The sequence below is a fragment of the Pseudomonas sp. QTF5 genome, assembly GCF_000512695.2.
In the GTDB taxonomy this organism is placed as follows: Bacteria; Pseudomonadota; Gammaproteobacteria; order Pseudomonadales; family Pseudomonadaceae; genus Aquipseudomonas.
Map to the genome: position 1 here is coordinate 1 of NZ_AZRW02000014.1, position 57,671 is coordinate 57,671.

Below are 57,671 nucleotides of genomic sequence, written 5' to 3' on the forward strand. Positions count from 1 at the left end.
AAAACAGTATTGCAGAAAAGGGGGTAACCATAGATGTGGGAGCGGGCTTGCTCGCGAAGGCGGCCTGACAGGCGATAAAAAAATCTCCCGCAACCAACAATTGCGGGGGATTTTTTTATGCCCGAAAGATCTTAGCGCTGATGCACCAGACTCCCTGCCGCATACGTCTGCAAAACAGTCCGGTCATCCCCCAGCGTCATCAATACAAACAACGTCTCGGCAATGTTATTGGCCTGCTTCAGGCGATAGCTGAGCAGTGGCGTGGCGTTGTAGTCCAGCACCAGGAAGTCTGCGTCGCTGCCCGGTTGCAGGGTACCGATCTTGTCCTCCAGTCGTAGTGCGCGGGCACCGCCGAGGGTGGCCAGGTACAGCGACTTGAACGGGCTCAGCCGTGCGCCTTGCAGTTGCATGACTTTGTAGGCTTCGTTCAGGGTTTGCAGCAGCGAGAAACTGGTCCCGCCACCAACGTCCGTGCCCAGGCCGACATTCAGTTTGTGCTTCTCAGCCATCGGCAGATTGAACAGGCCGCTGCCGAGGAAGAAATTCGAGGTCGGGCAGAAGGCGATCGCCGAGCCGGTCTCGGCCAGTCGGGCACATTCGTCGTCGCACAGGTGCACGCCGTGGGCGAACACCGAGCGTTCACCGAGCAGTTGGTAGTGATCGTAGACATCCAGGTAGCCCTTGCGCTCCGGGAACAGCGCCTTGACCCATTCGACTTCCTTGAGGTTTTCGCTGATGTGGGTCTGCATGTACAAGTCGGGGTATTCGCTGAGCAACTGGCCGGCGAGGGTCAGTTGTTCCGGGGTGCTGGTCGGGGCGAAGCGCGGGGTGACCGCGTAGTGCAGGCGACCCTTGCCGTGCCAGCGCTCGATCAGCGCCTTGCTTTCGACGTAACTCGATTCGGCAGTGTCGGTCAGGTAGTCCGGCGCGTTGCGGTCCATCATTACCTTGCCGGCGATCATTCGCAGGTCCAGCTGTTCGGCAGCCTCGAAGAACGAGTTCACCGATTGCGGATGCACGCTGCCGAACACCAGCGCAGTGGTGGTGCCGTTGCGCAGCAGTTCCTTGATGAAAATATCCGCGACTTCATCTGCATGGGCCTTGTCGGCGAACTGGCTTTCGCACGGGAAGGTGTAGGTGTTCAGCCAGTCCAGCAGTTGCTCGCCGTAGGCGCCGACCATGCCGGTTTGCGGCAAATGGATGTGGGTGTCGATGAAGCCGGGGGTGATCAGTGCGTCCTGATAATGAGTGATCTCGATGTCGGCCGGCAGTTTCGGCAGCAATTCGCTGGCGTGGCCGATGGCGCTGATCTGGCCGTTATCGACCACCAGCAGGCCGTCTTCGAAATACTCGTACGAGGCTTCGATACCCACTTGGGCGGGGTCGGCGATGCTGTGCAGAATGGCGGCGCGGTAGGCTTTGCGAGTCTGGGGCATGGGGTTCTCAATTCGTGGCTTGGTTCGAAGCTTTTCAGTTCGAAACTTTTCAATTCGAAGCTTGGCTGCGGCGTGAAGCAGGCAGCAGTTTGGCGATCGATGATCCGGCGCTGGCGGTGTGCTGGCCGAAATTCGCGTTATAGGTGGCGATGATTTCGCCGGCGATGGAGATGGCGATTTCCACAGGCAACTTGCCTTTGACTTCGCCGATACCCATCGGGCAGCGCATGCGTTGCAGCACGCTGCTATCGAAACCGCGGTCACGCAGGCGATGTTCGAACTTCACCCGTTTGGTCTTCGAACCGATCAGGCCGAAGTAGGCGAAGTCGTTGCGCTTGAGGATCGCGGCGGTGAGTTCAAGGTCGAGTTGGTGGTTGTGGGTCATGACGATGCAGTAGCTGCCGGTGGGCAGATCATCCACTTCATCCAGCGGTTCTTCGGTGACGATCTTGCGCACGCCGTGGGGAATCTGTTCGGGGAATTCGGCTTCCCGTGAGTCGATCCAGCGCACCCGGCAGGGCAGGCTGGCGAGCAGCGGCACCAGCGCCCGACCGACGTGGCCGGCGCCGAACACGGCAATCTGCGCCTGGACCTGGCCCATCGGTTCGAACAGCAATACGGTCACGCCACCGCAGCACTGGCCCAGGCTGGCGCCGAGGCTGAAGCGCTCCAGATGGGTGTCCTGTCGGCCGCTGGCCAGCATCTCGCGGCCGATCTGCATGGCCTTGTATTCCAGATGCCCGCCACCGATGGTGTCGAATGTTTGCGTGGCGCTGATGACCATTTTCGAGCCAGCATTACGCGGCGTCGAGCCGAGCTCTTCGATGATGGTCACCAACACACAGGGTTCGCCCCGGGTTTGCAGGTCGGCGAGGGCGTCGATCCAGTTGTACATGTTTCACCTCAACATCTCTGTTGTCTGTTCGGGCCTCTTCGCGAGCAAGCCCGCTCCCACATTTGGAATGCATTTCAATGTGGGAGCGGGCTTGCTCGCGAAGGCCGCGCCTCGGTCTAGAGCGAAGCCACCTCGGTTTCAGCTTCCACGGCTTTCACCGCTTTCAACTGACGCATTTGCTCACAGCCCCAGAACACCCGCTCCGGGGTCGCCGGTGCGTCTATTTTCGGTTGATGCTGGTAGTCGCCCAAACTGGCCACGGCGTCCTTGATCGCGCACCACGCGGCGATGCCGAGCATGAACGGCGGCTCACCCACGGCCTTGGAATGGAACACGGTGTCTTCCGGGTTCTTGCGGTTTTCCACCAGCTTCACCCGCAGGTCCAACGGCATGTCCGCCACCGCCGGGATCTTGTAGCTGGCTGGGCCGTTGGTCATCAGTTTGCCTTTGTTGTTCCACACCAGTTCTTCCATGGTCAGCCAACCCATGCCCTGGATGAAACCACCTTCGACCTGACCGATGTCGATGGCGGGGTTCAGCGAGTCGCCGACATCGTGAAGGATGTCGGTGCGCAGCATCTTGTACTCGCCGGTCAGGGTATCGACGATCACCTCGGCGCAGGCCGCACCGAAGGCGTAGTAGTAGAACGGCCGCCCCCGCGCCTGACTGCGGTCGTAGTAGATTTTCGGGGTCTTGTAGAAACCGGTACTCGACAGCGAGACCTGGGCGAAATACGCCTGCTGGATCAGCGATTCGAAGGTGAGGATGTGATCGCGAACCCGCACGTGACCGTTGTGGAATTCCACGTCTTCTTCACTGACCTTGTATTGCCGCGCAGCGAATTCCACCAGGCGTTTCTTGATGATTTCAGCCGCGTTCTGCGCCGCTTTACCGTTCAAGTCGGCACCACTGGAAGCCGCGGTCGGCGAAGTGTTCGGGACCTTGTCGGTGTTGGTCGCGGTGATCTGGACGCGGTCCATTTCCACCTGGAACACTTCAGCCACGACTTGCGCAACCTTGGTGTTCAGACCCTGGCCCATTTCGGTGCCGCCGTGGTTCAGGTGGATGCTGCCGTCGGTATAAATGTGGATCAGTGCACCGGCCTGATTGAGGAAGCTGGCGGTGAAGGAGATACCGAATTTCACCGGGGTCAGCGCCAGGCCTTTTTTCAGGATCGGGCTGTGGGCGTTGTAACGACGAATCGCTTCGCGGCGCTCGGCGTACTGGCTGCTTTCTTCCAGTTCGGCGGTCATTTCCTCGAGCATGTTGTGCTCGACGGTCTGATAGTAATGGGTGACGTTGCGCTCGTTCTTGCCATAGTAGTTGGCCTTGCGCACCGCCAGTGGATCGAGGCCCAGATGGCGGGCGATGGCATCCATCACTTCTTCGATGGCGACCATGCCTTGCGGGCCGCCGAAACCACGGTAAGCGGTGTTCGATGCGGTGTTGGTCTTGCAGCGGTGGCCGTTGATGGTCGCGTCGCCCAGGTAGTACGAGTTGTCGGCATGGAACATCGCGCGGTCGACAATCGATGCCGACAAATCCGGTGAGCAACCGCAGTTGCCGGCCAGTTCCAGCGCAATGCCGTGCAGGCGGCCGGTGCTGTCGAAGCCCACGTCGTACTCGACGTAGAACGGGTGACGCTTGCCGGTCATCAGCATGTCTTCGACACGCGGCAGGCGCATTTTGGTCGGCTGACCGGTCAGGTGCGCAATCACCGCGCACAGGCATGCCGGGCTTGCCGCTTGCGTTTCCTTGCCGCCGAAACCACCGCCCATGCGGCGCATGTCGACGACGATTTTGTTCATCGACACATCCAGCACTTCCGCCACCAGTTTCTGCACTTCGGTGGGGTTCTGGGTCGAGCAGTAAACGATCATGCCGCCGTCTTCAGTCGGCATCACCGAAGAGATCTGGGTTTCCAGATAAAAGTGTTCCTGACCGCCGATGTGCAGCGTGCCTTGGATGCGATGCTCGGCAGTAGAAAGTGCGGTGGCCGAATCGCCGCGCTGATGCGTATGACTGTCGAGCACAAAGTGGCGTTTGCGCAGAGCTTCGACCACGTCCAATACAGGTTCGAGATCTTCGTATTCGATGATCGCGGCCATGGCCGCTTTGCGCGCAGTTTCCAGGTCTTTTGCCGCCACGGCCAGGACCGGTTGACCGACGAATTGCACGTCATCAATGGCCAGCAACGGGTCGCCCGGCAACAGTGGGCCAATGTCTTTCAGGCCTGGCACATCTTCATGGGTGATGGCGATGCGCACGCCTTCGAAGGCGTAGCAGGGCTTGGTGTCGATGCTGATGATTTTCGCGTGGGCGCGGTCTGACAGCCGTGCGTAAACGTGCAGCTGATTGGGGAATTCCAGCCGATCGTCGATGTACTGCGCTTCACCGGACACATGCTTGTCGGCGCTGTCGTGCTTGACGCTGCGGCCGACTCCGGTGGTCAGGTCCTTGGCGAACAGTTCAGCCAGTTCGGCTTGGGTCTTCTCTACGGCGTGATGATTAGACATAAGCGGTCACCCGAGTCTCGATGTGCGGTGTTTGCAGTTCGATGAAGTATTTACGCAGCAGGTTTTGCGCACTGAGCAGGCGGTATTCCTTGCTGGCGCGGAAGTCCGAGAGCGGCGTGAAGTCTTCGGCCAATGCAGCGCAGGCGCGTTCGATGGTGGCGTTGTTGAACGGCGCACCCAGCAGGGCGGCTTCGCAGTTCTTGGCGCGTTTTGGAATGGCCGCCATGCCGCCGAAAGCAACGCGGGCGTCGGCGATCACGCCGGTGTCGATGCGCAGGTTGAACGCCGCACAAACGGCGGAAATGTCATCGTCCAGACGCTTCGAAACCTTGTAGGCGCGGAACAGTTGTTCAACGCTGGCGCGCGGCACGATGATCTTTTCGATGAACTCGCTTTCCTGACGCGCAGTGACCCGGTAATCGATGAAGTAATCTTCCAGCGCCATGGTGCGACGAGTTTCACCCTTGCACAGGACGATCTGCGCACCGAGGGCGATCAGCAGCGGTGGCGAGTCACCAATCGGCGAGGCGTTACCGATGTTGCCGCCCAAAGTGCCCTGGTTGCGAATCTGCAAGGAGGCGAAGCGCTGCAGCAATTCGCCGAAGTCCGGGTATTCGGCTTTCAAGGCGTCGTAGCAGTCGGAAAGGGCGGTAGCAGCGCCGATTTCCAGACGATCGTCGAAGCGTTCGATGCGTTTCATTTCGGCGACGTTGCCGACGTAGATCATCACCGGCAAGGTGCGGTGGAACTGGGTGACTTCCAGCGCCAGATCGGTGCCGCCGGCCAACAAGCGGGCCTGTGGATAAGCGTCGTAGAGGTCGGCCAGATCGGCCACGGTCAGCGGCACCAGGCAGCGTTTGTCGCCACTGTTGAGTTCGCCGATGTCGGTGGGAGCGATGGCTTTCAGACGAGCGATGGTGTTCGCTTCTCGCGCATCGAACTGGTCGGGTTGTTTACCGCAGCAGGATTGCTCGGCGGCGGCCAGGATCGGCCGATAACCGGTGCAGCGGCAGAGGTTGCCGGCTAGCGCTTCGTGGGCTTTATGGGCGTCGGGCTCGTCGCTGTTCTTTTGCAGCGCGAACAGCGACATCACGAAGCCCGGCGTGCAGAAACCGCACTGCGAGCCGTGGCACTCGACCATGGCTTTTTGCACGCTGTGCAGTTCGCCTTGGTGCTTGAGGTCTTCGACGCTGATCAGTTGCTTGCCGTGCAAGGAGGAGACGAACGTCAGGCACGAGTTGAGGCTGCGATAGCGAATGTGTTCGCGGCCATCGTCGTCCGTCTGCAACTCGCCGACCACCACGGTGCAGGCGCCACAGTCGCCGCTGGCGCAGCCTTCTTTGGTGCCGGGTTTGCCCACATGTTCGCGCAGGTAATTGAGCACGGTCAGGTTCGGGTCCAGGGCGTGCTCGCTACGGAGTTCCTGGTTTAGTAAAAACTGGATCACGGAAGGCCTCGCAAACTCATTATTGTTGTTAACCGACATGAGCCGAATTTATCAGGTCTGACTTTTCGGTCAATGATTTTCTGACTTAAGGGTCAGGAAATAGCATTTTGTCGATCAACGACTCGTTCCTTCATTATTGACCCTCGCGGGATAGCTTGCCTTTTGCTTGAATCGTGCCAAAAACCGCTGGGTGGGCACTCCGCCATGACCCATCAATTGCGCTACACTGCGCCGCTTGTGCAGATCGAAGAGTTTGAAGGACAACCATGACGTTCAAGGCGCCGGACAGCCTCGCCGAGCAAATCGCTCACCACCTCGCCGAACGTATCATTCGCGGTGAAATGAAGCCGGGGGAGCGCATTCAGGAACAGAAGGTCACGCTGGCCCTCAATGTCAGCCGCGGTTCAGTCCGTGAGGCCTTGCTGATTCTCGAGCGCCGCCACTTGATCGCGATTTTGCCGCGACGTGGCGCCCACGTGACCGAACTCACGGCGCACAAGGTGCAGAGCCTGTGCACGTTGATGAGCGAGTTGTACATTCTGCTCGGCAACGCCGTGGCCAGCAGTTGGCAAGTCCAGGCCGACATAGCGCCGTTCGTGCAGATCCAGCAGCGCCTGACCGCCAGCTATGAGCGCCAGGACATCCGCACGTTCGTCGACGAAAGCTTCAGCGTGATGCGCGCCGCGTATCCGTTCGCCAACAACCCGTATTTGCAGGAAACCGTCGAGAATCTGCAGCCGGCCATGAGCCGTGCGTATTTCCTCGCCCTGGATCAGCGCAAGGCCTCGATGAGTGAGTTCCTCGAGCTGTTCGAACGCTTGCTCGCTGCCGTGCTGGCTCGTGACTTTCCTCAGATCCGCGTGGTGCTGACGGCGTATGCCCAGCGCAGCTGCGATCTGGTGGTTTCTGCCCTGACGGTCGCTTAAGCGTGCGGCTAAAGTGCATCAAACTGGCGGGGTTCAAATCCTTCGTCGACCCGACCACGGTGAACTTCCCCAGTAACATGGCTGCGGTGGTCGGGCCCAATGGTTGCGGCAAATCGAACATCATCGACGCCGTGCGTTGGGTGATGGGCGAGAGCTCGGCCAAGAACTTGCGCGGCGAGTCGATGACTGACGTCATCTTCAACGGCTCGACCAGCCGTAAACCGGTGAGCCAGGCGAGCATTGAGCTAGTGTTCGATAACTCCGACGGCACTCTGCTCGGCGAGTGGGCTGCCTATGCGGAAATTTCCATTCGCCGCAAAGTGACCCGCGACAGCCAGACCACCTACTACCTCAACGGCACCAAATGCCGGCGCCGCGATATCACCGACATCTTTCTGGGTACGGGCCTGGGCCCGCGCAGCTATTCGATTATCGAGCAGGGGATGATCTCCAAGCTGATCGAGTCCAAGCCCGAAGACCTGCGCAATTTCATCGAAGAAGCCGCCGGTATTTCCAAGTACAAGGAACGTCGGCGCGAGACTGAAAACCGTATCCGCCGCACCCACGAAAACCTTGCCCGCCTGACAGACCTGCGCGAAGAACTCGAGCGTCAGCTTGAACGCTTGCACCGCCAGGCCGAGGCCGCCAAGAAGTATCAGGAATACAAAGGCGAAGAGCGCCAGCTCAAGGCCCAGCTGTCGGCCCTGCGCTGGCAGGCGTTGAACGAACAGGTCGGCCAGCGCGAGTCGATCATCGGCACTCAGGAAATCACCTTCGAAGCCCTGGTGGCCGAGCAACGCAATGCCGACGCGGCCATCGAACGCCTGCGTGACGGTCATCACGATCTGTCCGAACGCTTCAATCTGGTGCAGGGGCGTTTTTATTCGGTCGGTGGTGACATCGCGCGGGTCGAGCAAAGCATCCAGCACGGTCAGCAGCGCTTGCGTCAGCTACAGGACGACCTGAAGGAAGCCGAGCGCGCGCGGCTGGAAACCGAGTCTCACTTGGGCCACGACCGCACCTTGCTGCTGACCTTGGGCGAAGAGCTGGACATGCTCACGCCGGAACAGGAAGTCACCAGCGCCGCCGCCGAAGAAGCCGCCGCGGCATTGGAAGAATCCGAAACCACCATGCACGGTTGGCAGGAGCAGTGGGACACCTTCAACCTCACCGCCGCCGAGCCCCGTCGTCAGGCGGAAGTCCAACAGTCGCGGATCCAGCAGCTGGAAACCAGCATGGAACGTTTGGCCGATCGCCAAAAGCGTCTTGGCGACGAGCGCGCGTTGCTGTCGGCGGACCCGGAAGACGCGGCGATCATGGAGCTCTGCGAGCAGTTGGCTGCGTCCGAGGCCACTCTGGAAGACTTGCAGGCCAGCGAAGAGGCTCAGGTCGAACGGCTTGAGCAACTGCGTCAGGAATTGCAATTAGCGCTGCAAAATCAGCAGCAAGCCCAAGGTGATTTACAGCGGCTCAACGGTCGACTGGCGTCGTTGGAAGCCTTGCAGCAAGCCGCGCTCGATCCCGGCACCGGCACTGCCGAATGGCTGCGCGAACAGCATCTGGCGGATCGTCCGCGTCTGGCCGAAGGCCTGAAGGTCGAGGCCGGTTGGGAACTGGCGGTGGAAACCGTACTCGGCGCCGACCTGCAAGCGGTGCTGGTGGATGACTTCGGTGATTTCGATCTGGCCGGGTTTGCCCAAGGCGATTTGCGCCTGCTCAGCCCGGCCAGCGATGGCGCGCGCATGCCTGGCAGTTTGCTCGACAAGGTCGAGGCGCAGATTGATTTGTCGCCATGGCTGGGGCAGGTCAAACCGGTCGACAGCCTTGAGCAGGCCTTGGCCTTGCGCGGGCAATTGGCCGCCGGGCAAAGCCTGATCAGCCGCGACGGTTACTGGGTCGGCCGACACTTTTTGCGTGTGCGCCGGGCCAGCGAAGCGGAAAGCGGCGTACTCGCCCGTGGCCAGGAAATCCAGCGGTTGGGCGTTGAGCGCGAAGAGCGCGAAGCCACGGTCGAAACCCTGGAAACCCAACTTCAAAATCTCAGGGCGCAACAGCGTCAGCAGGAAAACGGCCGCGAACATTTGCGCCGTCTGCTGCAAGACGAAGCCCGTCAGCAAGGCGAATTGAAAGCCCAGTTGTCCGCCGGTAAAGCCAAGGTCGAGCAGTTGACCCTGCGCCGCACCCGTCTCGATGAAGAACTCACCGAGCTGAGCGAGCAGCGCGCGCTGGAACACGAAAACATCGGCGAAGCACGCCTGCAATTGCAGGAAGCCCTCGACAGCATGGCGCTGGACACCGAGCAGCGTGAGTTGCTGCTGGCCCAGCGCGACAGCTTGCGCGAACGCCTCGACCGGGTGCGTCAAGAAGCCCGGCAGCACAAGGATCACGCGCATCAATTGGCGGTGCGCCTCGGTTCGCTGAAGGCGCAACACGATTCCACTCGTCAGGCCCTCGAACGGCTGGAAATGCAGTCCGAGCGTCTGACCGAGAAGCGCGAACAACTGAGCCTCAACCTGGAGGAGGGCGAGGCGCCGCTGGAAGAGCTGCGGCTGAAACTCGAAGAGCTGCTCGACAAACGCATGACCGTCGATGAAGAACTCAAGACCGCGCAAATCGCCCTGGAAGACGCCGACCGCGAACTGCGTGATGCTGAAAAGCGCCGCACTCAGGCCGAGCAGCAATCCCAGTTGATTCGCAGCCAGCTCGAGCAGCAGCGCATGGAATGGCAAGCGCTGACGGTGCGGCGCAAGGCCCTTGAAGATCAACTGCTGGAAGACGGTTATGACCTTCATGGCGTGCTCGCCACGCTGGTAGCCGAGGCTAACGAGAAGGACGCCGAAGAAGAACTCGAACGCATTGCCGCGCGGATTCAGCGCCTCGGCGCGATCAACCTCGCGGCCATCGACGAATACCAGCAACAATCCGAGCGTAAACGTTATCTGGATGCTCAGAACGACGATCTGGTGGAAGCGCTGGACACGCTCGAGAACGTGATTCGCAAGATCGACAAGGAAACCCGAAACCGCTTCAAAGATACCTTTGATCAGATCAATGGCGGTTTACAGGCCCTTTTCCCAAAAGTTTTCGGTGGAGGACGCGCGTATTTGGAACTGACGGGCGAAGATCTACTCGATACAGGGGTAACGATCATGGCGCAGCCGCCAGGAAAGAAGAACAGCACCATCCATTTGCTCTCCGGTGGCGAAAAAGCCCTGACCGCATTGGCCCTGGTATTTGCCATCTTCAAGTTGAACCCGGCGCCGTTCTGCATGCTCGATGAGGTTGACGCGCCATTGGATGACGCTAACGTTGGACGCTACGCACGGCTGGTCAAAGAGATGTCGCAGACGGTGCAGTTCATCTACATCACCCACAACAAGATCGCCATGGAAATGGCCGATCAATTGATGGGGGTGACGATGCACGAACCGGGTTGTTCGCGTCTGGTGGCGGTGGATGTGGAGGAGGCGATGGCCATGGTGGACGCTTGAGTCATTGCTTGTAGGGCAAGTATTTTTGAGCTGTAGGGCTTTTTACCTGCCTTGACTTGCTGGCCAATCGACATATTCGCGCAAGCCATTGTGACAGACGGTGTAAAGTTGCCTTTGGTCGTGCTAGTTTAATGTCAATTTTTCGTATACGTGGGCAAAACGCCTGTCAGAACATAGAGTTGGCGCCACGTTTTAAAGCGGTTTACACAATGTAAACCCCTTATTTTTCAGCATTTTTCATAGAGGCACGGGATTAAATGGAAATCGGTCTGCGCGAGTGGCTGATCGTCATCGGCATTATTGTCATTGCCGGTATTCTTTTCGATGGCTGGCGTCGCATGCGCGGCGGCAAGGGAAAACTGAAATTCCGTCTTGACCGAAGTTTGTCCAATCTGCCGGACGAGGACACCAGCGCCGAGCTGTTGGGCCCGCCCCGCGTGCTGGATAACCATAAAGAGCCGCAACTGGACGAGCATGATCTGCCGTCGGTGAGCATGCCTGCCCGTGAACCTCGCGAGTCGGGTTCCAAGCGTGGCAAGCGTGGCCATGGCGAGCCATCGCAAGGCGACTTGAACCTCAACCTGGACCTGGACGGCGGCCCGAGCTTCAACAGCCGTGACGACGATTTCCCGGATGACACCAAGCCCGCCAGCTCGGCCGATAAAGATCAGCCGCAAGCCGAAGAAGTGCTGGTGATCAGCGTGATCTGCCGCGACCCGGCCGGCTTCAAGGGCCCGGCACTGTTGCAGAACATTCTGGAAAGCGGTCTGCGTTTCGGCGAGATGGACATTTTTCACCGTCACGAAAGCATGGCCGGTAACGGCGAAGTCCTGTTCTCCATGGCCAATGCGGTCAAGCCAGGTGTCTTCGATCTGGATGACATCGATCATTTCAGCACCCCGGCAGTGAGCTTCTTCCTCGGTCTGCCAGGCCCGCGTCATCCCAAGCAAGCCTTCGACGTGATGGTGGCTGCGGCACGCAAACTGTCCCAGGAGCTGAACGGCGAACTGAAAGACGACCAGCGCAGCGTGCTGACCGCCCAGACTATCGAGCACTACCGTCAGCGCATCGTCGAGTTCGAACGCCGCGCCCTGACCCAGAAGCGCTGATATTGCATGACCGGGGCGGGCTTCTGTGGTGAGTGGGGGCTTGTTGTGGCGAGGGAGCTTGCTCCCGCTGGGTCGCGAAGCGGCCCCATTCATTTCGGCAACTCCGCTTATTCAAGTGCACCGCATTAGCTGATTTTTGCGACGGCTTCGCCGCCGAGCGGGAGCAAGCTCCCTCGCCACAGTGTCCAAGGCTTTGCGCTACTGTATTTAAAAAATTGAGCAGCCTCGGCTGCTCTTTTGCTTTATGAGAGAACACCCATGACCGCCGCCAAAACCCGCATTCTAGAGCTACGCGCCGAGCTCGATCAGCACAACTATCGTTACCACGTGCTGGACGAACCCAGTATTCCGGACGCCGAATACGATCGCTTGTTCCACGAGCTCAAGGCCCTCGAAGCGGCCCATCCCGAGCTGATCACCAGCGATTCGCCGACCCAGCGTGTCGGCAGCGCGGCATTGTCGGCGTTCACTCAGGTGCGTCACGAAGTGCCAATGCTCAGCCTGGGCAACGCCTTCGAAGAAACCGATATGCGTGAGTTCGATCGCCGGGTAACGGAAGGGCTGGACCTGCCGGTCGGCGACCTGTTCGGCAGTGGCGCGTCGGTGGAGTACAGCTGCGAACCCAAGCTCGATGGCCTGGCGGTCAGTCTGCTCTATCAGGACGGTGTGCTGGTGCGCGGCGCCACCCGCGGCGATGGCACCACCGGCGAAGACATCAGCGTCAACGTGCGCACCGTGCGCAATATCCCGCTCAAGCTGCATGGCACCGGCTGGCCGGCGACCCTGGAAGTGCGTGGCGAAGTGTTCATGTCCAAGGCCGGTTTCGAGCGGCTCAACGCCACGCAACTGGAAGCGGGTGGCAAGACCTTCGCCAACCCGCGTAACGCAGCGGCAGGCAGTTTGCGGCAGCTGGATTCGAAGATCACCGCCAACCGTCCGCTGGAATTCTGCTGCTACGGTATCGGTCAGATTTCTGCGGATATCGCCGACACGCACATTGGCAATCTGCAGCAACTCAAAGCCTGGGGTCTGCCGGTCAGTCATGAGCTGAAGCTGGCGCATGGCGTCGAAGAATGCCTGGATTACTACCGCGACATCGGTGAGCGTCGCAATGCGCTCCAGTATGAAATCGACGGCGTGGTGTTCAAGGTCAACAGCATCGCGTCCCAGCGCGAACTGGGTTTTCGCGCTCGCGAGCCGCGTTGGGCGATTGCCCACAAATTCCCGGCCATGGAAGAACTCACCGAATTGCTCGACGTGGAATTCCAGGTTGGTCGCACCGGTGCCGTGACGCCAGTGGCGCGCTTGAAACCGGTCAGGGTCGCGGGTGTCACCGTGGCCAATGCGACCTTGCACAACATGGATGAAGTTGCGCGGCTGGGCCTGATGATTGGCGATACGGTGATCATCCGCCGCGCCGGTGACGTGATTCCGCAAGTGGTGCAAGTGGTCACCGAGCGCCGTCCGGAGGATGCCCGGCCAGTACAGATTCCCGAGCAGTGCCCGGTTTGCGGCTCTCATGTCGAGCGCACGCAACTGGTCAAGCGCAGCAAGGGCCGCGAGACCATCAGCGAAGGCGCGGTGTATCGCTGCGTCGGCCGTCTGGCCTGCGGTGCGCAACTCAAGCAAGCGATCATTCACTTCGTTTCGCGCCGCGCCATGGACATCGAAGGCCTGGGCGAGAAGAGCGTCGAGCAATTGGTCGACGAAGGCCTGGTGAGTTCGCCGGCCGATCTCTATGCCCTGACGTTCGAGCAGATCGTCGACCTGGAAGGCTTTGCCGAGCTGTCGAGCAAGAACCTGCTCGGCGCTATCGAAGACAGCAAGCAGCCGAGTCTGGCGCGGTTCATCTACGCCTTGGGCATTCCTGATGTCGGCGAAGAGACGGCCAAGGTCCTTGCGCGCTCTCTCGGCTCGGTGGAGCGGGTTCAGCAGGCGTTGCCGCACGTGCTCACGTACTTGCCGGATGTCGGGCTGGAAGTGGCTCACGAGATTCACAGCTTCTTCGAAGATGCGCACAACCAGCAGGTGATCAAGGATCTGCTCAAGCATGGCCTGCAGATTCAGGATCAGGGCGAGCTGGGTGCCGAATTTTCCGCCAGTACCACACTGGGCGGCTTTCTCGACAAGTTGCACATTCCGTCGGTCGGGCCGGGCGGGGCGCAGAAGCTTGCGGATAAGTTCGGTTCGCTCGAAGCGGTGATGAGTGCTGATTGGCTGGACATGCGTCAGGCACTGCCGGAGAAACAGGCAACCTCGGTTCGGGAGTTCTTTGCGGGGGCGGAAAATCGTCAGCTCGCCGAGGCCGCCGAAAAGCAGCTGCGTGATTTCGGCATGCATTGGCAGAGCGAAAAGAAAGTCGTCGAAGGGTTGCCGCTGGCCGGGCAGACCTGGGTGCTGACCGGTTCGCTGGAGCTGATGAGTCGCGATGTCGCCAAGGACAAACTGGAAAGCCTCGGCGCCAAGGTGGCCGGTTCCGTGTCGGCCAAGACCCATTGTGTGGTCGCTGGTCCAGGCGCGGGTTCGAAGCTGGCCAAGGCCAATGAGTTGGGGTTGAAGGTGCTGGATGAAGAGGCGTTTGTCGGGTTTCTGAAGAAACACGGTATCGGCGTTTAACTGATCGTTCCCACGCTCTGCGTGGTAACGCATCCCGTGACGCTCTGCGTCACAGCGGACGCGGAGCGTCCGGGGCGGCATTCCCACGCAGAGCGTGGGAACGATCATGCCTGAGGAATGATCTAGTCTTCGCAGGCCCCAGGGAGAGATCGCCATGTACCGCTTCTTCGAACAGCTCAGTTCACGCATCGCCGCGCCTTTCGTGGGTGAGCGTTCGCGCAACAGCAAGGTCTGGCATTGCCGCTGCGGGCAGTCGCTGTTCTTTCGCAACAGCCAGTGCCTGGCCTGTTCGGCGGCGCTGGGTTATCAGCCGCAGCAGAGTCGCTTGGCGTCGTTGCAGCCCGGCCCGCAAGCGGATACCTGGTTGCTCGACGCCGATCCCGACGCCGGTGTATTTCGCCGCTGCGCCAATCTCGATTCTCCGGCCGCGTGCAACTGGCTACTGCAGGCCAATGATCACGATACGTTGTGCATCGCCTGTAGCCTGAATCGCACCATTCCCGACCTGTCGATCCCCGAGAATCACGAGCACTGGCGCAAAGTGGAAATCGCCAAGCGTCGTCTGGTGGCGCAGCTGATCAATCTGGGCTTGCAGGTCATTGCGAAATCCATGGACGAAGACGTCGGTCTGGCCTTCGACTTCATGGGTATCGACCTTGAAGGCAAGCCACCGACCACCGGGCACGCCAACGGTCTGATCACCCTCGATATCAAAGAAGCCGATGACGCCCACCGCGAACAGGTTCGCGTACAGATGCACGAACCTTATCGCACGCTGCTCGGTCACTTTCGTCATGAGGTAGGGCATTACTACTGGGACCGCTTGGTCGCCAACAGTCATTGGCTGGAGCCGTTCCGCGGCCTGTTCGGCGATGAGCGTGAAAGTTATGCCGAGGCCCTTGAGCGACATTATCAGCAAGGCGCGCCGCTTGACTGGCAGCAACATTACGTCAGCGCCTACGCCACCATGCACCCTTGGGAAGACTGGGCGGAAACCTGGGCTCACTACCTGCACATGATGGATGCGGTGGACACCGCCCTGAGTTTTGGCATGAGTGCGCAGGAAATGGATTTCGATTACCAGCCGTTTCCGCCCAGTACGCTATTCGATCCGCAGCACCCCGGCGGCCCGGCGTTCCTGTCGTTCGTCAATGCATGGATCGAACTGGCCGGCATGCTCAATGAATTGTCACGCAGCATGGGTCAGCCGGATTTCTATCCGTTCGTCCTGCCGTCGGCGGTGATTACCAAACTGCACTTCATTCACCTGGTGATTCAGCAGGAGGGCGGCAGGGCGGATGAGGTGTTGGCGCAATAGGATCAAAAGATCGCAGCCTGCGGCAGCTCCTACGCGCCTGTGGGCGCCGCCGCAGGCTGCGATCTTTTAAAGGCCGGCGCATGTCCTTGAAGCAGCTCATATTTTTTAATATCCCCGAACGGTTGTAACTTCGTCTCAGATAGGTACAATGGCGCGGCTCGCCGTCAGGTGAGCGTCGTTATGGTGACCCCATCGGTCCCCCCGCAACGATCAACCGTGAACCCGGTCAGGCCTGGAAGGGAGCAGCCGCAGCGGTGACATTGTGTGCCGGGGTGTGGCTGGTGGGGTCGCCACCATAACGCAGCACGAATCCTCTTTCGTGTTTTCTATCTAAAAATACTGTTTTGTTTTTGCTGCCATGGAGCTCATCCAGGGCGGTTTTTCGTCGTTTCCGAATTAAAGAGCGGGATACAAAAAAAGGAGGCCGATCTGTCTTGTTCGACAGGTCGGCCTCCTTTTTTCATTACTGGCACTAAGGCTTGGACAAGGCCTGGTCAACCGCTGCGATCAGCTTTCCCAGATCCTTCGGGGTGGCTTTGTGTATGACGTTGAACAGGTACGCCCGCTGTTCATCTTCGTCGCCCATATCTGCGAAAAAGGCTTTCAGCTTTACGCCCAGCACGTCGGCTAGCAAAAACAATGCTTCCACGCTGGGGGTATAGGTGCCCGTTTCGAAGCGGCTGATGGTTTTGGGGTCAAAACCGGTTTTTTCGCCGAGTTCAGCCTGAGTAAGCCCTGCGACCTTGCGGTAGCGTCGGATGGCTGGACCCAAACTTGAAATTTGCATCGCTCAATTCCCATTTAGAATCAAGAACTTAACGATAGATTTTTGCATTAGACAACTGCATGATCCATCACCTTGCTTTGCAAAATGTGATGCATTTCGTAGAATCGCCGCTTCGGAAAGGTTTTTAGTGGTCTGCCTTCTGAAGTTTAGGCGATATGAAAAAGCCAGCATTGTCTTCTCTTGCCCGGTGTGCGGAGAAGCCCTTGGCGGTCTGAAACCCCTCGCAAAATGTTACCGGGGTCGGTGTTGCTACCTTGCCCAAGGCCTTTGAGCCTGGTTGTTCTGCAGCGATCCGGAGGCCATCAAATGTTGTTCATGGAGTGATAACGTGTCTCTGCGCCGTACTTCTCAAAATATCTCTTCCGGGCATTCTGCGCTGGTCGAGCGGTACCTCCGCTAGCGACAGTGAGCCTCACTCATGGATGAGAAATACCGCAGGGCCGTGGATGCCGCCGCTATTTTTTCCGAGACCGATCTGAATGGCCGGATTACCTATGTCAACGACCAATTCTGCGCTGTATCCGGCTATAGCCGTGAGGAGCTGCTGGGGCAGAACCATCGTCTGCTGAACTCCGGCTTGCATTGCGCCGATTTCTTCGCCGCCATGTGGCGCACCATCGCCCTGGGTAATATCTGGAAGGGCGAGATCTGTAATCGCGCCAAGGATGGCAGCCTGTATTGGGTCGATAGCACCATGGTGCCGGTGTTCGATGAAGCCAAAGGGCGCATTGATCGATACCTGTCGATTCGTTTCGATATCAGCGAAAAACGTCAATTGCTGCAATCTTTGCAATGGCGGGTCGGGCATGACGTGCTGACCGGGCTGCCCAATCGCGCGTTTCTGTCGGATCTGCTGGATCAGGCGCTGGAATTCTCCCTGCATGAAAATATTCCGCTGGCGGTGTGCATGCTTGACCTCGACGGGTTCAAAGCAGTCAACGACGGCTACGGGCACGCCAGTGGCGATATGTTGCTGGTGGAAGTGGCCAAGCGTTTGCGCGACATTGTGCGCGGCGAAGACGTGGTGGCGCGACTGGCCGGTGACGAGTTCGTGCTGGTGTTGCGATATGTGCGTGATCTGCCGGAATTGCACGCAGCACTGAATCGCGTGTTGAGGGCGATTTCCGCGCCGTACGCGCTGTATGGCAAGGACATCAATGTGTTTGCCAGTATCGGCGTCACCCTGTTTCCCCATGACCATGAAGATGCCGAAACCCTGCTGCGTCACGCCGATCAGGCGATGTATGTGGCCAAGCAAAGCGGGCGAAACCGCTTTCATCTGTTCGATGTGTCCCGTGATCAGGAGGTCAAGGCCACTCACCAGACCGTCGAACGGGTGCGTCAGGCGCTGGTCGCCGGTGAATTACGCCTGCATTTTCAGCCCAAGGTGAACATGCGCCATGGCGTGGTCGTCGGTTTCGAGGCGTTGTTGCGTTGGGAGCACCCGCAAAACGGCTTGGTGTCACCTCGGGAGTTTTTGCCGCTGGTGGAGGATACTGACCTGATCATCGATATCGGTGAATGGGTGATGGATCAGGTTCTGTCGCAATTGCACCGTTGGCAGCAGGCCGGGCAGGACTGGCCGGTGAGTATCAATATCGCGGCGCGACATTTTCAGCGCGCCGATTTCGTCGACCGACTCAAGCACGTACTCGCTCGACATGCTCAGGTCGCCCCGCAGATGCTCGATCTGGAAATCGTCGAGTCGGTGGCGATCGAGAATATCCAGCATGTCAGCGCCTGTTTGCAGGCCTGTCAGGCGTTGGGGGTGCAGTTTTCCCTGGGTGACTTTGGCACGGGTTATTCGTCCCTGAGCCACCTCAAGCGATTACGCACCCAAACCATCAAGATCGATAAGTCATTCGTGCGTGACATTCTGATCGATCGTGATGATCTGGCTCTGACCACGGCGGTGATTGGCCTGGCCCGGGCCTTCGGCCGGCAAGTGATAGCCGAGGGGCTGGAAAGCGTTGAGCACGGTGAATTGCTGTTGCGGCTGGGATGCGAAGTCGCTCAAGGTTATTTCATCGCCCGCCCGATGCCGCCCGGTGAGGTGCCGGACTGGGTGGCGGGGTTTGTCGCTCCGTCGCAATGGCAAGCGCTCGACCAGACAGCCTGAGCCATCATGCGCTACAGGCTGGCATCAGGGTGGCCGGTATAGAGCCGGATGATGTCATCGATCTCCCCGGAGGTTTTCATGTGCTGCAACGTACGCAGAATGCGTTGCACAGGCAGCTTGGGGTCGTTGCGCACGTAGCAACCGACACTTTGTTCGTGCACCAGCGCTACGCTTTGCAGTTGCTGGTCGGGCGCCTCGGCGGCCGCGACGCTCAGGCTGATCAACAGCAATGCCCCCAAGGCAAAACGCATAAACGCTCCGGTTACGGCTCAAACCTGAGCCAATAAAAGTCCCTTAAAGTGCAGCTCAGCCAGATTAGACGAGCGCACCGGATGCAATTTTGGCCTTGCTCCGCTAGCATTAGCCGCTTGTGTTCCTTCGTTGCGACGGTTTTCGATGAGTTATCAGGTTCTTGCACGTAAATGGCGTCCGCGCTCGTTCGGCGAAATGGTCGGCCAGACCCATGTGCTCAAGGCTCTGATCAATGCCTTGGACAGCCAGCGGCTGCACCACGCCTACCTGTTTACCGGTACCCGGGGTGTTGGCAAGACCACCATCGCGCGGATCATCGCCAAATGCCTGAACTGTGAAACGGGTATCACGTCGACCCCTTGTGGCGAGTGCTCGGTGTGCCGAGAAATCGATGAGGGCCGCTTCGTCGACCTGATCGAGATCGACGCCGCGAGCCGGACCAAAGTCGAAGACACCCGCGAGCTGCTCGACAACGTGCAATACGCGCCGAGCCGCGGGCGCTTCAAGGTCTACCTGATCGACGAAGTGCACATGCTCTCCAGCCATTCCTTTAATGCGCTGTTGAAAACCCTCGAAGAGCCGCCACCCTACGTCAAGTTCATCCTGGCCACGACCGATCCGCAGAAACTTCCGGCAACGATTCTTTCGCGTTGCCTGCAGTTCTCCCTGAAGAACATGACCCCGGAGCGGGTGGTCGAGCATCTGACTCACGTGCTCAGCGTCGAGAACGTGCCGTTCGAAGACGATGCGCTGTGGCTGCTGGGCCGAGCCGCCGACGGTTCGATGCGCGACGCCATGAGCCTGACCGACCAGGCCATCGCCTTCGGTGAAGGCAAGGTCATGGCCGCCGACGTGCGGGCGATGCTCGGCACCCTCGATCACGGCCAGGTCTACGACGTCCTGCATGCGCTGATCGAAGGCGACGCCAAGGCGTTGCTCGAAGCGGTGCGCCATCTGGCCGAACAAGGTCCGGACTGGAACGGCGTGCTCTCGGAAATTCTCAATGTGCTGCACCGTGTCGCTATCGCACAGGCCCTGCCTGAAGGCGTCGACAACGGCCATGGCGATCGTGACCGCGTATTGGCTCTGGCCCAGGCATTGCCGGCTGAAGACGTGCAGTTCTATTACCAGATGGGCCTGATCGGTCGCCGGGACTTGCCGCTGGCGCCGGACCCGCGCGGCGGCTTCGAAATGGTCCTGCTGCGAATGCTTGCGTTCCGGCCGGCAGACACTGCAGATGCACCGAGGCAACCGCTAAAGCCAGTGGGGATCAGCCAGGCCACAGTTGATTCCGCAAACTCAGTGGCTGCCGCGCCGGTTGTAGCGCCGGTAGTCGCTGCGGCCGTTGTCCCGGCTCCGGTTGCGCCCGTGGTGGCACTGGCCCCTGTCCCGGTAGCTGCGCCTGAGCCGGTCGCGCCCGTGCCGTTGCCCGTGGTCGCGCCTGAGCCCGAGCCTGTTGTCGTGCCCGTAGCGGTCGAAGAAGTCGTCGATCTGCCCTGGAACGACCCGATAGCGCCCGAAGTTGTCCAGCAGCCCGCCATTGAGCCAGTTCTGGAAATGGCCGGCGAACAACCCGAATTGCCACCGATGCCCATGCCGACGCCGGACAGCGTGGTGCCGGATGCGCCGCAATGGGCTGCTGCGCCGATCCCGGAACCGTCCATGGCCGAAGTCGATGCCGCTACGCCAGGCATGGATCTGGACGACGAACCGCCGCTGGACGAGGACTACATCGAGCCGGACATGGATTCGGCTTATAGCTATCTCGATGAACTGGCCAGTGAGCACACCGCCGAACCTGCGCCGGAACCCGAACCTGAACCGGCCGCGATGCCGGCCACCGGTCTGGCCCTGCAATGGCTGGAATTGTTCCCGAAACTGCCGGTGTCCGGCATGACCGCCAGCATCGCCGCCAACTGCACGCTGATCGCCGTCGATGGCGACAATTGGCTGTTGCACCTGGACCCGGCCCACAGCGCCTTGTTCAACGCGACGCAACAACGTCGCCTCAACGATGCGCTGAATCAGTTTCACGGGCGTACGCTGACCCTGAGCATGGAGCTGATCAAGCCCGAGCAGGAAACCCCGGCCCAGGCCGCATCCCGCCGCCGTGTCAACCGTCAGCGCGAGGCCGAGGAGTCGATCCACGGCGATCCGTTCATCCAGCAAATGATGCAGCAGTTCGGGGCGGTGGTCCGTCACGATACTATTGAACCTGTCGAGGCCCTGGTCAGTCAGGACTAATAACTGAAGGCGCTTGGCCGCATTCGCCGGGCGCTGTTTTTATCCAAGTACTTTTGAGGTGATTCCCATGATGAAAGGTGGCATGGCCGGCCTGATGAAGCAGGCGCAGCAGATGCAGGAAAAAATGGCCAAGATGCAGGAAGAACTGGCCAACGCCGAAGTCACCGGTAAAGCCGGCGGCGACATGGTCACCGTGGTGATGACCGGTCGTCACGACGTCAAGCGCGTGACCATCGATCCAAGCCTGGTCGAAGGCCTGAGCGAAGACGACAAGGAAATGCTGGAGGCGGTATTCGCCGCAGCCGTCAATGATGCTGTGCGCAAGATTGAAGCCAACAGCCAGGACAAAATGTCTGGCGTGACCGCTGGCATGCAATTGCCACCGGGTATGAAACTGCCATTCTGATTCGCCAACGCGCGTCGGATGGGTTACAAAAAAATGCCAGGCATCGCGCCTGGCATTTTTGTTTCTGTTTGTTGGAAGTGTGCTGCCTGTGAGGCAGCCTTCGCGGACAAGCCCGCTCCCACAGGGATCACCTGAATCTTGTGGGAGCGTGGCTTGCCCGCGATGAAGTCACCTCGGTACAACTGACGAAACATCGATCGCGACACCACCACAATAAATGGGTGGTGCGGGTTGCGCGGACTGAGTAATTGACGCTAAACAGAGGCGCGGGTATAAACCGCGTCTCGTTGTTATGTCGGACTTTTCCCCATGAGCTTCAGCCCTTTGATTCGCCAACTGATCGATGCCCTGCGAATTTTGCCGGGTGTGGGTCAGAAAACTGCCCAGCGCATGGCGTTGCAACTGCTTGAGCGTGATCGCAGCGGCGGTTCGCGACTGGCCCAGGCGCTGAGCCAGGCCATGGAAGGGGTGGGCCACTGCCGCTTGTGCCGCACACTGACCGAAGACGATCTGTGCCCGCAATGCGCCGACCCACGCCGCGACGACACCTTGCTGTGTGTGGTGGAAGGTCCGATGGATGTTTACGCGGTGGAGCAGACCGGTTTCCGTGGTCGCTACTTCGTGCTCAAAGGCCACCTGTCGCCGCTCGACGGGCTAGGGCCGGACGCCATCGGCATTCCACAACTGCTGGCGCGGATCGAAGAGGCGGGCACGTTTGCCGAAGTCATCCTCGCCACCAATCCGACGGTAGAAGGTGAGGCCACTGCTCATTACATTGCTCAGCTACTCAACAACAAAGGCCTGATCGCCTCGCGCATCGCCCATGGCGTGCCGTTGGGTGGCGAGCTGGAACTGGTGGATGGCGGGACATTGGCGCATTCGTTTGCCGGGCGTAAGCCGATCTCGCTGTAACGGTGCTGTCTGGACCGGCGCCTTCGCGAGCAAGTCGAATGGCTCGCCTCGGTTTCCTTGATTCACGCAGTCCACTTGAAAACCAAGCAAGCGCTCGGTTAACTTCGCTGAACCTTCAGTGGAGTTCGCCGATGCCTGCCTTTCAGGAATACTTCGATCCCAGCCACCAATTGGTCCGCGACAGCGTCAGACGTTTCGTCGAGCGCGAGATTCTTCCGGATATCGATCAGTGGGAAGAAGCCGAAAGCTTTCCCCGTGAGCTCTACCAGAAGGCCGGCGCGGCGGGGATTCTGGGTATCGGTTATCCCGAAGCCTTGGGCGGCAGCCACGAAGGCGATGTGTTCGCCAAGATCGCTGCCAGTGAAGAGCTGATGCGCTGCGGTTCCGGTGGTCTGGTGGCGGGGCTGGGCTCGCTGGACATCGGTCTGCCGCCGATCCTCAAGGGGGCCAGGCCTGAAGTTCGCGATCGCGTTGTGCCTCAGGTGCTGGCGGGTGAGAAGATCAGCGCCCTGGCCGTTACCGAGCCCAGCGGTGGCTCCGACGTCGCCAACCTGCAAACCCGCGCCGTACGCGACGGCGACTTTTACCGGGTCAGCGGCAGCAAAACCTTCATTACCAGCGGCGTTCGGGCAGATTTCTACACCGTCGCGGTGCGCACCGGTGAGCCTGGGTTTGGCGGCATCAGTTTGTTGCTGATCGAAAAGGATGCGCCCGGTTTCACCGTCGGTCGTCAGTTGAAGAAAATGGGCTGGTGGGCGTCGGACACCGCCGAGCTGTTTTTCGATGATTGTCGGGTGCCGGTGGGTCATCTGATTGGAGCCGAAAACAGGGGCTTTGCCTGCATCATGGGCAACTTCCAGAGCGAGCGTCTGGCCTTGGCGCTGATGGCTAACATGACCGCGCAGTTGGCGCTGGAAGAAAGCCTGAAATGGGCTCGTCAGCGCGAAGCCTTCGGCAAACCCATCGGCAAGTTCCAGGTGCTCAAGCATCGCCTTGCCGAAATGGCGACGGCGCTGGAGGTGTCACGGGAGTTCACTTACCGCCAGGCAGCGAAAATGGCTGCTGGGCAGAGTGTGATCAAGGAGATTTCCATGGCCAAGAATTTTGCCACCGACACGGCTGATCGCATTACGAGCGATGCGGTGCAGATTCTGGGTGGTCTGGGTTATATGCGTGAAAGTCTGGTGGAGCGGCTGTACCGGGATAACCGGATTCTGTCGATCGGCGGCGGGACGCGGGAAGTGATGAACGAGATCATCAGCAAGCAGATGGGGCTCTGAGTTTTGCGGTGTTGCGGCTGACGCTTTCGCGAGCAAGCCCGCTCCCACATTGGGTCACTGTCGGACACAAGATACGTGTACGCAGGAGATCCTATGTGGGAGCGGGCTTGCTCGCGAAAGCGTCAGCCGCAACACCGCCTTACTTATCGCTTAACGCAAACTGCGTCAGACAGAACGTAGGAATCCCCATGTCTTCCAGCCGCTGCGAACCACCCAGCTCCGGCAAGTCAATGATCGCTGCCGCTTCATGCACCCGCGCGCCCATGCGCCGAATCAGGTTGGCCGCCGCGATCAGCGTGCCGCCAGTGGCGATCAGATCATCGAACATCACCACCGCATCACCCTCGCACAGGCTGTCGGCATGGACTTCGAGAAAGGCTTCGCCGTACTCGGTGGAATAACCCTCAGCCAGCACGTCGGCCGGCAATTTGCCCTGCTTGCGGAACAGCACCAGCGGTTTGTTCAACTGATAGGCCAGGATCGAACCGATCAGGAAGCCCCGGGCATCCATGGCGCCGATGTGGGTGAAGTCGGCCTCGACGTAACGATGGGCAAAGCTGTCCATCACCAGGCGCAGGGCCGTGGGCGACTGGAACAATGGAGTGATGTCGCGAAAAATGACGCCCGGCTTGGGGAAGTCGATCACGGGGCGGATCAGGGATTTGATGTCGAAGGAATCGAAGACCATCGTCGAAGTATCCTGGCGGGCTGCAAACGTCGCAGTATAACGGCGGCTGAACCGTTTCGCTCAGCCGCCATCGCCAGAATCAGCCGTCGAGTGAGCCGCCGGCCAGGGCGCAGAGCTGGATCGGGTCGAGGATGTGTATTTCCTTGCCCTCGGCCGCGATCAGTTCGTTTTGCTGGAAACGGGTGAACACCCGGGACACGGTTTCGACCGCCAGGCCCAGGTAATTGCCGATTTCATTGCGCGACATGCTCAACCGGAACTGGTTGGCCGAGAAACCCCGTGCGCGGAAACGTGCCGACAGGTTGACCAGGAAAGTGGCGATGCGCTCGTCGGCGGTTTTCTTCGACAGCAGCAACATCATTTGCTGATCGTCGCGAATCTCGCGGCTCATCACCCGCATCAACTGACGGCGCAGTTGTGGCAGTTGCAGGGCCAGTTCGTCGAGGCGATCGAAAGGAATTTCGCACACCGAGGTGGTTTCCAGGGCTTGCGCCGAGACCGGGTGCTTTTCAGTGTCCATGCCCGACAGGCCGACCAGTTCACTCGGCAAATGGAAGCCGGTGAGTTGTTCTTCGCCGACATCGCTCAGGCTGAAGGTCTTCAGGGCGCCGGAGCGTACTGCATAAACGGAATCGAAGGTGTCGCTCTGGCGAAAGAGAAACTCGCCTTTTTTCAGCGGGCGACCACGTTTGACGATTTCGTCCAGCGCATCCATGTCTTCCAGATTCAGAGAAAGTGGCAGGCAGAGAGGGGCCAGGCTGCAATCCTTGCAATGGGCCTGGCTATGAGCGCGCAGTTTTACTGGCTCGGACATTTCTTTAATCCTTGTGGGAAAACACACATAAGACGTAAGGGTAACCCACGGGAGGACATTCGGGCCAGCCTGCGACAATTTAACCTCAGCTTCTAAATCACTCGCGAAAATCGCTGGCGATTGCTGTGTTCCAGGTACGCATCGAAGACCATGCACACCGAGCGCACCAGCGGTCGTCCTGCCGGGAGTACGGAGATCCGTTGGTTGTCCAGTTCAATCAGCCCATCATCGGCCATGTCCAGCAGTTGTGGCCAAAGCTCGCCGAAATAACCACGAAAATCGATATTGAAGGTTTGTTCGATCGTTGCGAATTCCAGGCTGAAATGGCAGATCAGTTGCTGGATCACCGCGCGTCGCAGCCGGTCATCGGCGTTGCAGATCAGGCCACGACTGGTGGCCAGTTGAGCGGACGCCAGCGCGTTCTGGTACTGGTTCAGGTCGCTGCTGTTCTGGCAGTACAAATCGCCGATCTGGCTGATGGCCGACACCCCCAGACCGATCAAATCGCAATGACCGTGGGTGGTGTAGCCCTGAAAGTTACGTTGCAGGGTCGATTCTTCCTGAGCAATCGCCAGTTCATCGTCGGGTAGGGCGAAGTGGTCCATGCCGATGTAGCGGTAACCGGCGGCCGTCAGCTGTTCGATGGTGCGCTGAAGCATTTCCAGCTTTTGCGCCGGAGCCGGTAGATCGCTGCCGTTGATCCGCCGTTGCGGCATGAAGCGTTCCGGCAGATGGGCGTAGTTGAACACCGAGAGCCGGTCCGGTTGCAGGTTGATGACTTCGTCGACCGTGCGGGCGAAGTTCTCGGGCGTCTGCTTCGGTAAGCCGTAGATCAGATCGATGTTGATCGAGCGAAATTGCAGGGTTCGAGCGGCATCGATCACCGCACGGGTTTCTTCCAGGCTTTGCAGGCGATTGACTGCCCGTTGTACCACCGGGTCGAGGTCTTGCAGGCCGATACTGACGCGATTGAAGCCCAGTTCCCGGAGCAGGCCCATGGTCGACCAATCGGCCTCGCGAGGGTCGATCTCGATGCCGTAGTCGCCGGAATCGTCGTCCAGCAAATTGAAATGCTTGCGCAGTTGCGCCATCAACTGGCGCAGTTCGTCGTGGCTGAGAAAGGTCGGTGTGCCGCCACCGAAATGCAGTTGCTCGACTTTCTGCGTCGGGTCGAGGTGGCAGGCAATCAGTTGGATTTCCTGTTCCAGACGCTGCAAATAGGGCAGGGCACGGCCGCGGTCCTTGGTGATGACTTTGTTGCAGGCGCAGTAGTAGCAGATGTTCGCGCAGAACGGCACATGCACGTACAGCGACAGCGGGCGCAGGGCTTTACGGCTGTCGCGCAGGGCATGAAACAGGTCGAAGGTGCCGACCTGGCTGTCGAATTGCACGGCGGTCGGATACGAGGTGTAGCGCGGTCCCGCCAGGTCGTAACGGCGGATCAGATCTGTGTCCCAACGAATGGCGTCGAGCATGCGGGCATTCCCCGGATAGGCTGGCAGTGTTTGCGAGTCTAGGGAGAAGTGCGCAAAGGCATCTTGATTTGCATCAAGGGTCGGGATTTGTGTTGCAGGTGCGGGCCTCATCGCGGTCTTGCCCATGCCAGTCAGTTAAGCGCAATCCATGTGGGAGCGGGCTTGCTCGCGAAGACGGCGGCATAGTCAACATTGATGTCNCTTGCCCGCGATTGGGCCACTGCCGATCTAATGCCCCATGAGCCAGTGCTGATGCGGCCCCGGCAAGGTCCATATCCCGAATACCATCACCAGCAAGCCACCGGTCATGCGTACGCTGCGTTTGCGCAACAACGCTGTGACTCGCTCGGCGGCAAGCCCTGTGGCGAGCAGCACCGGCCAGGTGCCCAGACCGAATGCCAGCATCAGTAATGCACTGTCCAGCGCATTGCCCTGGCTCGCTGACCACAGCAATGTGCTGTAAACCAGCCCGCACGGCAGCCAGCCCCACAGTGCGCCCAGCAGCAGGGCGCGGGGCAGGTTCGATACGGGCAATAGTTTGTTGGCCACCGGCTGGATATGCCGCCACAGGCCGCGGCCGAGGCTTTCGATACGGGTCAGGCCGCTCCACCAACCGGCCAGGTATAGGCCCATGGCGATCAGCAGCAATCCGGCGAGGATGCGCATGAACATCGCCGCCGGGCTATTGGCCACGGCCCATCCGGCCAGGCCGATCAGCAGGCCGGCCGCGGCGTAGCTGAGAATTCGTCCCAGGTTGTAGGCCAGTAACAGTCGAAAGCGTCGGCTGCGTTGTTCCTTGGGAATCGCCAGGGTCAACGCGCCCATCAAGCCGCCACACATGCCCAGGCAATGCCCGCCGCCGAGCAGGCCGAGGATCAGCGCAGACACCAGCAGTGGCGCCAACTCAAGCATGGGGCGGCGCCTTGTCGTCCGGTTTGGCCGGATGGCCGCTGGCTTCGTCGACCGCTGCCTTGTGGTTCGGGTCCTGATCGTCGAACAGGATGCTGTGGGCCGGGCCGTCGAGGTCGTCGTACTGACCGCTGTCGACCGCCCAGAAGAAGATATAGATAGCGATGGCCACGATCAGCAGCGCGGCCGGGATCATCACGTAGAGAGCTGGCATCTGGACTCCATGCTCGCGCGGCTCAGGCCGGCAGCGGGCGGGTTTCTGGCGTGGTGCCGACAGCCGGCGCGCTCGGCAGGCGAGTCAGGCGCAGGGCATTCAGCACCACGATCAACGAACTGATGGACATGCCGACCGCGGCCCATACCGGGGTGATCCAGCCGAGGGCGGCGAACGGCAACATGAGGCCATTGTACAGCGCCGCCCACAGCAAGTTCTCGATGATGACCCGACGGGTGTGCCGGGCCAGGCTGAAGGCTTGCACCAGCGCGTTGAGACGGTTCGACAGCAGCACCGCGTCGGCACTGGTTTTCGCCAGATCGGTGGCCGAACCCATTGCCACGCTGATGTCGGCGGCGGCCAGCACCGGCACATCGTTGACCCCATCACCGAGCATCAACACCTTGCGACCTTCCTGGTGCAGTTGTTGCAGCACCTGCAATTTATCGTCCGGACGCAAACCGCCACGGGCCTCGTCGATGCCCAATTCGGCAGCGACGCTGGCGACCATCGGCGAGCTGTCACCGGACAGCAGCAGCGTACGCCAGCCGCGAGCCTTGCAGGCCGCCAGCAGGGCGGGCGCGTCGGCGCGCAAACGGTCATCGAGTACGAACCACGCCAGCGGCCCTTGGCTGTCGCCGAGCAGCAGCCATTGGCCGGGCTCATCAGGCATTACTGGCGTTTGAGCGCCGCTGAGTTCGCAGACAAACCCCGGTTGGCCAATGCGCAGGCGTTGTGTGCCGACCAATCCTTCCAGACCCAGCCCCGGCATGCTGTGAACTTCCTCGGCGGCTAGCGGCGCGCGGCCAAAAGCCCGGGCAATCGGGTGTTCGGAGCGGTTTTCCAGAGCAGCGGCGAGGCTCAGGCATTGATCGCTGGTCAGCGCCCCAAGCGGCCGGATCGAACGCAAGGCCAGGCGACCTTCGGTGAGGGTGCCGGTCTTGTCGAAAATCACCGTGTCGATTTGATTCAGGCCTTCCAGCACATGGCCGCGTGTCAACAAAAGCCCCAGTTTGTGCAGCGTTCCGGTGGCAGCCGTCAGGGCGGTTGGCGTGGCCAGCGACAAGGCGCACGGGCATGTCGCAACTAGCATCGCCAGGACAATCCAGAACGCTCGCGATGAATCCAGCTCCCACCAGACCAGGCCGATGACGGCGGCGGCGATCAGCGATAACAGCAAAAACCATTGCGCGGCGCGGTCGGCGATTTCCGCCAGTCGCGGCTTCTCGGCCTGGGCGCGATCCAGCAGGCGGACGATGGCTGACAGGCGTGTGTCCTGACCCAGCGCCAGGACTTCCACGGTCAACGCACCTTCAACGTTCAAGGTGCCGGCGGTAACGGCATCGCCCGGGGTTCGAGGTTGTGGCAGGTATTCGCCGGTGAGCAGGGATTCGTCGATGCTCGACTGACCGTCGAGGATCTTGCCGTCGGCCGGCAAAATCGCACCGGGGTGCACCAGCACCTGATCGCCCACGCGCAACTCGCTGAGCAGAATCCGCTCGCTCTGGCCGTCAGCGCTCAGTCGCAGGCAGGAGGCGGGCAACAGATTGACCAGTTGAGCGGTCGCGGCGGCGGTGCGTTCCCGGGCGCGACGTTCCAGATAACGTCCGGCCAGCAGAAACAGCGCAAACATCCCCACCGCATCGAAATACAGCTCGCCGACCCCGGTGATCGAGGTCCAGATCCCGGCGATATAGGCACTGCCGATCGCCAGCGACACCGAGACGTCCATGGTCAGGTGACGGGTGCGCAGATCGCGCATCGCGCCCTTGAAGAACGGCGCGCAGCTGTAAAACACGATTGGGGTAGTCAGAAACAGCGCGACCCAGCGCAGGATAGTGTGCAGCTCGGGGCTGAGGTCAATGTTGAATTCCGGCCACGTGGCCATGGTCGCCATCATCGCCTGGAACCACAGCAGCCCGGCGACACCGAGTTGGCGCAGGGCCAAGCGGTTTTCGCTGGCCAGTTGTTCGCTGGCGCGGTCGGCCTGGTACGGATGGGCGGCGTAACCGATGTGGCGCAATTCACTGAGCACTTGGCTCAATGGCAATTGCGCGTCGGCCCAGCGCACATGCAGGCGATGGTTGGACAGGTTCAGGCGTGCTTCGGCCACCGCCGGTAAAGCCCGCAGGTGTTTCTCGATTAACCAGCCGCAGGCGGCGCAACTGATGCCTTCCATCAACAGAGTGGTTTCGGCGAGTTCGCCTTCGTGGCGGACAAAGGGTTGCTGCACGTCGGCGCGGTCGTAGAGCTCCAACTCGTCCACCAACTGTACCGGCAAGGCTTCGGGGTTGGCCGAGGCTTCGCTGCGATGCTGGTAATAACTTTCCAGCCCGCCGGCCACGATTGCCTCGGCCACTGCCTGGCAACCGGGGCAGCAGAACTCGCGGGTATCCCCGAGGACGGCGGCCGTGAAGCGGCTGCCGGCCGGGACGGGCAGGGCGCAGTGGTAGCAGGGGGTTGGACTGGTCATGTTTGTTGCCATGAAAACCATTGTGGCGAGGGAGCTTGCTCCCGCTCGGCTGCGAAGCAGTCGCAATACTGAGCACTTGCTATGCCTGAAAGGGCCGGTTTGCAGGTTTCAGGGCCGCTTCGCACCCCAGCGGGAGCAAGCTCCCTCGCCACATTTGATCGCCTTCGCAAGTGCTATTTTTTCAGGTCTTCCGCGCCTTGCAGCGGCTCATCGCCCAACAGCAGATCCTTGGCATGGCTGACCTGTTCTTCTTCGAACATGCGCCAGATCTTGTCATCCTGCACACCCAGCAATTCGACGAAGCGGCGACCTTCAATCTTGTCGCTTAACTGGCCGATGTAGCGGCCCTGTTCGGTTTCGCTGCGGGCCAGGGTGATCTTGCGATCTTTCTCCGGCTGGGTTGGCGAAATCAGGTTCAGCTCAAGGGTTTTCGGCTGGCTGTTACCGCTCAGGCGCAGGTCGACTTCGCCGGTCACGTCATCCAGATGCACACTGGCACGCAGTTGCAGGGTCTGGGCCAGCAGTTCGCGGTCCAGCGAACGGTTGATGCCCTTGCCGGCTTCGTAATAGTTGTCGTTGACCAGGTTGTCCGGGTTGTTCACCGCGATGGTCACCATCGACAGGGTCAAGGCCACCGAGCAGGCCAGGATGGCGATGATGATCCACGGCCAAAGGTGCTTGTACCAGGGACTTGCGGCAGTTGCTGCGGGCATGATGACTTCTCTCAACGAATTTGTGGGCCGATGAATCGGCTCTTGGCTTCAATGTGGACGTTGGCGTCGTCGGCATCCTTGAGGATGAAGGTCACCTCGTTGGTGCTCGACGGCAGTTGTTCCGGTGCGCTGGACAGTTCGACCGGCTGGCTGAAAATCTCCCCGGCGGCGACTTTGATCTCGCGCTTGCCTTGCAGCTTGAGGTCCGGCAGGCCGGTGGCTTCCAGCACATAGGTATGGTCGCGCTGGTCCTTGTTCATGATCTTCAGGCTGTAGACGTTTTCGATCCGGCCTTCAGCGTTCTCGCGGTACAACACGCGGTCTTTACTGACATCGAAACCGACCAGCGAGCGCATGAAGAATGCAGTCACCAGCAACGCGATCATCGCCAATAGCACCGTGGCATAGCCGATCAGGCGCGGACGCAGTTTATTGGTTTTTTGCCCCGACAGGTTGTGCTCGGTGGTGTAGCTGATCAGGCCGCGGGGGTAATCCATCTTGTCCATGATGCTGTCGCAGGCATCGATGCACGCCGCGCAGCCGATGCATTCGACTTGCAGGCCGTCGCGGATGTCGATACCGGTGGGGCAGACCTGGACACACATGGTGCAGTCGATGCAATCGCCCAGGCCCTGAGCCTTGTAGTCGATACCTTTCTTGCGCGGGCCACGGCTTTCGCCACGGCGCGGGTCGTAGGAGACGATCAGCGTGTCCTTGTCGAACATCACGCTCTGGAAGCGGGCGTACGGGCACATGTAAATGCACACTTGCTCACGCAACCAGCCGGCGTTGCCATAAGTGGCGAGGGTGAAGAAGCCGACCCAGAAATACGACCAACCATCGGCTTCGCCGGTGAAGAAATCGAGTACCAGTTCGCGAATCGGTGAGAAGTAACCGACGAAGGTCATGCCGGTCACGAAACCGATCAGCAGCCACATCGTGTGCTTGCTGAATTTACGCAGGAACTTGGTGGCGCTCATCGGCGCCTTGTCGAGCTTGATGCGTTGGTTGCGGTCGCCTTCAGTGACCTTTTCGCACCACATGAAGATCCAGGTCCAGACGCTTTGCGGGCAGGTGTAGCCGCACCAGACCCGGCCGGCATACACGGTAATGAAGAACAGGCCGAACGCACTGATGATCAGAATGCCCGAGAGCAGGATGAAATCCTGGGGCCAGAAGGTGGCGCCAAAGATAAAGAATTTACGTTCCGGCAAGTTCCACCAGACGGCTTGATGCCCCCCCCAGTTCAGCCACACCGTGCCGAAATACAGTAGAAACAGCCCGGCACCGCCGATCATTCGCAGGTTACGGAACAGGCCGGTGAAAGCGCGGGTGTAGATTTTTTCTCGAGAGGCGTAGAGATCGACGCTGTTGTTGGCGTTCTTGGCAGGTGGAGTGACGTCGTGTACCGGAATCTGATTGCTCATCGTTGCATCCCACGGCAGTGGAAAAATGCCCCGGTCAGTACGTGCCGACCGCGGTCAAAAAGAGGTGTTGCAGTGGCGCAATGATACGCCTGTAGCTCTGGGTCAAGGGTGCGACCTTTGGTCGCGTTGGGTGAAGAGGGCGGATGGTGTAGCGGATGTAACAAGTCGTGACCCAGGTCAATTGACTATAGCTGCTTCATGGCGTTCGCCTTGGCTGGTTGCGGTGGAAAGTTGGAGGTCGACATATCTGTTAGTAATCTGAAAGATCACGCTAATTGTCTTGTTGTCCGTATTGCAATAAGTTTGGAAGCGCAGCACGCAACGCATATTTAATTAAATGACTACTGTGTCATGAAAAGGATTTCTATGAACTTAACCTTTAAGGCCCCGCTATGGCTGGGTCTCTTTTTAATAGTGATCGGGTTTCAGGCATGGGCCGTTGAAGAATTACCCGAGCACTTGATCTTCGCTTCTGATTCGCAATATCCATGGAGTGATCTGACCGATAAAAATATCAGTGATCCGAACGTCGAAAAGCGTTCGGCTGAGCTGATTGACGCGCAATATTCCAGTATGGCCAGTTTTCGCAAGCTCAATGGCGGTGCGGCTCGTGTGCCGGTCATGATCAATGGGGACATTACGTCGTTCGGCCATGGTGGCGAACGTTCTTTCATGCGCGCCGTGTTCGAGGATAAATTGGAAGGCGTCTATGACTACGGGCTGGGTAATCACGATTACGCCAATAACGTAGATGATTGTTTTCTCAATAACTGTGCCGCTGGGAGTGTTAATGATTTAAAAGACCGTTATTGGGGGGAAGTTGATTCGATGGACTTGGCTGCCCGAGCATCGGGACTAGGCAAGACCTATTACGGCAGCCTCGCCTATTCAAAAACCTTTGGTGATGTGCACATGGTTCAGTTGCACAAGGAGCCGACTTATACCGTTACCTTCACTTCAGGGATCGTTAAGACGACCACTTATGAAATCACCGATGCGCTTGACTGGCTGGATAAAGATCTGGCTCGGGCACGGGCTGACGGTAAGATCATTATCTTGAACATGCACAAGGTCTATGACTGGAGAAAGGCTAGCGCGGCCCAGATCAAGCGCTTCAGGGAGATGATCAACACCTACAAGGTTACCGCGGTGTTCGGTGGTCATGACCATTGGGGCGTTGGATGGTATGGCCATGGGGAAGAGCTTTTTGGCGAGGTGCCGGTTTTCCTGAGCGGATCGTCTTCGCAACAAACGTATCTGATCGCCAGTTTTATCGAGGACAGGCAGAGCCTTGAGATCAGCGTCGTCAAAGGCAACAACTGGTCCACTCGTCGGATAGCAGCCGAAGCGCGAGTGCGCAAGTAACAGGAACCGACCCGCGCCCCGCGTCATCTGCATAATCACCGCTTAAGCCGAGGGCGAATAAAAAGGCCCCGCCAACTTTCATTGGCGGGGCCTTTGTGCATCGGTCAGGCGTGGATCTTACTGGGCATCTTCCGCCGGGGCTTTCTCACCATGAGAAAGGCTGTAGACGTAAGCGGCCAGCAGGTGAACCTTGTCGTTGCCTTGCAGCTGTTCTTGCGCAGGCATCTGGCCCTGACGGCCGTAACGGATGGTCTGCTGCAGTTGAGCGAAGCTCGAACCGTAGATGAACCCGGTCGGGTGGGTCAGGTCAGGGGCGCCCATCGCGGGTGTGCCTTTGCCGGCAGGACCGTGGCATGCCACGCAGTTGGCGGCGAACAGTTTCTGGCCGGCAACCGGGTCAGCCTTGGCGCCTTCCGGCAGCTTGCGGCCATCGAGGTTGGTCACCACGAACGCGGCAACGTCTGCAACGCCTTGCTCGCCGATCACTTCAGCCCAGGCCGGCATCACAGCGTGACGACCGCCCATGATGGTGGTCTTGATGGTTTGCGCTTCGCCACCCCAGCGCCAGTCGGCGTCGGTCAGGTTAGGGAAACCATAGGCGCCTTTGGCGTCGGAGCCGTGGCAAGTCGCGCAGTTGGAGGCGAACAGGCGGCCACCCATCTTCAGGGCTTGCGGGTCTTTGGCGACTTCTTCGATCGGCATGGAAGCGAACTTGGCGAAGATCGGGCCGAATTTGGTATCCGACCTGAGCATTTCCTTTTCCCATTCGTGAACGCCGGTCCAGCCGGTCTGGCCGTTGGCGAACGCAGTCTGCTTCTCGTTATCGAGGTAGTTGTAACCCGGCAGCAGGCCTTTCCAGTTACCCAGGCCCGGGTACAGCACCAGATAGCCGAGGGCGAAGATGATAGTGCCCACGAACAGCATGAACCACCATTTCGGCAGCGGGTTGTCGTATTCCTCGATCCCGTCGAAGGAGTGGCCGACCGTTTCATCGGTGGATTCGCTGCGCTGGCCCTTGCGGGTCGACAGCAGCAGCCAGGTCAGGGCGAAGATGGTGCCGAGACTGAGGACTGTGACGTACAGACTCCAGAACGTAGTCATTCTTTGTTACTCCTAGAAGCTTGCTCGACGTGCTTGATGGCTTCGGGATCATCCGCGAAAGGCAGCAAGGTCGCGTCTTCAAACTCCGACTTGCGCTTGGGGCTGAACACCCACAGCGCCAGACCGATGAAGGCCACCATCACAACAACGGTGCCCAGGCCACGAATCATCCCGATATCCATCTAAATCACCGTTTGCTTTTGATGATGGTGCCCAGGCCTTGCAGATAGGCCACCAGCGCGTCCATTTCGGTTTTGCCCTTCACAGCATCCTTGGCGCCGGCGATGTCTTCGTCGGTGTAAGGGACGCCGAGCGTGCGCAAGACTTCCATTTTCTTCGCGGTGTCTTTGCCGTCGAGCTTGTTTTCCACGAGGAACGGGTAAGCCGGCATTTTCGACTCAGGCACTACGTTGCGCGGGTTGTACAAGTGCGCACGCTGCCAGTCATCGGAGTAACGACCGCCGACACGGGCCAGGTCCGGACCGGTACGCTTGGACCCCCACAGGAACGGGTGGTCCCAAACGCTTTCACCGGCGACCGAGTAGTGGCCGTAACGTTCGGTTTCAGCACGGAACGGGCGGATCATCTGCGAGTGGCAGCCGACACAACCGTTGGCGATGTACACGTCGCGGCCTTCCAGCTCAAGGGCGGTGCGCGGCTTCATGCCCTCGACCGGCTTGTTGGTGACGTCCTGGAAAAACAGCGGAACGATTTGAGTCAGGCCGCCGACGCTGACGGCGATAACCATGAAGAAGGCCAGCAGGCCAATATTCTTCTCGACTGCTTCATGCTTCATCAGTGAGCTCCAACTACAGCAATCTGTTCAGCAGCTTTGGCTTCAGCCGGGTTCGAGGCACGTACGGTACGCCATACGTTGTAGGCCATGAACAGCATGCCGCTGGCGAAGAACGCACCGCCCAGGGCGCGAACGATAAAGCCAGGGTGGCTGGCTTGCAGCGCTTCGACGAACGAGTAGGTGAGGGTGCCGTCGTCGTTGATTGCACGCCACATCAGGCCCTGGGTGATGCCGTTGACCCACATCGAGGCGATGTACAGAACGGTACCGATGGTCGCGAGCCAGAAGTGCGTGTTGATCAGGCCGATGCTGTGCATCTGCGTGCGACCGAACAGTTTCGGGATCATGTGGTAGATCGCGCCGATCGAGATCATGGCAACCCAACCCAAGGCACCGGCGTGTACGTGGCCGATGGTCCAGTCGGTGTAGTGCGACAGCGAGTTGACGGTTTTGATGGCCATCATCGGGCCTTCGAAGGTCGACATGCCGTAGAACGCCAGCGATACCACAAGGAAACGCAGGATCGGGTCGGTGCGCAGCTTATGCCAGGCGCCCGACAGGGTCATCATGCCGTTGATCATGCCGCCCCAGCTTGGTGCCAGCAGGATGATCGACATCGCCATGCCCAGGGACTGAGCCCAGTCCGGCAATGCGGTGTAGTGCAGGTGGTGCGGACCGGCCCAGATGTACAGGGTGATCAACGCCCAGAAGTGCACGATCGACAGACGATAAGAGTAGATCGGACGCTCGGCCTGCTTCGGAACGAAGTAGTACATCATCCCCAGGAAGCCGGTGGTCAGGAAGAAACCTACCGCGTTGTGGCCGTACCACCACTGGATCATCGCATCAGTCGCACCCGAGTAAGCCGAGTAGGACTTGAAGAAACTGACCGGCAGGGACGCATGGTTGACGATGTGCAGCATCGCGGTCACGACGATGAAGGCACCGTAGAACCAGTTACCGACATAGATGTGCTTGGTCTTGCGCTTGACGATGGTGCCGAAGAACACCAGACCGTAGGTGACCCAGACAATGGCCAGCAGAATAGCCAGAGGCCATTCCAGTTCCGCGTATTCCTTGGTGGTGGTGAAACCCATCGGCAAGGTAATGATCGCGCCGACGATCACCGCTTGCCATCCCCAGAAGGTGAAGGCCGCGAGGCTGTCGGAAATCAGTCGCGTTTGGCAGGTTCGCTGCACGACGTAATAGGAAGTGGCAAACAGAGCACAACCACCGAAGGCGAAAATCACCAGGTTGGTGTGCAGCGGGCGCAGGCGTCCAAAGCTCGTCCATGCCAGACCGAAGTTCAACTCCGGCCAGACCAGTTGCGAGGCGATGAAGACACCGAGCCCCATGCCAAGGATCCCCCAGACCACCGTCATGATGGCGAACTGGCGGACTACCTTATAGTTATAAGCAGTCGGACTGATTGCTGTGCTCATTCTAAGGTTCCACGGTTTGGGTGTTTTATTAGGATAAAAATCGGCCGCAAGTATGGAGAAAGCAGGGGGGCATTGCAACGCGCCATGATCTGGGTCAATGCTTTCAAAAGCTGATTCTGCGGCCTTTCCATGCGCCGCGTAAGGACAAAATTGCCCTCGGACAAAATGCCGCAGCGGATGAAAAAGGCGAGGGGGTCAGGTCGGATGTAACTGGGTGTGTTCAAACACAACGATCGGGCAATAGATGGCAATTGGCACGACAGCCGGTATCTACCAGCCTTTGCGGCCTGTCATCGAGCAAGTTCGTCAAACACATAGGGTTGGATCGACCTGGAACCGGTGCTGGCCAGTCCGCATCGCAGGGAAGCTTAGACCCGAATCCGGCGAACCGAAAGGCAGACCAGGGGAGGGTGCGACAATGCGTCGCAAAGGGGCAGGGAACTGCCGCATCCGAGTGAATGCGGCAGCAGAGCGGACGAGATTTATTCGCTTTTGCCTTCAGCCTGTAAACGCTCGGTGTTCAGGCCTTGAGACAGGCTGTACACGTAAGCGGCCAGCAATTGCACCTTGTCGTTGCCGAGCAGTTCGTTCTGCGCCGGCATATGGCCCTGGCGGCCATGACGAATCGTTTGTTCAAGCTGCGTCAGGCCTGTTCCATAGATAAATCCGGCCGGTTGCGTCAGATTCGGCGCCCCCATGGCTTCAGTGCCCTGGCCGTTTGCCCCATGACAGGCTACGCAGGTGGTGCTGAACGCTTGCTGTCCGGCGTGCAGATCGGCGGTGTTGTCGGCGGGTAATGGAAGGCCGGCCAGTTCATGACGCACATAGGCTGCAACGTTCTTCACGCCAGCATCGCCGAGGATTTCACCCCAGGCCGGCATCGCGGCCATGCGACCACCCATGATGGTCGTTTTAATCATTTCGGCATCGCCGCCCCAGCGCCAGTTGCTGTCGGCCAGGTTAGGGAAGCCGAACGCGCCCTTGGCATCCGAGCCGTGGCACACCGAGCAATTGGAGGCAAACAGGCGACCGCCCATTTTCAGGGCTAGCGGGTCCTTGGCCACTTCTTCGATGGGCATGGCAGCAAATTTGGCGAAGATCGGTCCGAACTTCGCGTCAGCCTTGTTCATCTCCTTTTCCCATTCGTGGACACCGGTCCAGCCGTCCTCATAGCCGGGCAATATGCCTTTCCAGTTGCCCAGGCCCGGGTAAAGCACCAGATAACCGACGGCAAACACCAACGTGCCGGCAAACAGCATGAACCACCACTGCGGCAGCGGGTTGTCGTACTCCTCGATGCCGTCGAAGCTGTGGCCCATGGTCTGGTCGGTGCTGCCCTTGGTTTCCCCTCGGCGCGTACCGATCAGCAACCAGGTCAGGCCGATCAGGCTGCCGATGGTCAGTACGCAGATCCACGTACTCCAGAAGGTGGTCATGGCCGGGTACTCCTTGTGGCGGATTCTTGTTGGGTGCTGTTTTCGGATGGCGGCTCGTCGGCGAACGGCAGCAGGCGCGCTTCAGCGAATTCCGGATTGCGCTTGCCGTTGAACACCCACAGCGTCAGGCCGACGAAGGCCACGAACACCACGACCGTGCCCAGGCCGCGGATCATTCCACTGCTCATTTCGCTAATTATTTCAAAGGGCATGGACATGGCTCACCTCTTGCTCTTGATGGCAGTGCCGAGCACTTGCAGGTAGGCGACCAGTGCGTCCATTTCGGTTTTGCCCTGGAGCGAGGCGACGCTGCCGGCGATGTCGTCGTCGGTGTACGGCACGCCGAGGGTGCGCATGGCGCGGATCTTGGTTTCGGTGTGGCTGCTATCGACCTTGTTGTCGACCAGCCACGGGTAGGCCGGCATCTTCGATTCCGGCACCACATTGCGCGGGTTGTACAAGTGCGCGCGGTGCCAGTCTTCGGAGTAGCGACCGCCCACGCGCGCCAGGTCCGGCCCGGTGCGTTTCGAGCCCCAAAGGAACGGGTGATCCCAGACGCTTTCACCGGCCACCGAATAATGGCCATAACGCTCGGTCTCGGCGCGGAACGGGCGGATCATCTGTGAATGGCAACCGACGCAGCCTTCGCGGATGTAAATGTCGCGACCTTCCAGTTGCAACGCGGTGTAGGGCTTCATGCCCTCCACCGGTTTATTGGTCACGTCCTGAAAGAACAGCGGGACGATCTGGGTCAGGCCGCCGATGCTCACGGCGAACACCATCAGCAACATCAGCAGGCCGACGTTTTTCTCGATTGTTTCGTGTTTCATGGCGGACTCCTCAGGCGATCTGCGCGGCAGCGGCGACTTCGGCAGGCTGCGAGGCCCGCACGGTGCGCCAGGTGTTGTAAGCCATCAGGAACATGCCGCTGAGGAAGATCGCGCCACCCAGCAGTCGTACGACGAAGCCTGGGTGGCTGGCCACCAGGGTTTCGACGAAGGAGTAGGTCAGCGTGCCGTCCTCGTTGACGGCGCGCCACATCAGGCCCTGGGCAATGCCGTTGACCCACATGGACGCGATGTACAGCACGGTGCCGATGGTCGCGAGCCAGAAGTGCGCGTTGATCAGGCCGATGCTGTGCATCTGCGTGCGGCCGAAGATTTTCGGAATCATGTGGTACAGCGCACCGATGGAAATCATCGCCACCCAGCCGAGCGCGCCAGCGTGAACGTGGCCGATGGTCCAGTCGGTGTAGTGGGAGAGGGCGTTGACTGTTTTGATCGCCATCATCGGCCCTTCGAAGGTCGACATGCCGTAGAACGCCAGCGACACCACGAGGAAACGCAGGATCGGGTCGCTGCGCAACTTATGCCAGGCGCCCGAGAGCGTCATCATCCCATTGATCATCCCGCCCCAGCTTGGCGCCAGCAGGATCAGCGACATCACCATGCCCAGCGACTGTGCCCAGTCCGGCAGCGCGGTGTAGTGCAAGTGGTGAGGACCGGCCCAGATGTACAGGGTGATCAGCGCCCAGAAGTGCACGATCGACAAGCGATAGGAATACACCGGACGCTCGGCCTGTTTCGGCACGAAGTAGTACATCATCCCGAGGAAACCGGCGGTGAGGAAAAAGCCTACGGCGTTGTGTCCATACCACCACTGCACCATGGCATCGGTGGCACCGGCATAGACCGAGTAGGACTTGGTGAAACTCACCGGCAATTCCAGGTTGTTGACGATGTGCAGGATCGCCACGGTGATGATGAATCCACCGAAGAACCAGTTACCGACATAGATGTGCTTGGTCTTGCGCTGCATGATCGTGCCGAAGAACACGACGGCATAGGCCACCCAGACGATGGTGATCAGGATGTCGATCGGCCATTCCAGTTCGGCGTATTCCTTGGAACTGGTGTAACCCAGTGGCAGGCTGATGGCCGCCAGCAGAATCACCAGTTGCCAGCCCCAGAAGCAGAACGCGGCGATTCTCGGCGCGAACAGGCGAGTCTGGCAGGTGCGTTGTACCGAGTAGAACGAACTGGCGAACAGGGCGCAACCGCCGAAAGCGAAGATCACCGCGTTGGTGTGCAGCGGGCGCAGACGGCCGAAGCTGGTCCACGGCAGATTGAAGTTGAGTTCAGGCCAGACCAACTGGGCGGCGAGAAAAACCCCGAGCCCCATGCCGACGATGCCCCATACCACCGTCATAATGGCGAATTGGCGGACCACCTTGTAGTTGTAGGCGGTACTGATAGAAGTGTTCATGGTTCCCCATCCACGGTTCAGCCGAAGTGAGAATGTTTGCGCAAGGCAACGCTCCCTTCGCCTGGAGTTATAGGCAGACTAAAAGCGAGGCAAGCATGGGCAAAGAGCACAAGGCCAGTATTGACGGGGATCAATGGTCCCAGTGCGTGCGGGATCATGGATGGGTGTGGAATGCCGCCACGGCGCCGGCCTCGGCGACGCTGATTCTCGCTCACGGTGCCGGTGCGCCGATGGACAGTGGCTGGATGAGCGATATGGCTACGCGCCTTGCTGCGCATGGGGTCAACGTGTTGCGTTTCGAGTTCCCCTACATGGCGCAGCGGCGTATCGATGGCGGTAAACGCCCGCCGAACCCGGCGCCCAAATTGCAGGAGTGCTGGCGTGAGGTGTATGCCGTGGTGCGACGCCATGTCGCTGGGCGCCTGGTCATTGGCGGTAAGTCCATGGGCGGGCGGATGGCGAGTTTGTTGGCCGATGAGTTGGGCGCGGATGCGCTGGTGTGCCTGGGGTATCCGTTTTATGCGGTGGGCAAACCGGAGAAACCGCGGGTTGAACATCTGGCGGCGCTGAAGACCCGGACGTTGATTGTGCAGGGGGAGAGGGATGCGTTGGGTAATCGGGCGGCCGTCGAGGCTTACGCATTGGCGCCGAGTATCGAGGTGTTTTGGCTGGTTGCGGCGGACCATGATTTGAAGCCGTTGAAGGCTTCGGGGTTTACCCATGAGCAGCATTTGGCGGCTGCGGCGGGGAAGGTTGCGGCATTTCTCCAGTGAAATTTGCAGTAGTCGTCAGGGCCTCTTCGCGAGCAAGCCCGCTCCCACATTTGATTGTAGGCGTACGCAAATTCCGTGAACGACTGAGATCCACTGTGGGAGCGGGCTTGCTCGCGAAAGCGGTCTACCGGACAACATCACTTTCTCCTTGGCAATAAAAAACCCGGAAGTTCTCACCGTCCGGGTTTCGGTTCTACAAGTAGCTATCAGCGGTTAAACCGCTCCACCAACGAATACTGGGTATTCGCGGTCTTGGTCAGCTCTTCACTCAGTAACGCTGAGAGCTGTGCCTGTTCCGAGGTCTGGTCAGCCAGTTGCGAGATGTTGCTGATGTTGCGGCTGATTTCTTCGGCCACTGAACTTTGCTCTTCGGTCGCGGCAGCGATTTGAGTGGTCATGTCAGTGATGTGGGCCACCGCTTCACTGATGCCCACCAGCGCCTGATCCGCTTCCAATACCCGCGCCACACCTTCTTCGGCCTGGCGATGACCCGTCTCCATGGTCTGCACCGCCGAGCTGGCGGTTTGTTGCAGTTTGGCGATCAGCGCGTGAATCTGCCCGGTGGACTCGCTGGTGCGTTGCGCCAATTGGCGTACTTCGTCGGCCACCACCGCAAAACCACGACCCATCTCACCGGCGCGAGCCGCTTCAATCGCGGCGTTCAAGGCCAGCAGGTTGGTCTGGTCGGCAATGCCTTTGATCACATCAACCACGCCGCCGATTTCATCGCTGTCCTTGGCCAGCTGCGTGACCGTCAGGCCGGTTTCACCGACCACCACCGACAGGCGCTGAATGGCTTCGCGGGTTTCCCCGGCGATGTCGCGACCTCGGCCGGTCAGGCGATTGGCTTCCTGAGTGGCGTCAGCGGTGCGCTGCACATGGCTGGCGACTTCCTGAGTGGTGGCAGCCATCTGATTCACAGCGGTCGCCACTTGCTCGGTTTCGACGCGTTGACGTTCCAGGCCGGTGGAACTGTTGTGCGCCAAGGCGTCGGACTGTTTCGCTTGTTCGGTCAGGTGTTCGGCGGTGTCCTGCAAACGGGTCAAGCAGGTTTTCAGGCGCGCTTCCTGACTGAGGATCGACATCTCCAAACGTGCCTGGGCGCCGCGACTGTCGGTGTACATCTGTGCGATCAGCGGGTCGGACGTGGTCTGTTCGGCCAGGCGCAGCAAACGCTTGATCCCGCGCTGTTGCCAGCTCAAGCCCATCAAGCCCAACGGCACCGAGAGGCCGGCGGCGAGGGCGAAGCCCCATTGGGACGTGAGGGTGGCGCCGATCATGAAGCTCAACTGGCTGACCAGAATGAACGGCAGCCAGTCCTGAAGCACCGGCAGCCATTTGTCCGTAGAGGGAACCGCAGGCTTGCCCTGGTTGATGCGTTGATAGAGCGCTTCGGCACGGCGAATCTGTTCGGCGGTGGGTTTGACCCGCACCGACTCGTAACCGATCACCTGATTGCCGTCGAACACCGGTGTGACATAGGCGTTAACCCAGTAGTGGTCACCGTTCTTGCAGCGATTCTTGACAATGCCCATCCATGGCAAGCCTTGTTTCAGTGTGCCCCACATGTGCGAGAACACCGCAGCCGGGACGTCGGGGTGACGGACCAGGTTATGCGGCGCACGGATCAGTTCCTCACGAGAAAACCCGCTGATGTCGACGAAAGCGTCGTTGCAGTAGGTGATCACGCCCTTGGCATCGGTGGTAGAAATCAACCGTTGCTGAGCCGGGAAGGTCCGTTCGCGTTGTGTAATGGGCTGGTTGTTACGCATGGCTTCTTCAATCCGCAAGGCTTTCAGGCGTTATCGGCAGCATCGCGGATTTGTTGATTTTTTTTTCAAGAGCCTGACGTGTGTATCAAATTCGCTGCATTAACTGAAAAAATAGACCTCTCGTGGTTGAACTTTTCAGGTTCCCCTTAATGGGGGCGGCGCGTATGATTCGCCGCTATTTTGCGTAGGATGTTATCTACGGTCAGGGTTTGAAAAGTTACTTAGCATGCAAAGTATTGCCGGATTTCCAGCATTTACATTAATGGGATTTGATTGTTGTTCAGCCTTTGGAAAGGGGCTGGGGATGAAAAGGGTTAGTCGCAATGCGTAAGAAAGTTGCAATCATAGGGACGTCGTTCCGTTTTCCAGGCTCCACTTCTGCAACTTTTTGGCCGCACCTGCTGGATGGGCAGAGCTTTATCACCCAAGCGGATTTTTCTCGCTGGTCCAGAGATGAGTTCCTGCACCCGGACAAGGCTAATCCTGCAACGTCCTACACCTTTGTCTCAGGTTCCTTGGGCGATATTTCCACGTTTGACGCCGGGTTCTTCAATATTTCTCCTCGTGAAGCGGCGGTCATGGACCCTCAGCAGCGGCTGTTGCTGGAGCTGGGCTGGGAAGTGTTCGAGAACGCCGGGGTCAAACCGTCGAGCCTGCGTGGCAGCGATTGCGGTGTTTACCTCGGGATCGCCAGTGTCGACTATGGTTATCGGCTGGCGCATGACATGTCGACGATCGATGCAGCCACCGCCACCGGCAATACCTTCAGTATCGCGGCCAACCGCCTGTCTTTTTTTTATGACCTTCAAGGTCCGAGCATGGCCATCGACACGGCGTGCTCTTCTTCCCTGATTGCTTTTCATCAGGCTTGCCAGGCCATTCAGAACGGCGATATCGACCAGGCGATTACCGGCGGTGTCAGTCTGCATCTTCACCCTTTCGGCTTCCTGATTTTTTCCAAGGCATCAATGCTGTCGCGCACGGGGCAATGCCATGTGTTCGATGAGTCTGCCGATGGTTATGTCCGTTCTGAAGGCGCGGGACTTTTCTACCTGAAGGATTACGCCAAGGCGATCGAGGACGGTAACCAGATCCTTGCGGTCGTTGCCGGCAGTGCGGCCAATACCGATGGGCGAAAGTCGAGTCTGACCGTCCCCAGTGCGGATGCGCAGATTGCCCTGATGAAGCAGGCTTACGACAGTGCCGGCATCAGTGCGGCAGACATTGACTACCTGGAAGCTCATGGTACCGGCACGCCAGTCGGTGATCCTATCGAGAGCCGGGCTATCGGTGAGGCTCTGGGGCAGCAGCGCCCGGCGGATCAGCCACTGCTGATCGGTTCGATCAAAAGCAACATCGGGCACCTTGAGGCAGCCTCGGGTGTCGCGGGCTTGATGAAGGCGTTGTACTGCGTGATCGAACGCAAGGTGCCGGCCACCATCGGCATCAAAAAACTCAATCCGAACATTCCTTTCGCCGACCTCAATCTGAGGGTGGTCACCGAAACCCAGGCGCTCAAACCCAGTGGAAAACTGGTGGTCGGGGTCAACTCTTTCGGTTTTGGCGGGGCCAACGCCCACGTCATCCTGGAAAGTCCGCCACAAGCGCCACAGGCCCCGAACCAGACGGGGCGGGCAGTGCCGCTGGTGGTCTCTGCCAAAGACAGCGCAGCCCTGGCGGCCCAGTCCGAACAGGTCGCGCAATGCGTTAGCGGGCCGGATGCGGCAAGCCTCTACGACGTGGCCTACCAGTCGATGTTCCGCCGCGAGTTGCACCCGCAAAGGGTTGTGGTGTTTGGCTTCGATGCACAGCGCAGTGCTCAGGCGCTACTGGACTTCGCCACGGAACCGGGCGTTCCGGCGTTATCGACAGTGCTGGAAAGCGGTCGTGCCCTGGATGAGGCCAAAGGGCCGGTGTTCGTCTTCTCCGGTAATGGATCGCAGTGGCAGGGCATGGGTAAGTCATTGCTGGCCGACCCGGTTTTCCATCAGACGCTTGTCGAGCTGGATGCTATTTTTCAACCGCTATCCGGTTATTCGTTGATCGCCGAACTGGCGGGCGAGTTGGGCGATGAGCGTTATCAGTTGACTGAGTTTGCGCAACCGGCGCTGTTTGCATTGCAAGTGGGTGTCACCCGCATGCTGGCCGCAAAAGGCGTCGTGCCGGTGGCCGTCATTGGCCACAGCGTGGGTGAAGTCGCTGCCGCCTGGGCCTGCGGTGCGCTGACGCTGAACGACGCCACGCGTGTGATCTATCATCGCAGTCGCCTGCAAGGCTTGACCAAGGGCTGCGGCAAGATGTCGGCGGTAGGCTTGTCCGGTGCAGACACGGCGAGCCTGTTGCAGACGCTCGGCCTGGACAGCGAACTGGTCGTCGCCGGCGAGAACAGTTTCAAGGGCGCAACCGTCGCAGGTCCCGTGGCCGCGCTGGACATTCTGGAGCAGGCGCTGGCCGAGCGTCAGGTGTTCGTTCGTCGCCTGGGTCTCGATTATGCGTTCCACTCGCCGGCCATGGAGGTGATTGCCGATCAGGTCATCGACGTGTTGAGCGATATCGTCCCGGGTCCCGCCGCTATACCGATGTATTCGACCGTGACCGGCGATGTGCTGGCCGGCGAATACCTGGACGCCCGGTACTGGTGGAAAAACATTCGTTACCCGGTACTGTTCGAGTCCGCCAGTGCGGCGCTGGCCGGGCAGGGCTATAACGTATTCGTGGAGGTCGGGCCGCACCCGATCCTGCGTGCCTATGTGGCCGATGCGATGGCCAGCCAGGAACTGCAAGGTGTTGTGATCCCGACGCTGTTGCGTGGTGAAGAAACCCCGCAGTTGATTGATCGAACATTGGCGAAGGTGCTGATTGCCGGCGTCGACATTGACCTGCAGTGCCTGTTTCCCCACACCGGCCGTTTCGTGCAACTGCCTAACTACGCCTGGCAGCGCGAGCGTCACTGGCACGCGGATACCCCCGAGTCCTCCGGCATCCTGCGCCGGGAGCGTGTCCATCCGCTGTTGGGTTACTCGCTGCACGAGCATGAGTTCACCTGGGACAATCGCCTGGATACGCAACTGTTCCCGTCCTTGGGTGACCACAGGGTAGGCGATTCGGTGTTGTTTCCGGGTGCAGGTTTCACCGAGCTCGCGCTGGCTGCTGCACTGCAATATCAACCCGGTGCGTATGTGGAAATCGAAGAGCTGGAAATTCACAGCCCGCTCTTGCTGCATGCGGATTTCAGCAAAAAAGTCCGGGTGATGATCGACAGCACCGACGGTGCCATTTCCATCGTGTCGCGCAGCACGGCCCAGGCTGAACCGTGGGTGCAGCATGTGGTTGCGAGAATTCCCGGTGAAGCGCGCGGCGCAAGACTGGCCTGTACTGCTCCGGTTTTGCCGGCACGCGCTCCTGACTTCACCATGACAGAACACCTGACGCTGACCCGTGCGGTCGGCCTCAATTATGGCCCGGCGTATCAAGCGGTCGAGGCCGGCTGGATCGATGGCAACCAGGTCGTGGCGCGGTTGACGGTCCCGGCGCCGATCGAGGCTGAACTGACCACACTGAATCTGCACCCGGCATTGCTGGACAGTGCTTTCCAGCTGATTACCCAGTTGTTGAGCCAGGAGGCCGACAATCGCACGGGGCTGGCCTTTATCCCGGTGAAGCTGGGGCGTATCAGCTTCGCTGCCGGCAGCCTGCCGCCTTGCCTGGCCCAGGTCACGCTGGTGCGACGCTCGGCACATTCCCTGCTGGCAGACTTCACTTTGTACGACGTCCATGGACGCGCGGTCATCTGCATCGAGGATGCCCGTTTCCGTGGTGTCCGGCTGCACAAGGATCGCAGTGGCGATATCAAACTGGTGGACTTTGTCGGGGTGGCCAAACCTTATCCTGCCAATGAACGCGCATTGCCATGGGCCGGTTCGCGGCTGGAGACGCCGCTACGCGAGCATCTTGGCGCTATCGCCGATGATCCGGGGTTGGCCCGTTATGCCGATGAAATCGACCCTTTGCTCGACGGTCTGTGTGGCAGCTTCCTGCTGGAAGCCATCGAGAAACTGGGCGGTGAGCTGACGCTGCAGCAGCGCTCCACCTGGGAAGCAGGACGTTATCTTGACCATCTGCTTGAGCAGGCGGTGGAGGATGGCAGCCTGGTCGCGATCGGCAATGGCGGCTGGCAGCTTGCCGATCAAGGCGAGCGAGCCAGCGCGCAAGCCATCTGGCAGGAACTGTTCAGCAGTTATCCCGAGCACTTCCAGATCATTCATTCGGTCGGCCGGATCGGCATGCACCTGCTGGAGCTGATCAGCGGTCAGGTGAGCCTTGCGCAACTGTTGCCACGGGAAACCACTCCCGCCGTATTGACCCGTCTGGTCCTCGGTGCGTCCGGTCAGCAGGCGTTGCTGGGTAGCCTGCGAGAACACATCGCCCAACGCTTGAGCGTTCTGCCTGAGGGGCAGCGCCTGCGTATTCTCGAGCTTGGTTTCGAGGGCGCACCGCTGGCGGCAGACCTGTGCGTCGGCCTGAATTTCGACCGGGTCGATTATCAGTATTCGGCGCAGAACATTGAAACGGCATCGATGCTTCAGGCTGACTTCCCGGATCTTCAGATCCTGGCCCTGGAAGCCTCAGAGAAAGTCGCTCGGACGCCGGCCAACGGCTTCGATCTGATCCTCGTCGCCACCGACCTGGCACCGCTGGAAGCCATCAGTCAAGGCTTGCGCCATGGCGCTGCAAGGCTGTGTGCCAATGGCGAAGTGCTGCTGCTGGCGCAGCATCCCGCGCGCTGGGCTGATTTCACCTTCGGCGCCGAGCCTTCCTGGTGGCTGGCCCAGCAGGAGCTACAGGCATTATCGGTACAACAGACGCCGGGATTCTGGCAACAGGAACTGCGGCGTCATGGCCTGAAGGTGTCCGAACCTCTGGAGTTGATTCCTGGCTCGGCGTCCGGCAGCTACCTGTTGCTGGCCGCCGAAGAGGGCGCGAAGGCCCTCGCGGTTACCCCTGAATGTCCGCGCCAAAGCTGGTTGCTGGTAGCCGACGAGCAAGGTCCTGAAGCACCGTTTGCTCAGGCATTGGCCTCGCTGTTGCGTGAGCAAGGACAAGAGGTGGCGCTGCTTGCACCTGACTCGGCATGGGTTCTTGCGCAACAACTACGTGAATGTCCAGTGGCGCCTCAACACATTGTGATGCTGGCCGGGCTGTTCGCCTCCGAAGGGCTGGATGCGCAGGCTGACCGCTGCATGCTCGCCACCGCCATCACTCAAGCCTGTGAGTCAGCCGGCGTCGCTGCGGATTGCTGGTTGCTGACCTCAGGCGCCGCCGTGCATTTGTTACCTCAGGGCGCCCACCAGGAAACGACTGTGCAAGCGATCGCCGATGCTGCCTTGTGGGGCTTCGGTCGAACCTTGACTAACGAAGCGGTCGGCTGTCGTGTCCGTCTGCTCGATCTGACGCCTGGCGCCGGTGTCGAGGCCCTGGTTCCAGCGCTGCTCAATGTTGATGAAGAAACCGAACTGGCAGTCAGCGCCGCGGGCGATCGTTATGTCGCACGGCTGCGAGTCCAGCCCGATGAGTTGCCAGGTCATGCGCTGCCGGATGCGCCGACGCAGGTCAAACTCGGCTTCGATTTGCCTGGGCAACTGCGCAACTTGCGCTGGGAAGCACGCGCGCCGCGAGTGCCGGCCGACGATGAACTGGATATCGAGGTGCAGGCCACCGGTTTGAACTTCCGCGATGTCATGTACGCGTTGGGTCTGCTGTCCGATGAAGCGATTGAAAATGGCTTCTCCGGGCCGACGCTGGGCTTCGAATTTGCCGGTGTGGTGCGTGGTAAAGGGGCATTGGTCGAGGGTGATTTCCAGCCGGGCGACCGTGTCGTCGGTTTTGGTCCGTCGAGCTTCGCCAATCGCCTGATCACCAACGCCAACGCGGTGGCGCGCATTCCTGAAGGCATGTCCTTCGAAGCTGCGGCGACCATCCCCAGTACTTTCTTCACGGTGTATTACGCCGTGCATCACCTGGCGCGCCTGGAGCCGGGAGAGAAAATCCTGATTCACGGTGCAGCGGGCGGCGTCGGCATTGCCGCTATCCAGATTGCAAAATGGTGCGGCGCTGAAATCTACGCCACGGCGGGCAGCGACGAGAAGCGCGATTTCCTGCGCCTGATGGGCGTCGAGCATATCTTCGACTCGCGTTCGCTGGCGTTCGCCGAGGACATCCTGAGCATCACCGATGGCCGTGGTGTGGATGTGGTACTCAACTCCCTGGCGGGCGAGGCGATCAATCGCAACCTGCGGGTACTCAAGCCGTTTGGCCGCTTCCTCGAACTGGGCAAGCGTGACTTTTACCAGAACACCAGGATCGGCCTGCGCCCGTTCCGCAATAACATCAGCTACTTTGGCATCGATGCCGACCAGCTGATGAGCGAGCGCCCGCAACTGACCCGTCGGCTGTTTGGTGAAATGATGGCGTTGTTCCGCGACGGGATTCTGAGCCCATTGCCGTATCGCGCCTTCGATGCCAATGAAGTCGTCGAAGCATTCCGCTACATGCAACAGGCCAGACAGATCGGCAAGATCGTCGTGACGTATCGCACGCCGATCCAGGGTGTGGTCAGCGCGCCGGTCGCGCAACCGCTGGCATTGACGTTGGCCGCGAACGCCAGCTACCTGGTCACCGGCGGGCTCAGCGGTTTTGGCCTGCGCACTGCACAATGGCTGGTGGAAAAAGGTGCGCGTCACCTGGTCCTGCTGGGCCGTCGCGGTGCCGCGACTGAAGAGGCGCAACCCTCGCTGGCACTGTGGCGCGAACAAGGCATCGAGGTCCAGGCGCTGGCCTGCGATATCACCGACGCCGCGCAACTGGCGTCCGTCATGGCGCGCATCGAAGCCAGCGCCCGGCCATTGCGTGGCGTGGTGCATGCGGCAACGGTGTTCGATGACGGCTTGATCCGCAACCTGACCCGCGAGCAATTGCAGCGCGTCCTCGAGCCCAAGGCCAAAGGCGCGCAGTACCTGCATGAATTGACGGCCCATTTGCCACTGGACTTCTTCGTGCTGTTTTCCTCGGCCACGACCTTGTTCGGTAACCCGGGGCAGGCCAACTACGTCGCCGCCAATCATTGGCTCGAAGCGCTGGCGCGTCATCGGCTGGCACTGGGGCTGCCGGCCACCAGCGTACTCTGGGGAGCCATCGACGATGCGGGGTTCCTGGCGCGCAACCAGGACATCAAAGACGCCCTGCAAAGCCGCATGGGCGGTGCTGCCTTGCAGTCGCAAGCGGCACTGCAGACCCTGGAGCGCTTGTTGTTGCAACGGCGTTCGGGGCTCGGCGTGCTTGAGCTGGACTGGAAAGCGCTGTCGCGATTCCTGCCGGCCGCCGGCTCGCCCAAGTTCAATGAGCTGGCCAGGTTGCACGGTGGTGAGCAGGACGAAGAAAGCGATGTCGATGATATCCAGCGCCTGTTGGCGGAAATGGACGACCCCGAGCTGATCGAACTGTTCGGTGAAATGCTCAAGCAGGAAATCAGTGAAATTCTGCGTTTGCCAACCAGCAAGCTGGACGCCTCGCGCCCGCTTCAAGAGTTGGGGCTGGACTCGCTGATGAGTGTCGAACTGGTGGTGGCTGTCGAGGAGCGATTCGGTGTGCGTCTACCGGTGATGGAGCTGAGCGAAGCCTCAAGCATCGGCAAGATCACCGTTCGAATCCTCGAGCTGCTGCGCGGCAATAAGGATTGCGATGTGCAACCGGAGAATGGAAATAGCTTGCAGTCACTGGCGAGCGATACGTTCTCTCGCCACGGGGTCGACCTTTCCCGTGACGACATCGCGCAGTTGAGTGACGGGCTCGACGCCCAGACTTCGAAACCTTCACGTTTGATTGATTGATCCGGCTCATGACCAATAAAACGACACCCGGGCTTGCCACTTCGATGAAGGACAAGCTGATTCAGCAGGCCCTGGAAAGGCGCATGCGCAAGATCGACGATGGCGCCCCTAGCCCTTCGCTGAAGGACGTCAAAGGCACTCCGGGCGAGGGTTTCGCGCAATTTTGCCGATTCGATCAGCACCCTGGTTATCAGCAATTGCGCCTTATGCTCGACGGCGCCGCGCGCTTCGGCCTGACCAATCCGTTTTTCAAGTTGCACGAAGGCCTGGCGGGGGCAGAAACCGTCATGGGCGGTAGCCGCTACGTGAACTTCGCAAGCTACAACTACTTGGGCTACTCAGGGCACCCGGTTGTCGCTGAGGCCGCCAAAGCGGCCATTGATCGTTATGGGACCTCGGTATCGGCCAGCCGCCCGGTGTCGGGGGATCGCCCGATCCATCGCGAACTGGAACAGGAACTGGCCCGGCTCTATGAAGTGGACGACGCTATTACCTTCGTCAGCGGTCATGCGACGAACGTGACCACCATCGGTTACCTGTTCGGTCCGCGGGATTTGATCCTGCATGACGAACTGATCCATAACAGCGTTCTCCAGGGGATCCAGTTGTCCGGTGCCCGCCGCCTCGGCTTTGCCCATAACGATTGGGAAGCGGTTGATCGGGTGCTGAGCGATCAGCGTCAGCATTTCGAGCGTGTGCTGGTGGTGATCGAAGGCATCTACAGCATGGATGGCGATTTCCCGGATTTGCCTCGTTTCGTCGAACTCAGGAAGAAACACCAAGTATTGTTGATGGTCGATGAAGCGCATTCGCTGGGCGTCATGGGGCAGACCGGCAAGGGCATTCGCGAGCATTTCGGTCTGGCCGGCAGTGACGTGGATATCTGGATGGGCACCTTGAGTAAAAGCCTGGCCAGTTGCGGTGGCTACATCGCCGGTGAGTCTGCGTTGGTCGAACACCTCAAATTCCTGGCGCCGGGGTTTCTCTACAGCGTCGGCATGCCGGCACCGGTGGCTGCGGCGGCGTTGGCAGCCTTGCGTTGTCTACCCGAGGATGGCGAGCGCGTTGCCACCTTGCAGGCCCGTGGCAGGCAATTCCTCGAGTTGGCCAAGGACGCGGGGCTGGACACCGGCACCAGCACCGGCCTGGCGGTGGTACCGATCATCACCGGCAGTTCGCTCAAGGCCACCCAGCTGTCCAGCGCATTGTCCCGTCGTGGCATCAACGCCCAACCGATTCTTCATCCGGCGGTACCCGAGAAATCGGCGCGTGTGCGATTTTTCATGTCGTGCCTGCACACCCGGGAGCAAATCACCGAGACGGTCAACGCAGTGGCGCAGGAACTGCAAAATCTGTAGGAGCTGGCTTGTGTAGACGCTGGCTTGCCAGCGAAGACGGCCTCACGTCATGCACCGCCCATGAAAACGCCTTCGCCGGCAAGCCGGCTCTTACAGCATGCGATTGAGGTAGCGCTTTATTTGTCGATAGCGCGGGCAGTTGTCGAGCAGGCCTGTATTGGGTCGTGCGCTGTGTTCGAGTGCCTGTTGTTGGCTGCAGGGCATGCCCCGGACTTGTACCAATGGGTGCTCGTCGCCGTCGTTGCGCTTCACGATCAAGCTGACCGTTGCGCTGCCCGGACGTATACGCCACAGCGGTACGCCGTGTGCTTCGGCCCGCGATGGCAGGTCGTGAGGTTCATGGGCGCTCCACACCAGCAGCTTGCCGTCTTCGCGAGCCACTGTCGTCATCAGGTCGGCGTTGTCATGGACGAACGTCACCCGGCCCCAACGGCTGTCGAGCAAGGTGCGGATCGCCGGTTGCCGGCGCCGAGGCACACCCAGCACGGTCAACGCGCCGGCGAACAGGCTGTCCTGTTCCTTTTGACGGGCCAGTTGCCGGGCGACGGTCAGCACGTCGCAGCGCTGATCGGTCAGCGGGTCGACATAGCGGCAGTAGCGAATGTAGGCGGCGGCCACCAGTTGCTCCAGCGTTGGCCGGGCCTGGCGCCGGGGGATCGGCATGCGGTCGTCGGTCAGTCCCCAGCCAGCGTAGAACGGCAACCCGAAACACGTCACCGGTACGCCCTGAATCAAGGCTTCGAGCCCGGCCTGGCTGGTGGCGATGTACACCCGCGCGGCCCGTCGCGCCAACGATGCCCAGGACACATGACGACTTTCCAGAGCCACGCCGCGCGCGGTCGCCGCCTCCAGCAAACAGCTTTTCTTGTGCCCGCTCAGGCAGTCTGGATGAATCCGCACACGAACATCGGCACCGGGGTTTTCCGCCAGCGCCGTATCGAGCATACGAATGAAATCTGCCTCACACAGACCTCCGCCCGGAATCGAGAAGTCGCCCCAGGTTTGATCCACCACCAGGATCAGCGGCACCTTGCGCCCCAATGAATCATCGTCACTGAGGTCGGGTGCATTGTTGTACTTGCCGATGCCGCTGCTGCGCATCAGCGCAATCAGCTGCGCAGCCGTGGAGATTTCCCGGGCCGTCAGCCGTTGGGGTTGCTGGAGGATGTTTTCCAGTAATGACGGACGATCAGCCAGGTAGTGGATGCCGATCGGATCGACCACCATCGACATCGGTGTATCGCCCTCGACCCCGAGGGAGGAGGAACGCAGAAAGCCGTCCTCCAGTGCGATGTAAGGAATGGCCCAGCGCTTGCACAACACCCGGGCATGGTCAGAGGAGCGCTTGTAGCCAATCCCGGAAATCGCCTTGAGCCCTTTGGGTTTATTCCGGCCTCGGCGCCATAGCCAGGCGGGTACACCTTCGGGATCAAGAAACTCAGGGAGATGAAAAACCCGCCACATCACCCACTGGGACATGATTCCAATCCAGCCTGGGCCGTCCACCAGTGATTCAACAGCGGGTACCGATCGATTCATCTCGTCGCAGCTCATGGGTGGGATGTCAGTGAGCGGCGCATGTTCATCACCGCTGGAAAGGGCAGCAGACGGCCGAGCCAATTCACCGGTGTGGTTCGGACCCTGGTGAATCCCTGCTGTGTGTAGAGTCGCTGGGCACGTTGATTTTTCACCTGGACCTCAAGCTCTATCCGGTCATGGCCGGATTGCCGGGCCTGATTGAAAATCTCGCTCAGCAACGAAGTCGCGATGCCCTGATGGCGTGCTTGCCTGGTCACGCGCAAGCCATAGAGATAGAACCCGTAATACCACTCCCGGCATTCAGAAATGACAAACAGCAGATAGCGTAATCCGCCCCTCAGCCATCCGAATTCACGCACAAAAGGCCTGACACCGGGCGAGAAAGGCCCACGCCGATGGTGCTTGAAGGCGGCATAGCCCAGCGCCGTGCAATCGCGGTACGCAATCAGAATCCGGTCCCAATTGATCGATTGGCCGAGCAGGCGATAACGGCAGGCTTCATCGCCGAGGATCAACGCCAGTGAGCCGCGCCCCGAGGTGATCATCCGCGCAATCGAGTCATCATGTTCCGGCAAGCTGGAACCGAGGACGATCCGTAGGGGGGCGGTGGCAGTTTCAGTCATGGATTGCCATCTAGGCCGGACTCGCGCTTTTGACGCAGGTCGTGCCTTGACTCATATGCTCGGTGAAGGCTTTGGCCAGCCGTTCAACGCCCATTGTTTCTGCGGCGTTATGAGTGAGCGCCTGGTTGGACCAGATGAAATAGTCGGTATCGCCATCCGGCGTACCCAGCGCGGCATAAACATCCGGGAGAATCGGCACGTGGTCGCCAAAGAAACACAGCCCGGTCGGCGTCGGGCGGGCCAGCAGGTACTCGCGTAACCGGCCGAGCATCCGGTCGGCATTGCTCAAGTGCCGCAGATAGGGCGCCAGGTCACGCATGCCGTCGAGCAGCGGACGATCGAACCAGGTCGGCAACTCGGCACCAGTAACGTTCTCCAGGTGCAGAGGCCCATGGTTCTCCATCGTCACGGCGTGGATATACAAAGGCTGAGCGCGGGCGCTGTCACCGAGCAATTCGATGATCTTGTCCGCCACGGCACAATCGCCAATGAAAGGGCCGGCCTTTTGCCCGTCGTCGAAGCTTCGGATGTCGATGAACTCATCGAAGCCCAGCGCCGGCAACACGCGATCCCGGCCGTAGAAACTGCCCACGTAAGGGTGAATGCACACCGTGCGGTAACCTTTGCGTTTCATTTCGACGGCGATGCTTGGCAGCCCCTGGCGGGCCAGATGGCGGTAGGGATTGAAGCGATGCACGCCGAGCCTGTCGCCGGCAATGCCCGTGAGAAAGGCGAACTCGGTACGCACCGTATTGGCGCCCCAGGCAGCGACCTGCAAGCGACCATGGGCCAGCGCTTCTGCGCGCAGCACATCGTATTGGTTCAGTACCTGTTCGCGGATGCCGGGCCACAGCCTGCGGATATCGAAAAACGATTCGCTCTGCACCGAGATCAGATCAGGCAGGGCAGCGACAGGCGGAGTGTGCGCCAGGCGCGGGTCGATCGCGAAAGGCGAGTCAAGTTCGTCGAGGTGTACCTTGCGCCGGGCTGCGCAAAAGTAGGTCCACAAACTGGCGGCCAAGCCCCAACGGGTCAAATCCAGGCTGGCGTCGTAGCTCGGTTGCAGCGGTTTCCAGCCACCGGCGATCAACAGCACCACCGCACTGGCAAGCACCGTTGCACCCACCGATAGCGCATCAGTGGAGGCGGCTTCGAAATAGAGTCCGCAGGCCAGATAGGCGATAAAGACCAACGCCAGCACAATCGTCTTGCCGATGCCGAAGAAGGGCAGGTACAGGCGCGGAAAGCGGATGGCATCACTGAAGTATTCAAAGTCTGCGCAGACGAAGGGTTCACGCAATGAGTGGTACTTGGAATTGCTCACCAAAACGATCAACAGCCACAGGGCCAGCACATTCACGGCGCTGAAATACGGGCGTCCGGTCATGCCATAAAGCAGGGCCACCGAGAACAACCAGGCCCCTGCGTGGAGCAGCCAGCTGCGCAGCGGCCGGCGCAAGGCGGGCCTGGGAGTCAGCATCGTTTCGATGACGCAGGAAAGAAAAAATCCGCCAAGGATGACCCAGCAGAACGTACTGTTCAGAAATTCAGGCACTGTAGTCCAGCCATCGCAAAATTACAGACGACATCCGTGGAGGAATGACCCCCAGGGCCCAGCATCCGAGGTTCAAGGGGAAGGGGAAACTGATGCGTGCCTGATCGGCTGCCAGGCCGCGACGTATCCGTTGTGCGGCTTTGTCCGGGTTCCACAGCAGCGGCTTCGGCCCAGGCATTTCGACGCACATTTTCGACTCGACATAACCTGGCATGATCACGTTGACCCGCACCCCGTCGGCGGCGACCAAATCGCGCATGGCTTCGCCATAAGCTTTTATCGCCGCTTTGCTGGCGCTGTAGCTGGGTGTGACAGGCAGCCCGCGCCAAGCAGCGAGGGAACTGAATAGCGCGATCTGGCCGTGCTTTCGCGCGCGCATGGCCGGCAACGCCGCCTGCACAGTAGCGATGGCCGCCATGACGTTCACTTCGATCAAGGTCTGGGACAGTTCCCAGACTTCATCTTCCGAGTTCGGGCCTGTGGCAGTATTGAGCCCGGCACCGACGATAATCAGGTCCGGTTGCTCGGTTTCACTGATCTGGCTGATCCACTCGCGCACCGCAACCAGGTCCTGGACGTCGAGCGCGTGCAGGATCACCCGGGCGCCGGCAGCGCGGCATTGCTCGGCCAGTTCGTCCAGGCGCTCGGTGCGCCGGCCTTGCAGAATCAGGGTCACGCCCGGTGCTGCATAGGCGGGTGCCAGCGCGCCGCCGATGCCACCCGTGGCGCCGGTGATAAGGATGCAGCGTGGGTTTTTGTACCGGGTCATAAGTACCGTTCAATCCTGGAGGTTTTTGCCATTAACACTTCCAGCGAATTGTTCACGGCCATGTCGATGCCACAGCGGGTATAGAAGCCGCCATTGACCTGGGTGGTATGAATCACCGTGCTGCGAAAGCGCTGGAACAGCGTAGGGTCAGGCGGTTCTGGCATGCACCAGAAGTCGTCGAGGCTGCCTTGGTGGGTCAAGCCCTTGAGTGCATAAATCGGATTGCTCAGGGCGATGGTCGGCACGTTGTGCATCAACGAAGAACCGCCCACGGTGCTGTTCACAGTGATCACCCCGGCGACGTGAGACAGCAGCGTCGGCATGTGACCGCTTTCCAGAAAGTCCACCCGATCGGCAATGCCGAATTTACCGGCAATGCGCAGGGTGATGCGATGGTAGTTGACGATGCCCGGCGTCAGCGGATGGTTCTTGACGACCAGGCGTGCATCACTGGGCGCATGACGGGCAAACGAGGCCAGCACATGTTTCAACACGTCTTTCATGGTGTTGAACTGAGAGTGGTC

General features: G+C 59.9%; 41 protein-coding genes, 1 other RNA gene and 1 pseudogene (1 of these 43 running past the window's edge). 15 read left to right on the top strand and 28 right to left on the bottom strand.

Translation table 11 applies throughout. The features are described 5' to 3' along the window. Positions 1–131 precede the first annotated feature (131 nt). The 4 genes from guaD to xdhA all read right to left on the bottom strand — a co-directional run bounded on the left by guaD (position 132) and on the right by xdhA (position 6,294). A complete protein-coding gene (gene guaD, locus IC37_RS13440; RefSeq protein WP_030128478.1) occupies positions 132–1,436 on the bottom strand; it encodes a guanine deaminase in 1,305 nt (434 codons plus the stop codon). A gap of 49 nt (positions 1,437–1,485) precedes the next feature. Then, complete coding sequence (gene xdhC, locus IC37_RS13445) at positions 1,486–2,331, bottom strand: xanthine dehydrogenase accessory protein XdhC (protein ID WP_030128477.1); 846 nt, start codon at positions 2,329–2,331, stop codon at positions 1,486–1,488. Between the two features lie 116 nt (positions 2,332–2,447). After that, positions 2,448–4,847 carry a xanthine dehydrogenase molybdopterin binding subunit gene (gene xdhB, locus IC37_RS13450; RefSeq protein ID WP_030128476.1) on the bottom strand — a complete coding sequence of 800 codons (2,400 nt, stop codon included), beginning with the start codon at positions 4,845–4,847 and terminating at the stop codon, positions 2,448–2,450. After that, positions 4,840–6,294: a xanthine dehydrogenase small subunit gene (gene xdhA, locus IC37_RS13455; protein WP_030128475.1), complete on the bottom strand. Its 1,455-nt coding sequence runs from the start codon at positions 6,292–6,294 to the stop codon at positions 4,840–4,842. The genes xdhB and xdhA overlap by 8 nt, the downstream gene beginning before the upstream one ends. Before the next feature lie 266 nt (positions 6,295–6,560). Here xdhA and IC37_RS13460 point away from each other — a divergent pair, with 266 nt between their 5' ends. From IC37_RS13460 to ffs, 6 genes are all read left to right on the top strand, one after another. After that, positions 6,561–7,220 carry a GntR family transcriptional regulator gene (locus IC37_RS13460; RefSeq protein WP_030128474.1) on the top strand — a complete coding sequence of 220 codons (660 nt, stop codon included), beginning with the start codon at positions 6,561–6,563 and terminating at the stop codon, positions 7,218–7,220. A 2-nt stretch (positions 7,221–7,222) separates the two neighbouring features. Continuing rightward, positions 7,223–10,711, top strand: coding sequence for a chromosome segregation protein SMC (gene smc, locus IC37_RS13465; RefSeq protein WP_030128473.1), 3,489 nt, complete (start codon positions 7,223–7,225; stop codon positions 10,709–10,711). 257 nt (positions 10,712–10,968) lie between these two features. Next, positions 10,969–11,820: a cell division protein ZipA gene (gene zipA / locus IC37_RS13470; protein WP_030128472.1), complete on the top strand. Its 852-nt coding sequence runs from the start codon at positions 10,969–10,971 to the stop codon at positions 11,818–11,820. Positions 11,821–12,078: 258 nt separating this feature from the next. Further along, a complete protein-coding gene (ligA, locus tag IC37_RS13475) occupies positions 12,079–14,436 on the top strand; it encodes an NAD-dependent DNA ligase LigA (RefSeq protein ID WP_030128471.1) in 2,358 nt (785 codons plus the stop codon). A 154-nt stretch (positions 14,437–14,590) separates the two neighbouring features. Further along, positions 14,591–15,754 (top strand): putative zinc-binding metallopeptidase, encoded by a 1,164-nt coding sequence (locus tag IC37_RS13480; protein WP_030128470.1) that lies wholly within the window; start codon positions 14,591–14,593, stop codon positions 15,752–15,754. Positions 15,755–15,944: 190 nt separating this feature from the next. Next, positions 15,945–16,041, top strand: an RNA gene (gene ffs / locus IC37_RS13485) — signal recognition particle sRNA small type. Between the two features lie 185 nt (positions 16,042–16,226). Here the strand turns inward: ffs and IC37_RS13490 are convergent. Next, a complete protein-coding gene (locus tag IC37_RS13490; RefSeq protein WP_030128469.1) occupies positions 16,227–16,541 on the bottom strand; it encodes a helix-turn-helix domain-containing protein in 315 nt (104 codons plus the stop codon). A gap of 418 nt (positions 16,542–16,959) precedes the next feature. Here IC37_RS13490 and IC37_RS13495 point away from each other — a divergent pair, with 418 nt between their 5' ends. Beyond that, the gene (locus tag IC37_RS13495; protein WP_030128468.1) at positions 16,960–18,660 is read left to right on the top strand and encodes a bifunctional diguanylate cyclase/phosphodiesterase; all 1,701 of its coding nucleotides are present in this window, start codon (positions 16,960–16,962) and stop codon (positions 18,658–18,660) included. Between the two features lie 11 nt (positions 18,661–18,671). On the opposite strand, the pseudogene IC37_RS13500 reads toward IC37_RS13495, so the two are convergent. Further along, positions 18,672–18,851: pseudogene (locus tag IC37_RS13500) on the bottom strand (amino acid ABC transporter substrate-binding protein); the annotation flags it as partial. Between the two features lie 205 nt (positions 18,852–19,056). On the opposite strand from IC37_RS13500, the gene dnaX reads away from it, so the two are divergent. From dnaX to IC37_RS13520, 4 genes are all read left to right on the top strand, one after another. Beyond that, positions 19,057–21,156 carry a DNA polymerase III subunit gamma/tau gene (gene dnaX / locus IC37_RS13505; RefSeq protein WP_030128466.1) on the top strand — a complete coding sequence of 700 codons (2,100 nt, stop codon included), beginning with the start codon at positions 19,057–19,059 and terminating at the stop codon, positions 21,154–21,156. A gap of 67 nt (positions 21,157–21,223) precedes the next feature. Continuing rightward, a complete protein-coding gene (locus IC37_RS13510) occupies positions 21,224–21,562 on the top strand; it encodes a YbaB/EbfC family nucleoid-associated protein (RefSeq protein ID WP_007905413.1) in 339 nt (112 codons plus the stop codon). A gap of 309 nt (positions 21,563–21,871) precedes the next feature. Further along, on the top strand, positions 21,872–22,474 hold the full coding sequence (gene recR / locus IC37_RS13515; protein ID WP_030128465.1) for a recombination mediator RecR: 603 nt from the start codon (positions 21,872–21,874) through the stop codon (positions 22,472–22,474). 131 nt (positions 22,475–22,605) lie between these two features. Continuing rightward, a complete protein-coding gene (locus tag IC37_RS13520) occupies positions 22,606–23,754 on the top strand; it encodes an acyl-CoA dehydrogenase family protein (RefSeq protein ID WP_030128464.1) in 1,149 nt (382 codons plus the stop codon). 139 nt (positions 23,755–23,893) lie between these two features. On the opposite strand, the gene IC37_RS13525 is transcribed toward IC37_RS13520, so the two are convergent. From IC37_RS13525 to ccoG, 8 genes are all read right to left on the bottom strand, one after another. Further along, positions 23,894–24,442 carry an adenine phosphoribosyltransferase gene (locus IC37_RS13525; RefSeq protein WP_030128463.1) on the bottom strand — a complete coding sequence of 183 codons (549 nt, stop codon included), beginning with the start codon at positions 24,440–24,442 and terminating at the stop codon, positions 23,894–23,896. Between the two features lie 79 nt (positions 24,443–24,521). Continuing rightward, entirely contained in the window at positions 24,522–25,256 is a 735-nt protein-coding gene (fnr, locus tag IC37_RS13530; protein ID WP_030128462.1) for a fumarate/nitrate reduction transcriptional regulator Fnr, read from the bottom strand. Positions 25,257–25,348: 92 nt separating this feature from the next. Continuing rightward, on the bottom strand, positions 25,349–26,731 hold the full coding sequence (gene hemN / locus IC37_RS13535; protein WP_030128461.1) for an oxygen-independent coproporphyrinogen III oxidase: 1,383 nt from the start codon (positions 26,729–26,731) through the stop codon (positions 25,349–25,351). 228 nt (positions 26,732–26,959) lie between these two features. Further along, positions 26,960–27,643 (bottom strand): sulfite exporter TauE/SafE family protein, encoded by a 684-nt coding sequence (locus IC37_RS13540; RefSeq protein WP_030128460.1) that lies wholly within the window; start codon positions 27,641–27,643, stop codon positions 26,960–26,962. Beyond that, positions 27,636–27,854, bottom strand: coding sequence for a cbb3-type cytochrome oxidase assembly protein CcoS (gene ccoS, locus IC37_RS13545; RefSeq protein WP_007905420.1), 219 nt, complete (start codon positions 27,852–27,854; stop codon positions 27,636–27,638). The genes IC37_RS13540 and ccoS overlap by 8 nt, the downstream gene beginning before the upstream one ends. Positions 27,855–27,876: 22 nt before the next feature. Beyond that, complete coding sequence (locus IC37_RS13550; protein WP_030128459.1) at positions 27,877–30,327, bottom strand: heavy metal translocating P-type ATPase; 2,451 nt, start codon at positions 30,325–30,327, stop codon at positions 27,877–27,879. Positions 30,328–30,500: 173 nt separating this feature from the next. Beyond that, positions 30,501–31,040, bottom strand: coding sequence for a FixH family protein (locus IC37_RS13555; protein WP_030128458.1), 540 nt, complete (start codon positions 31,038–31,040; stop codon positions 30,501–30,503). 11 nt (positions 31,041–31,051) lie between these two features. Continuing rightward, positions 31,052–32,467 carry a cytochrome c oxidase accessory protein CcoG gene (ccoG, locus tag IC37_RS13560; protein WP_030128457.1) on the bottom strand — a complete coding sequence of 472 codons (1,416 nt, stop codon included), beginning with the start codon at positions 32,465–32,467 and terminating at the stop codon, positions 31,052–31,054. A gap of 366 nt (positions 32,468–32,833) precedes the next feature. On the opposite strand from ccoG, the gene IC37_RS13565 reads away from it, so the two are divergent. Further along, a complete protein-coding gene (locus IC37_RS13565) occupies positions 32,834–33,832 on the top strand; it encodes a metallophosphoesterase (RefSeq protein WP_030128456.1) in 999 nt (332 codons plus the stop codon). Positions 33,833–33,949: 117 nt separating this feature from the next. Here IC37_RS13565 and ccoP (IC37_RS13570) read toward each other — a convergent pair whose 3' ends face one another. The 8 genes from ccoP (IC37_RS13570) to ccoN (IC37_RS13605) all read right to left on the bottom strand — a co-directional run bounded on the left by ccoP (IC37_RS13570) (position 33,950) and on the right by ccoN (IC37_RS13605) (position 40,872). Continuing rightward, on the bottom strand, positions 33,950–34,933 hold the full coding sequence (ccoP, locus tag IC37_RS13570; RefSeq protein WP_030128455.1) for a cytochrome-c oxidase, cbb3-type subunit III: 984 nt from the start codon (positions 34,931–34,933) through the stop codon (positions 33,950–33,952). After that, positions 34,930–35,115 carry a CcoQ/FixQ family Cbb3-type cytochrome c oxidase assembly chaperone gene (locus IC37_RS13575; RefSeq protein WP_003175465.1) on the bottom strand — a complete coding sequence of 62 codons (186 nt, stop codon included), beginning with the start codon at positions 35,113–35,115 and terminating at the stop codon, positions 34,930–34,932. The genes ccoP (IC37_RS13570) and IC37_RS13575 overlap by 4 nt, the downstream gene beginning before the upstream one ends. Positions 35,116–35,120: 5 nt before the next feature. Then, a complete protein-coding gene (gene ccoO, locus IC37_RS13580; protein WP_007905434.1) occupies positions 35,121–35,729 on the bottom strand; it encodes a cytochrome-c oxidase, cbb3-type subunit II in 609 nt (202 codons plus the stop codon). Then, positions 35,729–37,171: a cytochrome-c oxidase, cbb3-type subunit I gene (ccoN, locus tag IC37_RS13585; RefSeq protein ID WP_030128454.1), complete on the bottom strand. Its 1,443-nt coding sequence runs from the start codon at positions 37,169–37,171 to the stop codon at positions 35,729–35,731. The genes ccoO (IC37_RS13580) and ccoN (IC37_RS13585) overlap by 1 nt, the downstream gene beginning before the upstream one ends. 482 nt (positions 37,172–37,653) lie before the next feature. Next, complete coding sequence (ccoP, locus tag IC37_RS13590; RefSeq protein ID WP_030128453.1) at positions 37,654–38,607, bottom strand: cytochrome-c oxidase, cbb3-type subunit III; 954 nt, start codon at positions 38,605–38,607, stop codon at positions 37,654–37,656. Continuing rightward, the gene (locus IC37_RS13595; RefSeq protein WP_030128452.1) at positions 38,604–38,807 is read right to left on the bottom strand and encodes a cbb3-type cytochrome c oxidase subunit 3; all 204 of its coding nucleotides are present in this window, start codon (positions 38,805–38,807) and stop codon (positions 38,604–38,606) included. Before IC37_RS13595 ends, ccoP (IC37_RS13590) begins: the two co-directional genes overlap by 4 nt. A 21-nt stretch (positions 38,808–38,828) precedes the next feature. Continuing rightward, complete coding sequence (ccoO, locus tag IC37_RS13600) at positions 38,829–39,437, bottom strand: cytochrome-c oxidase, cbb3-type subunit II (protein ID WP_030128451.1); 609 nt, start codon at positions 39,435–39,437, stop codon at positions 38,829–38,831. 10 nt (positions 39,438–39,447) lie between these two features. Further along, on the bottom strand, positions 39,448–40,872 hold the full coding sequence (gene ccoN / locus IC37_RS13605; RefSeq protein ID WP_030128450.1) for a cytochrome-c oxidase, cbb3-type subunit I: 1,425 nt from the start codon (positions 40,870–40,872) through the stop codon (positions 39,448–39,450). Positions 40,873–40,967: 95 nt separating this feature from the next. Between ccoN (IC37_RS13605) and IC37_RS13610 the strand changes: the two genes are divergently transcribed. Next, positions 40,968–41,645 (top strand): alpha/beta family hydrolase, encoded by a 678-nt coding sequence (locus IC37_RS13610; protein WP_030128449.1) that lies wholly within the window; start codon positions 40,968–40,970, stop codon positions 41,643–41,645. 206 nt (positions 41,646–41,851) lie between these two features. On the opposite strand, the gene IC37_RS13615 is transcribed toward IC37_RS13610, so the two are convergent. Then, positions 41,852–43,417, bottom strand: coding sequence for a PAS domain-containing methyl-accepting chemotaxis protein (locus IC37_RS13615; protein ID WP_030128448.1), 1,566 nt, complete (start codon positions 43,415–43,417; stop codon positions 41,852–41,854). 323 nt (positions 43,418–43,740) lie between these two features. Between IC37_RS13615 and IC37_RS13620 the strand changes: the two genes are divergently transcribed. Beyond that, positions 43,741–51,303, top strand: coding sequence for a type I polyketide synthase (locus IC37_RS13620; protein WP_030128447.1), 7,563 nt, complete (start codon positions 43,741–43,743; stop codon positions 51,301–51,303). An 8-nt stretch (positions 51,304–51,311) separates the two neighbouring features. Next, positions 51,312–52,661 (top strand): aminotransferase class I/II-fold pyridoxal phosphate-dependent enzyme, encoded by a 1,350-nt coding sequence (locus IC37_RS13625; RefSeq protein WP_030128446.1) that lies wholly within the window; start codon positions 51,312–51,314, stop codon positions 52,659–52,661. Between the two features lie 90 nt (positions 52,662–52,751). Here the strand turns inward: IC37_RS13625 and IC37_RS13630 are convergent, their stop codons facing one another. The 5 genes from IC37_RS13630 to IC37_RS13650 form a co-directional block, all read right to left on the bottom strand. Further along, on the bottom strand, positions 52,752–54,140 hold the full coding sequence (locus IC37_RS13630; RefSeq protein ID WP_256580731.1) for a capsule biosynthesis protein: 1,389 nt from the start codon (positions 54,138–54,140) through the stop codon (positions 52,752–52,754). A 71-nt stretch (positions 54,141–54,211) separates the two neighbouring features. Then, positions 54,212–54,823: an N-acetyltransferase gene (locus IC37_RS13635; protein ID WP_030128444.1), complete on the bottom strand. Its 612-nt coding sequence runs from the start codon at positions 54,821–54,823 to the stop codon at positions 54,212–54,214. 10 nt (positions 54,824–54,833) lie between these two features. Further along, entirely contained in the window at positions 54,834–56,303 is a 1,470-nt protein-coding gene (locus tag IC37_RS13640) for an LTA synthase family protein (RefSeq protein ID WP_081729258.1), read from the bottom strand. 67 nt (positions 56,304–56,370) lie between these two features. Then, positions 56,371–57,147, bottom strand: a complete 777-nt coding sequence (locus tag IC37_RS13645; RefSeq protein ID WP_030128442.1) for an SDR family oxidoreductase — start codon at positions 57,145–57,147, stop codon at positions 56,371–56,373. After that, positions 57,144–57,671 carry the 3' end of a capsule biosynthesis protein gene (locus IC37_RS13650; protein WP_030128441.1) on the bottom strand. Its footprint extends 705 nt past the window's final position, so 528 of the gene's 1,233 nt are visible here — the last part of the coding sequence; its start codon lies beyond the right edge, outside the window; the stop codon is at positions 57,144–57,146. The genes IC37_RS13645 and IC37_RS13650 overlap by 4 nt, the downstream gene beginning before the upstream one ends.

What these genes read in the sequence shown, in the direction of transcription:
- IC37_RS13550 (WP_030128459.1), bottom strand. Translation starts at nt 30,327, where the DNA reads ATGACCAGTCCAACCCCCTGCTACCACTGCGCCCTGCCCGTCCCGGCC.
- IC37_RS13525 (WP_030128463.1), bottom strand. Translation starts at nt 24,442, where the DNA reads ATGGTCTTCGATTCCTTCGACATCAAATCCCTGATCCGCCCCGTGATC.
- ccoN (WP_030128450.1), bottom strand. Translation starts at nt 40,872, where the DNA reads ATGAACACTTCTATCAGTACCGCCTACAACTACAAGGTGGTCCGCCAA.
- IC37_RS13490 (WP_030128469.1), bottom strand. Translation starts at nt 16,541, where the DNA reads ATGCAAATTTCAAGTTTGGGTCCAGCCATCCGACGCTACCGCAAGGTC.
- IC37_RS13510 (WP_007905413.1), top strand. Translation starts at nt 21,224, where the DNA reads ATGATGAAAGGTGGCATGGCCGGCCTGATGAAGCAGGCGCAGCAGATG.
- xdhC (WP_030128477.1), bottom strand. Translation starts at nt 2,331, where the DNA reads ATGTACAACTGGATCGACGCCCTCGCCGACCTGCAAACCCGGGGCGAA.
- ccoN (WP_030128454.1), bottom strand. Translation starts at nt 37,171, where the DNA reads ATGAGCACAGCAATCAGTCCGACTGCTTATAACTATAAGGTAGTCCGC.
- IC37_RS13625 (WP_030128446.1), top strand. Translation starts at nt 51,312, where the DNA reads ATGACCAATAAAACGACACCCGGGCTTGCCACTTCGATGAAGGACAAG.
- zipA (WP_030128472.1), top strand. Translation starts at nt 10,969, where the DNA reads ATGGAAATCGGTCTGCGCGAGTGGCTGATCGTCATCGGCATTATTGTC.
- fnr (WP_030128462.1), bottom strand. Translation starts at nt 25,256, where the DNA reads ATGTCCGAGCCAGTAAAACTGCGCGCTCATAGCCAGGCCCATTGCAAG.
- ccoS (WP_007905420.1), bottom strand. Translation starts at nt 27,854, where the DNA reads ATGCCAGCTCTCTACGTGATGATCCCGGCCGCGCTGCTGATCGTGGCC.
- IC37_RS13640 (WP_081729258.1), bottom strand. Translation starts at nt 56,303, where the DNA reads ATGCTGACTCCCAGGCCCGCCTTGCGCCGGCCGCTGCGCAGCTGGCTG.
- guaD (WP_030128478.1), bottom strand. Translation starts at nt 1,436, where the DNA reads ATGCCCCAGACTCGCAAAGCCTACCGCGCCGCCATTCTGCACAGCATC.
- IC37_RS13565 (WP_030128456.1), top strand. Translation starts at nt 32,834, where the DNA reads ATGAACTTAACCTTTAAGGCCCCGCTATGGCTGGGTCTCTTTTTAATA.
- ligA (WP_030128471.1), top strand. Translation starts at nt 12,079, where the DNA reads ATGACCGCCGCCAAAACCCGCATTCTAGAGCTACGCGCCGAGCTCGAT.
- xdhB (WP_030128476.1), bottom strand. Translation starts at nt 4,847, where the DNA reads ATGTCTAATCATCACGCCGTAGAGAAGACCCAAGCCGAACTGGCTGAA.
- IC37_RS13645 (WP_030128442.1), bottom strand. Translation starts at nt 57,147, where the DNA reads ATGACCCGGTACAAAAACCCACGCTGCATCCTTATCACCGGCGCCACG.
- ccoP (WP_030128455.1), bottom strand. Translation starts at nt 34,933, where the DNA reads ATGACTACGTTCTGGAGTCTGTACGTCACAGTCCTCAGTCTCGGCACC.
- ccoP (WP_030128453.1), bottom strand. Translation starts at nt 38,607, where the DNA reads ATGACCACCTTCTGGAGTACGTGGATCTGCGTACTGACCATCGGCAGC.
- IC37_RS13460 (WP_030128474.1), top strand. Translation starts at nt 6,561, where the DNA reads ATGACGTTCAAGGCGCCGGACAGCCTCGCCGAGCAAATCGCTCACCAC.
- IC37_RS13630 (WP_256580731.1), bottom strand. Translation starts at nt 54,140, where the DNA reads ATGTCCCAGTGGGTGATGTGGCGGGTTTTTCATCTCCCTGAGTTTCTT.
- ccoO (WP_030128451.1), bottom strand. Translation starts at nt 39,437, where the DNA reads ATGAAACACGAAACAATCGAGAAAAACGTCGGCCTGCTGATGTTGCTG.
- IC37_RS13610 (WP_030128449.1), top strand. Translation starts at nt 40,968, where the DNA reads ATGGGCAAAGAGCACAAGGCCAGTATTGACGGGGATCAATGGTCCCAG.
- IC37_RS13520 (WP_030128464.1), top strand. Translation starts at nt 22,606, where the DNA reads ATGCCTGCCTTTCAGGAATACTTCGATCCCAGCCACCAATTGGTCCGC.
- IC37_RS13615 (WP_030128448.1), bottom strand. Translation starts at nt 43,417, where the DNA reads ATGCGTAACAACCAGCCCATTACACAACGCGAACGGACCTTCCCGGCT.
- IC37_RS13480 (WP_030128470.1), top strand. Translation starts at nt 14,591, where the DNA reads ATGTACCGCTTCTTCGAACAGCTCAGTTCACGCATCGCCGCGCCTTTC.
- IC37_RS13540 (WP_030128460.1), bottom strand. Translation starts at nt 27,643, where the DNA reads ATGCTTGAGTTGGCGCCACTGCTGGTGTCTGCGCTGATCCTCGGCCTG.
- ccoO (WP_007905434.1), bottom strand. Translation starts at nt 35,729, where the DNA reads ATGAAGCATGAAGCAGTCGAGAAGAATATTGGCCTGCTGGCCTTCTTC.
- IC37_RS13555 (WP_030128458.1), bottom strand. Translation starts at nt 31,040, where the DNA reads ATGCCCGCAGCAACTGCCGCAAGTCCCTGGTACAAGCACCTTTGGCCG.
- IC37_RS13620 (WP_030128447.1), top strand. Translation starts at nt 43,741, where the DNA reads ATGCGTAAGAAAGTTGCAATCATAGGGACGTCGTTCCGTTTTCCAGGC.
- dnaX (WP_030128466.1), top strand. Translation starts at nt 19,057, where the DNA reads ATGAGTTATCAGGTTCTTGCACGTAAATGGCGTCCGCGCTCGTTCGGC.
- IC37_RS13495 (WP_030128468.1), top strand. Translation starts at nt 16,960, where the DNA reads ATGGATGAGAAATACCGCAGGGCCGTGGATGCCGCCGCTATTTTTTCC.
- hemN (WP_030128461.1), bottom strand. Translation starts at nt 26,731, where the DNA reads ATGCTCGACGCCATTCGTTGGGACACAGATCTGATCCGCCGTTACGAC.
- ccoG (WP_030128457.1), bottom strand. Translation starts at nt 32,467, where the DNA reads ATGAGCAATCAGATTCCGGTACACGACGTCACTCCACCTGCCAAGAAC.
- IC37_RS13575 (WP_003175465.1), bottom strand. Translation starts at nt 35,115, where the DNA reads ATGGATATCGGGATGATTCGTGGCCTGGGCACCGTTGTTGTGATGGTG.
- recR (WP_030128465.1), top strand. Translation starts at nt 21,872, where the DNA reads ATGAGCTTCAGCCCTTTGATTCGCCAACTGATCGATGCCCTGCGAATT.
- IC37_RS13635 (WP_030128444.1), bottom strand. Translation starts at nt 54,823, where the DNA reads ATGACTGAAACTGCCACCGCCCCCCTACGGATCGTCCTCGGTTCCAGC.